Raw genomic sequence first — 41,394 nt, 5'->3', positions numbered from 1 at the left:
GTGGTGGTGTTTGCCAGCCCAAGCTTACCGAGCGTGGCAGCCATTGGCAGTAGAATCACCTGAAACGGAATGAAGCACCCAAATAGCAACAGGCTGAAAAACAGGTTAGAACCTCGGAATTGCCACTTACTGACTACGTAACCATTGAACGCACCTAATAAGGTCGAAATGGCTACGGCAGGGATCACCATCTGGAAAGAGTTCCAGAAATAACCTTTTACCCCTTCACATGCCACGCCAGTACAGGCGGAAGACCAGGCTTTACCCCATGCGTCAAACACCCATTCTTTTGGCAGCGACATGATGTTGCCCGCTTTGATGTCTGGCAGTGTTTTGAATGAGGTAATCACCATCACAAACAGCGGCATCAGATAGACAAGGCAGAAGAAAATCAGTGCGGAATAAATCAACGCGCGACCTAAGTTAAAAGAGCGAGAGTTAAACGGCTTACTCATGACTTTTTCTCCCTTAATTCAGAGTACAGATAAGGCACAAGAATGGCCAGAATACCGCCCAGCATCATCATGGCACTCGCAGCACCTAAACCGATCTGACCCCGGGTGAAGGAGTGTGCGTACATGAACAGCGCCGGCAAGTCAGATGAATAACCCGGTCCACCAGCAGTTAACGCGGTGACCAAATCGAAACTCTTGATGGCGATGTGCGATGTGATGATCACTGCGCTGAAAAAGACGGGTCTTAGGCAAGGCAGAATGATTTTCAGATAAATGCTTGGCAAGCTTGCCCCATCAATTTGCGCGGCTTTAATAATGGAAGAATCGATACCACGAAGCCCCGCAAGGAACATCGCCATTACAAACCCAGATGACTGCCACACCGCGGCAATAACCAGCGTGTAGACAGAAAAATCTGAATTAACCAGCCAGTCGAATTTGAAGTCGGTGAATCCCCAGTCGTGCACCAGTTTTTCGATGCCCAGACCTGGGTTTAGAATCCACTTCCACGCGGTACCCGTTACGATGAACGAGAGCGCCATTGGGTAAAGGTAAATAGTGCGGATTGCTCCTTCCTGGCGAATATTCTGGTCAAGCAAGACAGCCAAACCGACACCAAGCACAATAGCAATCAACATAAAGAGTAAACCGAAGAGACCCAGATTGGTGATCGAAGTGATCCAACGATCGTTGTCCATCAGTTTTTCGTATTGAGCAAAACCCACAAATTTGAAGCTGGGTAGAAAGCGGGAGTTGGTCAGCGATAAGGCTGCTGTCCAAAAAATGTAACCGTATATGCACACCACAGTGACGAGCATAGTCGGAGCCATAACAATTTTTGGCAGCCAGTTTTGTAGTTTGTCGGCAAAGCTTCGCTTAGGTGCCGACTTAGTCTTAGGCACTGTCAAAACATGCTCCATAACTTATCCTTGTTAGGGGACCCTCACGACCGCCGCAAGCGGCGGTACTAGAGGAAGAGTGGGCATTATTGCCCTTCCTTCAGGGGGTGTTCTTTAGGAATGTCGATATCAAAGCCAGCAGACCGCTATACAAGCAAACTTGGAAAAACTGCTGGCTTCGAATCGAGTCTTAGATGGCAGCTTTCACTGCTTTGGCTAACTTCTTCACCGTTTCTTCTGCATTGGCAGACGGGTCATTGAAGTAGTTGGTCACCACATCGTAAATCGCACCTTGAACGTAGCTGGTTGTCGACAAGCCATGCGCCATACTTGGCACAAGATCGCCGCTCTCAGCACTGGTCTTGAAGGTCGCCATAGAGTCCAGAGCACAAGAATCAAACTTCGTCATGTCCATGTCTAAGCGAACTGGGATCGAGCCTTTGTTCAGGTTAAATACTTCCTGGAAGTCTTTGGTCAGGATGGTTTTCGCCAGCGCTTTTTGTGCTTTTTCGTTTTCTGCATTTTTCAGCTTGAAGAAAGCAAAGCTATCGATGTTGAAAGTAAACTGACCATCCGTACCCGGTGCTGGTGCACAGATGTAGTCTTTGCCCGGCATTTTACCGGCAGCAGCAAATTCACCTTTCGCCCAATCGCCCATGATTTGCATGGCGGCATCACCGTTGATGACCATAGAGGTAGCGACGTTCCAGTCACGACCTGGAGAGTTGCTGTCGATGTAATCGCGGATCTTGTGGAATTTCTCAAACACTTCGACCATTTTAGATCCTTGAAGTACGTCCATATCCAAATCAACAAACGCTTTGTTGTAGTCGGCACTGCCTAATACATCTAGCGCTACCGCTTCGAATACTGTTGCGTCTTGCCATGGCTGACCGCCGTGCGCTAGTGGAATGTAGCCCGCCGCTTTGATTTTCTCAGCCGCTGCAAAGAATTCATCCAGCGTTTTCGGTACTGAAACGCCCGCGGCTTTCAATACTTCTGGGTTTGCCCAAAGCCAGTTAACGCGGTGTACGTTAACAGGAACCGCCACGAAGCTGCCTTCGTGCTTCATCACTTTGGTCACAACGCTAGGAAGATTAGTTTCCCATTTTTCCGCTTTTGCTACGTCATCAAGGCTGGTTAGGAAACCGAGGTCACCCCATTCCTGAATGTCGTGTCCTTTGATCTGGGCTGCCGAAGGTGGGTTACCTGAAACAGCGCGGGTTTTCAGTACGGTCATCGCACTTTCACCGCCACCACCAGCTACCGCAAAGTCTTTCCAAGAGTGACCTTGTTGCTCCACTTTGCTTTTCAGTACGGCTGCGGATTTCGCTTCACCACCAGATGTCCACCAATGAAGTACTTCAACTTCGCCAGCTTGTGCATAAGAAGTAGCAGCCAGCAATGATAGGGTTATCAGAGTTTTATTCATTTTCATTGTTATCGTCCATGTTATTTGACCTTGCGGCCTTGGATTAGGCAAAAACGGGGAAACGGATACAACCAAGCATTTCCTCATTTGCCTTCAGTCTAAACATGGAAAAAACGGAAGATTGAAACAAAGGGTAAGCCTAATGTAACGAGCATGTTACATTACAGCTCAGGGTCATGTGGAATAAGGACTTTTGCTTCTAAGCCGCCCTTGAGAGAATTGTAAATAATGAGATCTCCACCATGTGCATGAAGGATATTTCGGCTGATCCCAAGCCCCAGACCATGCCCGTCTTTGTCGTTGGCGAGTCGGTAATAAGGCTCAAACACCATGTCTAATTTGCTCTCAGGAATGCCTTTCCCTTCGTCCAAAATGATCAGCTCCAGCCTTTCTTCATTGTCGTAAACGTAGACATGAACCCGGTGACCGTATTTCACACCGTTGTCGATCAAATTAGTCAGCACTCTTTTCATGGCAAGGGGCTTCGCCCAAATTGGAGGAATCGAGTCTTCTGGCAAAAAGACTTTGGTGGTTTCCTGGTTATGGCTTTCCGCAATGGATTCCAGCATTTCCCCTAAATCAACATGCGCGTTGTTTTCGTGCAGGTCGGTTTCGCGCACACATTGCAATGCCCCTTTCACCATCATTTCAAGTTCGTCTAAATCTCTGTTGAACTTGAAACGCTTTTGGTCGCTTTCGAGTAACTCAGCTCGAATGCGCAAACGAGTAATCGGGGTTTTAAGATCGTGCGAAATGGCAGAAAAAAGGTGCTCTCTGTCGGTAATGTACCGGTTAATGCGCGACTGCATCCGGTTGAACGCCCGAGTTGCGGTGATCAGTTCTTCCGCTCCTTCTTCTGCCAGAGGCGACTGTTCAACGTCGATACTCATGTCGTTGGCTGCTTTCGCCAGTCTTCTTAAAGGGCGAACCTGACGCTTAACCATCAAATAGGTGAGAAGCAGCAACAAGGTTGTCGAGAATACTAAAAACAAAACCTGGTCACTGCCAAGAATGGTGTCGTCCAAGCTGATGTAAGGTGCCGGAAGTAGTGCCGCTATGTACAGCCATTGATTGGTGTCCAGCTCAATCTGCACCACCAGAATCGGCGGGTTCAAAGGTTCTAACGTTAGGGTGTGATGTGCCCACGAGCGAGGTAAATCACTCAAATAGATGTCGTTTTTCAGTATTCGTAAGGTATCGGGGCGTGAAAACTCGACATTGGTTTGCTTGACCTTTCTAAGCTTGGTGCTCAGCACCTGTTCAACCGCATCCATGGATATGCGTTTTAGCTTGGAATCAGGGACAGGGTCTATATCTAACCGTTCTTCGTTAAAAGAGACGAAAAAGCGCGTTCCGCCCATATTCCGTATCTGGTCGAGCACAATATGGCGGTATTCTCTGGGAAGCGACTGAAAGAAGGTGACAGTTGAAGCAAACATGTTTGCCATACTTTCTGACGCCGAACGAATGCCTTCATACTCCCTTTGCTTGGACTGCGAATACCAGATGGATGTCGCAATCCCTTGCGCCACCACCACTGCAAGTAATGTCAAAAGCAGCGTGCGCGCGACAAGTGAGTTGGGCCAGCGGAATCGCATCTATCAGCGCTCATAGGTAACAGACGCAGTAAACATATAACCATTACCGCGCATAGTTTTGATGTACTTGTTGCCTTTATCACCCAAGCGCTGGCGAAGCCGACTTAACTGCACGTCGATACCTCTTTCAAAAGGCAGCGCTTCCCTACCCCTTGTGGCAATCGAAATGGTGTCGCGATCCAGAATTTCATTAGGGTGGGAAAGGAACAGCATCAACAGAGCAAAATCACTGCCGGAAAATTCAATTACCTCTTCGGATTCCAGATGCGTAGCCCGATGAGAGAGCGTATCCAGCCGCCAGTCACCAAACACTATGCTTCTTGAGAGCGACGGCGTGGCATTGGCTTCATCCTCCAGGGTGTGCATTCTTCTCAACAGGGCTTTGATACGAGCCATCAATTGGCGTGGGCTGAAGGGCTTGGCGATATAGTCATCGGCTCCGATTTCCAGACCGATGATCTGATCCGTTTCGTCAGAAACCGCAGTAAGCATAATGATAGGAACGTTGGAGTGCTTACGCACTTTCTGACACAAAGTAAATCCATCGTCACCGGGTAACATTACATCCAGCAGGATTAAATCCGGGTAACCTTGCTCAGAAATAAATTCATGTAGGGCGATTCCGTCTTCCACACTGGAGACGTCAAACCCAGCTTTAGACAAGTACTCTTCCAGCAATTCTCGGATTTCGCTGTCGTCATCCACTACCAGAATGTGAGTTTTTGCCTGCATACCTGTTGCCTTTTGCTTGTTTTGAGCATAGCTCATTCATTTCAGTAATTTTATTCTAGCCTGTCTGATTTTTTGTTTGGCAACTTTATCAATAAAATTTGAGCCTGTTATCAGCACATATAATTTTTATATGAACTCATGCTCGCAATAATTCTTCCGAATAACCGATTGATATTGAATAGTTTTCAACCAGAAATACCAAAGTACATTCATCTAAATTATAAGGTAAAAACCAATATTAAATATAAAGAAGGGAAATGCGCTTATTTTATTTCTGGCTCAAATTCATTATTCACTTAAACAAACGCGCTCATTTGTTTAACCAGACCTTTTCAAATTGAAAGATTGTATTAAATATCTGTGTTAACTAATTTCCGAATATTCAAAGAGTTTATTAGCAATTTATAATTCTAATCGAATGAAAATAATTTGTATGACACAGATCTCATTTATATGGCTTATGTTTAATAGATTCTGCGATAAAACACTCAATACATTGAGGTGTTTATAAATTATTTGTTAGAATCTGAGCACATTTTGATTTCAACGCTTATCATTTCAACGACAAATTTCAGTAGAGAAACACTCGTAAATTGTTCTCATATTATGCGTCTAGATTAATTCAGGAAAACAGTCCATTTGAACAAAGCACTTGAAAAATTAAAGCAAGTAATGCGTTGGATATCTGGCGACAGCGAAGATGTATTCAATAGAGTACATCACGTTTTCCTGCTGCTTGTTTCTATTTTCATGGTCATTGTAGGCGTTTTTAATACCGTCGCTGAAATTACACCCATTCACTTTTCTATTATTCTCTATGTCGTTGCCGCTTTAATGGGGGTGATGTGGTATTACTCTCGCTTTAAAGATCGCTATCGACCTGTTGCCGTTTTATTTGCCACTTGCCTGATGGTGTTTGTGATCCCCATGACCTGGTTTTCGAATTCAGGATCATACGGTCCGACTGCCTTGTATTGTCTGGTAACAGCGCTGTACACCCAAAGTGTGTTGCGAGAAATGGCGATGTTGAAGTGGCCTTTCATTACCTTCGCGATCTGCCTGCCATCTATTCTGTTTAGTGTGGAAACCTATTACCCTGATTTGGTGACGCATTACACCTCAGATTACGCTCGTTTCCTTGATCATCAGTTTTCTTATTTTGCCGTCATGATAATGCTAATGGTTATGATGTCTGGACACGTTTATCGCTATCGAATGGAAGCGATGAGAGCCCAAAGCTACGCAGAAAAACTGAAACATTTGGCTGAGCGAGACAGCTTAACCAACCTTTACAACCACCGCGTTATTCTGGACAAAGCGCGCCAAATCAAAGACAACGCCAAACAGGCAAGTTTGATTCTCTGCGACGTAGACCACTTCAAAAAACTCAATGACTCCTACGGGCACCTAATGGGTGATGCGGTGTTGTCCGAACTTGCCCGAACGCTGGAAGCGGACTTTTTACCAGAAGGTTCTTCAGTCGGTCGATATGGTGGCGAAGAGTTTCTGCTTTCTCTCCCTGTCGGGTTGCATGAAGCGGGAGACATTGCCGAACGCATTCGGGTTGCCGTGCTCTACTGCAGCAGTCAGTCATTAGAAATAACCATCAGCTTAGGGGTTTCTCAGTTCCGTGATTCCGAAACGGTTGCCGACGCGCTGAAACGTGCAGATCAGGCACTTTACAAAGCCAAACAGCTCGGCAGAAATCAGGTCGTCATTGCACCAGCCGACAACGAAGAAGACAACCAGACCTTTAGCCCTCAATACACGCCGTAATAGCTATCCTCACCATAATAGCTATTCACACCACAATAACTATCCACGCCAAAGCAGCTATGCGTCTGAGCGTCTGTGCACCAGAGTGACTGAGCCGGGCTCACAATTTTTTCCTCTATGTAACGCTTTCCAAAATCTTGGACTACACTTTTTCTAGTCGTGACAGTCCAAGGAAATAACTATGAAAACCAGAGCAATAATGGCTTATGTCTTCGGTGCTATGTCTATCATTGCGGGCATCACCATAGTGTTAGGGTTCACAATTCTAAGCTCTGCAGACAAACTAAAGCAGACTTCGGAAACACGCTACGCCTCGTATCAGGTTGCTGATGAGCTAAGACAGAGCTCCGATGACCTGACCCGTTTAGCAAGAACCTACGCACTGACAGGTAATGACGATTACGAAAGTATGTATATGGACATACTGGCGATTCGTAATGGTGAAAAACCACTGCCGCAAAAGTATCACCAAATTTACTGGGATCTGGTGATTAACTACGGCGAAAAACCAAAGCCTGACGGTCAGACAATTTCAATTCAGCAACGAATGAAGGACTTAGGCTTCTCAGACAAAGAATTCGCGTTACTAAAAGAAGCACAAGGTAACTCAGATGCTCTGGTGAATCTGGAAGTGAAAGCTATGAACGCGGTTAAAGGTATTTTCCAGGATCCGAATTCTGGTCAATATACCTTACGTAAAGAACCGGATACTGCGATGGCGGCGGAACTGCTTCACAGTAAAACCTACCACGTTGAGAAAGCCAAAATCATGAAACCGATCGATGGTTTCTTCTCTGAGCTTGAGAACCGAACTTTCAACTATCTGGAGCGAGATTTTTCTTCTCTTGAGAAAGCGGTAATCATCACCTTAGCTCTGATGGTCTTATTGCTCATCGCAGCTGTCATCGGTTTTGTCATGGTAAACAGAGTCGTGACCAAGCCAGTGACCAACTTGAGTGTCCAGCTTAAAAACATTGAGAGCAGTGGCAACCTCGGGCTTAGAATTGACAATGTGGGCAGTGGCGAAATCGGGGAAATCGCCGTTCAGATTAATAGCTTGCTGGAATCTCTGCACAAGACAAAAGAAACCTCGAACCGTGTTTCGGCACACGTTCAGGATCTGGCATCTCAAACGCATGGAGTGGTATCTGAAAGTCGTATGACCTCAGACACACTGACTCAGGAAACCAACTCGGTACTGGTTGCGGTAGAAGAGATGGCTACAGCCCTGACACGAGTGACAGACGTCACTGTAAATGCCGAGAATGAAGCCTCACAAAATGACCGCAACGTAAGTGAAGGACAATCGTCCATGCAACTGGCAGTGGATTCCATGACCACGCTGCAAAGCGAGTTCGGCAACACCCAGCAAGCGATGGAAGGGCTGATTTCTGAAAGTGCTCAGGTATCTGGCGTGCTGGACGTAATCAAGTCGATTGCAGAACAAACTAACTTGCTGGCACTGAATGCCGCTATCGAGGCAGCACGTGCTGGTGAGCAGGGTCGAGGCTTTGCGGTGGTAGCAGATGAAGTTCGCTCTCTGGCTCAACGTACACAGGATTCAACCAACGAAATCGAAGAGATTATTGCCAGCCTGCAAGAAAAAACCAATTCCATGGGTGGTACCATCAATCAGGCTGCTGGGCTAATGTCCACGGCTCATGAGAGCATCGATAAGATTGGTGAAGTCTTCGTTAAAATCAAAGACACCACGGGCACTATTTTCAGCCTCAACTCTGAAATCGCTCAGTCTACCGACGAGCAATCCAAGGTGTCTAATATGATCAACGAAAGTCTGTCTCAGATAAACGAGCTGACTAATCAGGTCGCGCGCTCAATTGAACAGGTAGAAGTGTCAGCTTCCAATCTGGATCAGAGTGCTAAAGAACTCGCTAATATGTAAGCGTCATAGTTCTCACATAAACGTATCATTAGGGTGTCATTTGTTATGGCACCCTTTTTTTGTCACATAAAGGTCACAGTTCAACCATTTAGTGCTTTGCTTTGCTTTAAAAACACTCTATCTCTTTCTACGTTTAGATGATGACTGTTCACATTCGGTATGCCAATGATCGTTAAAGCATTTTCAAAAACCATCAAAGGTCAGATTGCCCTATCTATTGTAACCATATTCGCCCTCTTCCTATTGTGGGTGTTTGCTAATGGATACTTTAGTGCGCAACAAAGCAATCTGAATACGATCCGCCATAATCTGGCTAAAGCGCATACCTCGCTGCTGCAATTACGGCGTCACGAAAAGGACTTCCTTGCCAGAAAGGACGAAAAATACGTCAAACGTTTTGACGACGAAATTGTGGTGCTGTCGCAAACCCTGAATACCATCTATCTGCTCAGTAATCAGGGGAAAATTAATGTCCGCGACGATCTAAAAAACACACTCAGTTCGGTCACTCAGTATCAGGATCGTTTTGATGCTCTCGCTGTTACCTTCTTACACATTTATTCCCCTTCTGACGGCATACTCGATAAGTTGTTGCTCAACCTCGCTAAGCTGCGTCAGGAACTGCCCAACGACTCTCAAACCGTTGAGCGAGTGATTGCTGAAACCGAACATCTGGTTCTGGAGATGGGCGCAAATCAGACCTTTTTGCTGGAGGTAGAAAACAAACTTCTGAAAAGTTTGTATCGTAAAGATGTTTCCGAGAAGAAAAGCATCATAGATAATTTGGTCGCACTAAAATCGGGCTTAAACCCTGACAAAGACACATACGCCATGGTGCTACTGGATCAATCTTCGGAGCAAGTACATGACTTACTTTTCAGCCTTCGAGTGCTTGGTTTAAGTGAGAACCTAGGGCAGCATGGAGCATTGCGCGAAACCGCCCATCAGATCGAAGCCAACTTTTTAAAACTGAGCAAGCATATCGATACCGTGCTTTTGAAGTCTGAAGATACCATCAGTACTTATCAGTTAATCTTGTTCATTATCATGTTGGTCGCGACAGCATTTTCACTTTTGATATTGGTACTGAATGCCACGAAAATTGAGAAGAAACTGAAAGTCTCAGTACGTGAGGCCGAAAAGGCCAACCGGGCTAAGAGTTCCTTCCTCGCCAATATGTCTCATGAAATCCGCACGCCTCTGAATGGCATTATTGGCATGGCGGAAATCTTAAAAGGCACACGTTTATCAGCCATGCAGAAGGATTATCTGAAAACCATAGATTCCTCTTCTCAAACCCTGTTAATGCTGATTAACGATGTGCTGGATTTATCGAAAATCGAGTCCGGCAAGCTGCAAATCTCCCCTCATACCTCTAATGTAAGAGAAGTGATTTATGACACCGCTGCACTTATTGCACCTAAAGCGCATCAGTCTGGCATTCAGTTAAACGTAGACGTCTCAACCGCAATTCCAGAACACGTAAAAGTCGATGAACACAAGCTGCGTCAGGTCATGATGAATCTGGCGTCCAACGCCATTAAATTCACCAAAGAAGGGTCAGTTTCCTTAATTCTATCAAGCCGAACTTTTGAGCCAGATTCAATCAGTTTGCTTTTCCGAGTGATCGATACCGGAATCGGCATCGATGTTGCCAAGCAGCAGAAGATTTTCCAGGCATTTGAGCAAGAGCATAGTGACACTTCCAAAGAATTCGGAGGCACCGGGCTCGGTCTTGCCATTAGTGACAAAATAGTCGAACTGATGGGAGGAAAGCTGGAGCTGATTTCTGCCAAAGGAAAAGGCAGTGAATTTAAATTTGAGATCACCTGCCCCATTGAACAAGGGCATCAGGTTCCTATTGGGAATCTTCCATCGGTGTTGCTCGTCAATATTGCTTCTGACTCACCTATCTGCGATGAACTGGATCACTTCTCCGTCAATTATCTGCCTTACGATATGGAAAACAGCGATCAGGAAGTGCCTCATAATTGCGTTGCCGTATGTGCTCAGACGACATCAGAAGAGACCAGCGCGACCTTGTCACAACTGAGGCTTTCCCACTCAGATTTGCCGCTTGTTGTGGTCCGCGACAATCATCAGGAACATTTGAACTTTGAACATTTGGTGGATGGTTACCTGACCGCTCCTTTATTTGGTTTGCGATTGCTTACGGTATTAAAAGAAAGCCAGACTCAGCACGTACCCGATGCCACCAGTGAACCTGATTTCAACGAATCACGCAGCTCTGCCACCAGCCAGATTCTGTTGGTTGAAGACAATGCCGTTAACCAGAAGGTCGCTGAGATTAATTTGGAAAGAATGGGACTTAGAGTGTTCATTGCCAACAATGGACAGGAAGCGGTAGACGCGTATCAGGCAGACCCTAAAGGCTATGCCGCTGTGCTAATGGACTGCATGATGCCTGTCAAAGATGGTTTTGAAGCAACAGCTGAAATTCGGGCTTACGAAAGCGATAATCAGCTATCCCCAATTCCAATCATTGCGCTTACTGCAAGTGTGCTGGAAGACGACATTCAAAAATGTTTTGATGTGGGTATGGATGACTACTTACCTAAGCCTTTCACCAAAGCCGTGTTCATCGCCAAGATGGAGAAATACGTCGAGGGTGTACAGGAAAGCACGGAGTCGTAGCCGACTCCGCTGAATTTCGAAACTATAAGTTTTTCAAAGACGCCGGAACAATCACCTTATGCGCCGGTGTGACAAAGAACATGTAAGCGCGTCCCAACATGTTGTACACGTGTACTGTGGTTGTAGCATATACCTTGGTGTACTCACCTTTGTCTTCTAAAAACAGTGACACTTTCACATTCAGGTGTTTATCGTCATCTTCCATGATCACTTCACGATCCGAAATGCTATGAAGAGAGAATATTCCGACCATGTCGCCTGCCTGATATTCATTCGCGGCCTTGTTCGGCAATACATCGGTCAGTCTTCCTAAGTTCTTTAACCCAAACAGTCCCACAATTCGATTTCGGGCGTCCATCAATTGGTTGACCCACGACGGAGTGGTACTCACTAATCTTAAATACACCTCCATGGCAGACTCTCCATGGTTTTCAATCAATGTAGTGAACGTATCGCGAAAGTAGGATTCAGAAGTAAACTGATGTATACGGGCATCTGATTGGAATGTCATAAACTTCTCCAAGACTCAATGTTTCGAATTAGCCTACTTCAACAAGCCTTAATGTGTTGTTAGAAAAGTCATGCAGAGGAAAGAGGAATAAACAAGGCAGTATAAAACGACAAAACCCCGGCAACTCATTGAGTTATCGGGGCTTTGTTTGAATAAATGGCACGCCCTGCAGGATTCGAACCTGCGACCACATGCTTAGAAGGCACGTGCTCTATCCAACTGAGCTAAGGGCGCGCTACAGGGACAGGATTATACGAGATGCTTGGTTAAGGTCAACGAATTTATCTAACATTATGATTCGAATGACCAAAAAAAAGTCGGAATGGGGAAAAAGACACCGAAACCTCCTTTAGCAATCGTTTGCTTAATGGATATTGTCATATTTTTTTGCGACAATACGCCAAAAATTCAGCCCCCAAACTCAAGGAATAACATGTCTGCTCAAAATATTGATGGCAAACTCATTTCTCAAACTGTTCGTTCAGAAGTTGCAGCGCGTGTAAAAGCACGTACTGATGCAGGGCTACGCGCGCCAGGTCTTGCTGTAGTTCTGGTTGGTGAAGATCCAGCTTCTCAAGTCTATGTAGGCAGTAAGCGCAAAGCGTGTGAAGAAGTAGGTTTCGTTTCTAAGTCTTTCGATCTACCAGCAAATACAACAGAAGAAGAATTGCTGGCTTTGGTCGACGAACTCAACAAAGACGGTGAAATTGACGGTATTCTGGTTCAACTACCGCTTCCAGCAGGTATCGACAGCACTAAAGTTTTAGAACGCATCACGCCTGAAAAAGACGTTGATGGTTTCCACCCTTACAACGTTGGTCGTCTGAGTCAGCGTATTCCTAAACTGCGCTCATGTACGCCAAAAGGCATCATCACTCTGCTTGAACGTTACAACATTGAGCTTCGTGGTAAACATGCTGTTGTTGTTGGTGCTTCCAACATTGTTGGGCGCCCGATGACACTTGAATTGCTGCTGGCAGGTTGCACAACAACAACTTGTCACCGCTTTACGAAAGATTTAGAAAGCCACGTACGCCAGGCTGATGTGGTTGTCGTAGCGGTTGGTAAGCCTAACTTCGTTCCAGGCGCATGGATTAAGAAAGGTGCAATTGTGGTTGATGTCGGTATTAACCGTCTTGATTCCGGAAAACTGGTCGGTGACGTGGAATACGACGTAGCAAAAGAAAACGCAAGCTTTATCACTCCGGTACCAGGTGGTGTAGGTCCTATGACCGTTGCAAGTCTGATTGAAAATACGATGCTTGCCTGCGAACAATACAACAGCTAATCACTCATCTGAATATTGCAATAATGCTCTACCCCTAAAGGGGTAGAGCATTATTTTTTAAGCAGAAATCCTCTCTCCTATCCACATACCTTGTTACTAATAACCTCATTTTCTCTGGTATTTTTTTCATACTTTCTAAAGCTTGCTTTTGCACAACTTTTCCTCAAAATATCGAAAGAATTAGAAAATAAAATATGCAGGATGCATTTTGAAATCTTTTGTTATTTTACCGCAGAAACCCGAATTGCGTGATGCTACATACATCAGGCGATGTACTATAGAAAGGTACACAGACCATAAGCTTGAAAGTTCTGATGAGCTGTGGTTTGAAATCGAAAATAAAGTGAACCAACTCGATGACTCCGATTGTGACTCCTATGTTCTAGCTGTCATTATGGATGCGATGCAGGAGCAGCGGGAAGTTCACGTAAAGGGTGAGGTTTCGCGCACCTTACTTGGAAACATTGAGGAATTTCAGTCAGCCTGGAACAAGTGGCTGCCAGAGCTTTACCATATCGTTGATATTAAAGTTGATGTGGTCAATAGCGATCCGGTACTGCCACGTAACCAGGCTATCTGTGCGTTTTCTGGTGGTGTCGACGCGACCTTTTCCGTTTGGCGTCATCATAAAAAACTTGCGGGTTACCGCTCTCAAAACATCAGGCTATCTGCCTTGGTGCATGGTTTCGATATCCCTCTGAATGATAACGAAGCATTTGAAAACGCATTCAAGCGCTCTGAGTCTACGTTGAGCGATGTCGATATTCCTCTGGTCGCCATCAAGACCAACTATCGACTCTGGTCAAAAGTGAACTGGGAACATGCATTTTCTACGGCTCTTGTCGCTACACTCAGTAACATGAAGAGAGAAGCTGATATATGCATTGTTGGCAGCAGCGAACCCTACGACAGCTTAGTCATTCCTTGGGGATCGTCTCCAATTACTGACCACTTGCTAAGTTCCAGTAGTTTCACAGTTATTCATGATGGAGCCAGCCACAGTAGAACAGAAAAAGTGGATGAAATAGCAAATTGGCAGAAAGGAATCGACAACTTACGAGTATGTTGGCAAGGCGATCTTAAAGACCGAAATTGTGGTGTTTGTGAAAAGTGCCTGAGAACCAAGCTCAACTTTTTAGCAACAGGCAATGGTATTCCTAAAAGCCTGCCGGGCTCCGATATTCACAAAGCGCTGCGTGGGATCGTTCTGAAAAACGATGCTGTAAAAGAAGAATGGAAACAAGTTTTAGAGCACGCAAAGAAAAATGACATCAACCAGTCTTGGGTTTCCGAAATCCCCGCCATTCTAAAACGCACAGATAAAACCCTCGCTCAAAGAGTTTTCCCAGAAGGAAGTAAAAGAAAAGCGGTTGCGAAATCTTTCATAAGAAGGCTGAAAGGTCAGCCTCAGTAGCCACGCCTAAACTAAAGAACTAGAAAGCTAAAAAATAAAAAAGGCTGAACTCTATGGTGGGGTTCAGCCTTTATTATTAATGCAGTTCTGCAAATCAATAAACAATCTTATCTGCTAAGTGACTCACCGCAACACCGAAGTAGTATGAGCGATTCCACTTCATCAACACTTGATAGTTGTTGTAGATAAGGTAGGCGCGTCCATCTTCGTCGTCTGGCATGATTAGCCACGCATCAATGTCCTCTTTTGGCTGAGGCAATGGCTTCCCGTTGATGCGTGTCAGCCCCAGTTTGCGCCATTCAGCCAGAGTTTTGGCTTTGTCTTTCTGACGCCCCTCTAGGTTCATATCAAATCCGGCTGGCACAGTAACCTGGCGACCCCAGGTGTACTTATCGTCCCACCCAGACTGACTTAAATAGTTCGCCGTAGAGGCAAAAACATCAGACTTGGTGTTCCAAATGTCTTTCTTGCCATCATTGTTGCCGTCGGCGGCATAAGCAATGAACGAGCTAGGCATAAACTGACACTGCCCCATCGCACCGGCCCAGGAGCCTTTCATCTTATGCGCCTGAATGTGACCTTCATCAAGAATGGTTAAGGCTGCCATGGTCTCTTTGCGAAAAAATGCTTCGCGGCGACCGTCATAAGCTAACGTGCTCAGTGCATCGATAACCCCATAACCGCCTGTCAACTTGCCAAAGTTACTTTCCACTCCCCACAGGGCAACAATGAACCTTGGCTGCACACCGTATTCATCACCGATGCGTTTCAGCTCCGTGTAGTGCTTGTTATAAAGTGCCTTGGCTTGCTTTACCTTCCAGTTTGGGACTGCACGTGGAATGTACTCATCCAGAGTCAGTCTTTTTTCTGGCTGATTCCTGTCTGCTTTCACCGCGCGCGGCTTATAGCTGACGTTTTTAAATGCACTATCAATGGTTGCCTGGGAAATCCCTTTTTCCAAGGCTTCGCTTTTCAGCCCTTCGATGTAATCTTCAAAACTGGCGGTTTGGGCGAATGCCGCCTGGCTAAGCCCTAAACCCAAAAGCGCTACGAGTATTTTTTTCAAGCCTTTCTCCCTGAGCGGCCAATGTCTTACTTTTGCTTGGCCTTTTGCTCTTTGTATTTTTCTAATAGATTTTCTGGCGGTGGTGGCAGTTGAAGGAAAAAGCCTTCGCTTTCCAAAGATTCTTTCACTTTCTCAATATCCACCTGAGCCAGTTGGCGACCATCTAGCTTAATCACCATCACAAAGATGGGTTTACCAAACATATCCTTCAGCGGCTGAGGCACTTCAGAAAAGTCGTCCTTTTTTGGAACGTACAGGTATGCCCCTTCTTTTTTAGGGCTTTTGTAGATAGAACACAACATATGGGACCTATTTTTGCGTATTTTTCTTCGCTAAAAAGTGAAGTTTTCGTAAAGTTTGAGAGATTTTGAACGTAAAGCGTCTATTTGACAATAAGTTGCTTGATGAGGAATGTGTAGAAATATAACATGCTAGCATTTTAGGGTCCGACCACAACCCAAATTGTTTGAAATTTAACCATGACAACAAACACAGATCTCAAAGGCAGCAGTTTTACCTTATCTGTTCTTCACCTTTCTGGTACAGATGTAAGTGAAAGTGTGCGCTTCCTGCACGACAAAGTCGAACAAGCCCCTGCTTTTTTTCAACATGCGCCTGTAGTGCTTAACGTTGAACAAATGTCTGGTGATATTGATTTCCAACAGTTGAAATCGGGCGTTATGTCGACGGGAATGATCCCGGTTGGTGTAACGGGCTGCAAAGACAAACGTTCGCAATCTTTGGCAAAGGAAGCAGGCTTCGCCGTAATGTCTTCAAGCAAGACAACCACAGCTCCCGCTCAGATGGCACCCACAAAAGTCATTCGAACCCCTATTCGTTCAGGACAACAGGTTTACGCCAAAGACGGCGACTTGGTGATTCTGAACCATGTAAGTGCAGGGGCAGAAGTGATTGCAGACGGCAGTATTCACATTCATGGCACATTGCGTGGGCGTGCGATTGCTGGCGCAAGTGGACAAAAAGAAGCGAAGATCATTTGTCACGATTTACAGGCTGAGCTGATTTCCATCGCTGGAAACTATTGGCTTAGCGACCAAATTGACAGTGCGTATTGGCAGAAAAAGATCATGTTAACCATGCATGAAGACCAACTGACAATCGATACCCTCACGATTTAAAAAGGATAGTTTGATGGCACGCATCATTGTTGTTACATCAGGTAAAGGTGGCGTAGGTAAAACCACCTCAAGTGCAGCGATTGCTTCCGGGCTCGCTCTAAAAGGCAAGAAAACCGCGGTAATCGATTTTGATATTGGTTTGCGTAACCTCGATTTGATCATGGGTTGTGAGCGCCGCGTCGTCTACGATTTTGTTAACGTGATTAATGGCGAAGCCACGCTGAACCAAGCGCTGATAAAAGACAAACGTACAGAAAACCTATTCATTCTTCCGGCTTCGCAAACCCGTGATAAAGATGCACTGACTCGTGATGGCGTACAGCGTGTATTGAATGAGATGGATGAGATGGGTTTCGACTTCATCATCTGTGACTCGCCAGCAGGCATCGAGCAAGGTGCACTGATGGCACTATACTTTGCAGATGAAGCCATTGTGACGACTAACCCTGAAGTTTCATCGGTTCGTGACTCCGACAGAATCCTGGGCATTCTGGATTCAAAGAGCCGCCGTGCAGAAGAAGGCTTGGAGCCAGTAAAACAGCACCTTCTACTGACTCGCTACAACCCGGCACGTGTTACACAGGGTGAAATGCTGAGTGTGGAAGATGTAGAAGAAATTCTGCACATTTCATTGTTAGGTGTGATTCCAGAAAGCCAGGCAGTACTAAACGCATCGAATAAAGGTGTGCCAGTGATTTTTGATGAAGAGTCGGACGCAGGGCTTGCTTACGATGATGCTGTAGAACGCTTACTGGGTAACGAAAAAGAGTTTCGTTTCCTGACTGAGCAGAAAAAAGGCATCTTTAAACGACTATTCGGGGGCTAATTATGTCTTTACTGGAGTTTTTCCGACCACAAAAGAAAACATCCGCTAACGTCGCGAAAGAACGCTTGCAAATCATTGTGGCGGAACGTCGTAAAGAAGGTTCCGCTGCACCGACCTATCTTCCTCAATTGAAAGAAGATATTTTGAAGGTCATCAGTAAATACGTCGATATCGATCCAGAAATGGTCAATGTTTCTCTGGAACAAAATGACGATGACCTGTCGGTACTGGAGCTTAACGTTAAGCTGCCAGACGAAGATAAGTAGTCTACTAGGGTCTGTTGACAATAATGTTTTACAAAAAAACAGCGGCATTTGCCGCTGTTTTCTTATCAACTTCAACTCATTCAAACGCTAGCTTGGCTTAACAAATAGATGTTCAAAGCTTTCGTTGTCTTCTAGCCAGGTTTCGAATTCTTCACCTTTCAGAGGTGGTGAAACATAGTAGCCCTGAACCAGATCACAGCCATTGCTCATTACGAACTCCAGCTCCTGAAAGGTCTCTACCCCTTCAGCAACGGTCGAGATTTCTAATTTCTTCGCCAGAGAGAGACTGGTTTCAATAATGGCCTTACTTACCTTGCTGCTTTCAGCGCCATGAACAAAGGAGCGATCTAATTTTAGCTCTGTGAATGGCACGCGTTGCAGCTGTTCCATAGTGGAAAAGCCCGTCCCAAAATCATCTATCGAAAGACCAAACCCCTTGAGGCGAAAACGCGTCAGAATATCCAGACTGGTCGTAGCATCTTTGCTTAACAAAGATTCCGTAATCTCGATGACGACATGATGTGCCGGAACATTGTGTTCAGTGACCAGTTCTTTTACCTGTCTAGGGATCTCCAGATTGGATAAACAGTAGTGAGAGAAATTCACAGACAGCATCAAATCCCAGCCCCTCTTTTTCCATCGGGCAAGATCTGAAATTCCCTGTTTGAAAATCATTTCAGTCAGATGATTAATCAGCCCAAGCTTTTCTGCGATGGGGATAAACACGTTTGGCGGGATAGTGCCTCTTTCTGGGTGGTGCCAGCGAGCCAATGCTTCTACACCCACAACCTTTCGCGTCTGAATGCAAAGCTGAGGCTGGTAATAAGGCACTATGTGACCTTTTACAATGGCTTGTCTTAGCTCTGCTCCAATCGCGGTCAGGTTGACTCGATACCCTTCTCCATTGCCAATCAAGCCAGATGAACTGAACATTTTTCTCAGCTCTTCGGTATTGATCGGCTTAGAAAGCGCACCTAAGACCGGAATTCCGCGTTCCTGAGCAATCTTGACCGCCGTTTGCAAAATACGGTCGTCTTCACCACTAATAAGAATCAAAGAAGCACTATGATTCAGTGCTTCCATATGACGAATCAGCTCTACCCCATCTAACGAAGGCATATTGAGATCAGAAATCACCACGTTCACTGGGTTTAACTGGCACGCAATCGCCTCTGCACCTTCTACAGAATTGGTGGTCAGCGTAACTTGTACAATGCCCATCGCAGCGAGGGCTCTTTCGAGCATATTCAAAATGAATGGATCGTCGTCAATCACCAGAACGTGAAGATGCTCAAAGGGTTGCTCAGTCATTACTACTTACCCGCCTCCGGAAATGTCCTTTAACTCTATATTGATATTTAACTTACTTTATCATACAAATTATGTTACAAAAACTTACATTTTGTAATTTTGGTGAACGATTATGAGTTACTTCCTCGCCAAGTGGCAGATGATATCTGGTAAGATCACTATTGCTATGTTGGCAATTGCCGCTATTGTTGTCACTAAAGCGATAGTAAGTTTTCAGCTTTATTCTCAAGTTCAGGAAAATAATGCAACAATTAGCAGCGAAAACATTCCTGGAGAGCTTGCAGCGGTAAAAATGCAAGATGCACTGGGTGATATGAATGCCGATATGCTGCACTATATTCTTGGTGACGCGTCACGAGAAGAAACCTTCGAACAACACCGTACTCAGTTCTTCCATCACCTTGATAGAATTGAAAAATCCAATGCCATTGATATCAATACCTCCCAGGAATTAGGCAGCCTTTTCTTCCAGTTTGAAAACCGCGTTAAGCTGGATATTTTCGCTTTTTACAATCCTAATGATGAAACCTGGGCAAAATCGCAGGCTCATTCTCTGGTTAATACCACAGGTCAATCTCTTCTTTCCCTTGCCGAGAAAGTACAAACTCTTGAGTCTACAGCTCACACTGCAAACCTATCTTTGCAAAGTGACGAGCTGTTTGAGTTGATCAACGACCTGAATCAGATGCTGACCGTATACGTGATTGGTTCACAGGGAGTGAAAGAAGATTTCTCTGCCACCGTACAGAGGGCAGAGTTTTTGCTGACGTGGCTAAAGTATCTACTTAATGAGCCATCGTCCCACGAACTGATCGAACAGCTTCGTGCCGAGCTGCGTGTAATGAGAAACGGTGGCTTTGAAATATTCAGCCGCTACGACAACAACGACAAACAAGGCGTTTTGCAAGCAGTCGAAGAAATCAGTGGTCGGGAATACAAACAGCTGGCTGACACCATAAGCCTGCTTTCGACTCGACTGGACAGCCAAATGACCGAACGACTGGCCATTCTGGATAACCTGACCAACAACTACAACTACTTCCTGTTCGGGTCTATTTTCGCCGTTCTGGTCTTTTGTTCGGTGGTCATTCTGTACATCTATCGTTCACTCAGCCTACCGCTTTTAAAAATTAACATGCAAATGAAAAGCCTGATCAAAGGCGATACCAGCATTAAAGTGCCCTATCGTTACCGCAGCGACGAAATTGGTGAAATGGCGCGAATGCTGGAAGCATTCAGACAGAATCAGATAGAACGCAACCAGTATCAGCAAGAAGTGATCATCGCCCGAGACAATGCAGAATCGGCCACCAAAGCTAAAGCCAATTTCCTTGCGACAATGAGCCATGAGATCCGCACCCCGATGAACGGGATCATTGGCATGATTGATTTGCTGAATACCACACGCGTCAATCGCGAGCAGCAACGCATGTTAAAAACCGTGCGCGAGTCCTCTTTCTCCCTGCTCAATATCATCAATGACATTCTGGACTTCTCTAAGATTGAAGCAGGGAAACTGGACGTAGAACAAACGGCTCTCCCACTTCGTGAAACACTAGAGAATGTCGTATCCACTCTGTCGCCCAGTGCAGAAAATGCAGGGATTATCTTCCAGCTTTACATTGCCCCTGAACTGCCAGAAGAGGTACAGGGAGACCCTGTTCGATTACGCCAAATTCTGTTTAACATCATCGGAAATGCCATTAAGTTCTCGTCCAAACTTTCCCGAAGAGGTGAGGTGTACATCGAGGTGCATCCTTATTTCATAAGCAAAGACGAAATCACGGTACAGTTCGATATACGCGATAACGGAATCGGTATCCATCAGGATCATATTGATAATCTCTTCACGCCATTTACTCAGGCGGAATCGGATACCACTCGACGGTTCGGTGGAACTGGCTTGGGCTTATCCATTTCCAAACATCTGACTGAACTAATGGGCGGTGAAATTTCTGTGCGCAGTGAAGTGGGCGAAGGAACAACCTTTAGCCTTCATCTGACATTCCCATATTCATCTCAGCCAGGAAACAGTGTTAAACCTGTTCAAATCGCAGATACTCAGGTCTTTATCGACCTTTCTTCTGACTGGTTGAACAGCCATATTCCGAGTTATCTAAAATCGCTGGCGATCCCTTGGAAGAAACTCGATCGCTACCACTTCCCTAGCTTAGAACTGAATTCGCCAGTCTGTATTATCATTACCGATAACATGACCGAGCTGATGGCAATTGAGCCATCAAACCTTAGAGATTCAATTAAATATCTGGATTTACTTCCACAGGCTAACATCTCGTCGCAAATCACCGACCGGACTTTCTCAATATCCGCTCAGCCGTTGAAACTTTCTAATTTGAGGTACGGAATACGCGTAGTGCTGGGCATGGAAAGTCCATTTGATATCGCGCCTGATAAACAACAGATACAGGAAGTGGAAGCGGAGCATTCTGGCGAAAGCAAAGGTTACATTCTGGTTGCGGAAGATAACCCTGTAAATCAGGAAGTGATTAAGAAGCAACTTAAGGCGCTAGGGTACGATTGCGCACTGGCTGACGACGGATTGCAGGCACAAGCCATCTACGAACAGCATGAGTTCGATTTGGTGCTTACTGACTGCCATATGCCAGAGTGTGATGGCTACGAGCTCACTACTGCGTTAAGGCAGAAACAGATAGAAAAAGGTCGCCGTATTCCAATCATTGCAGTGACAGCCAACGCCATGATCGGTGAAGCGAAGAAATGCTTAACCGCAGGTATGGATGATTACCTGCCAAAACCTATTGAGCTAGAAAAGCTGAAGAAGATGCTCAGTGACTGGATCAAGGAAGAGCCTGAAGCCAATCAGAATGACGCCGCTATGATTAACCCTAGCCTTAATTTGGAGGTGGTCGATACGGTCTTTGGGGGCGACTTAAACTCATACAAACAGAGTATTCGCGATTTTGTTCAGCTTAGCTTGCCTCAGTATCAGGCGATGGCGGAAATAGAAAGTGAAGAGTTTGAAATGAGCGTGGTGGCAAACATTGCCCATAAACTGAAATCGTCAGCATCGACCATAGGGTTAGATTCCCTTTATCACCTCACCCAGACCATTGAGCAACATGCTAAAACAAGCGACAAAAACTCATTGCTTGAATCCATGAGTGAACTGAAAGCACTGTTGCCTAAAATTGAAGCTGTGCTGGACGAAGCTGGGGACGATTAGCGTTAAACCACTCGATTAAGAATAAAAAGGAGCAGCCAGTTGGCTGCTCCTTTTTTAACTAAAACTTGATTAGTGGAGTAATGGCTTACCCCAACCACTCGTAAACAAGGTCCGCTTTTTCTTGCGGTTCCAGTTCAACTTCAACAGTTTCTTCAACTGGCTCAACAAAAGATTCTGAAGTATCAGATCCTGCGACGGGTTCATCCTGCTCGGGCAACACATCTGTTGCACTCGAATCAATGTTTTCTTCAGGAATATTTTCTTCGGCAACTGTTTCTAGTGGTACTTCTGGTTCTGCTGTCTGAGGATCGTCAGAAGTTACCGGAGTGCTCTCCACCAAAACAGGTTCCGATTCAACTGGAACCTCCAGAGAAAACTCTCTGACCTGTTTAAAGTTATTCAACTCACGCTGAAAATCCACCACCGGTGCAAGCAGATGAACCTTAAAGGTCACTTCACTGCCCTGAATTTTCAGTACTTCAGTAGAAGCCACGGAGTTTAATGATTTGAACAAAGATTCAAGCTGGAAGAAGTCGCGTGAGCTTTTTACTTCCAAAAACTGAACCGTGACGTTTTCTGTAGAAACATCAGATACCTGTACGGCACTCTTTCCTGCAAAGTAATCACTGACCTGATCGACAACCTGCTGCAGAGATGCAGAAAATTCGCCACGCTCCTGCCCGGACATTGGAGATTGCTGAGAGCCAATCATTTGCGAAGGAGTCTGGTCAAACAAAGTCCAGCGAACCGTTGCTCGCCCAGAACTTAAGTGTTGAATACGCAGCACCAGTACCGCATCCGCTGGATAACGCTGGCTGGCTTTGCTTATGGGGTCGACAAATGCGCCCCATATTTCTGGAGCGGAGATTCCCGTAACATCATCAAAGTCGCCGACTGGAACCGTAACTGGCAAGCCTCGCGAATCAGAAAACTGATTCAGCAATTGGGTTACATTGGAGCCACTTTGCTCCCAGATGATCTGACGCTCATAACGATCTTCTTCCACAATCCAGACCAAAACGGAAGAACGGGATTCAGACCAATAAGGTAACCCAGCCTGAGTCAGTAGCCCCTGAATTTGCTTAGGGTTAAATGCGACTTTAAGGGTTTCCTGACCATCCAGATTCCCAAAGCTGATTTGAGAAAGATATGGGCTGGTCGACTTCATTGCCTTTTCAATAACCGGATTACTGGCTACATCTTTCTGACCTGATGCCTTTATAAGTACTTGCTCTAAACCTTGGGCTTTTGCCAGATCTTCGGCTTTTTCTTCCGCAGACAACACAACTTCTGATTGAAAAATGTCTACTTTGGTCAGCGCAAAACCAGGAAAAGCGAGCAAACTCAACAACAAACAAGCTATCCGATACATAAATACTCTGTCACAACGTGAATGAACTCCAAATGATAAGCAACTCTCGATTTAGGGGCAAGGAAACATCGCGAATACAGTGATATACCCCAGCACCCACCTTAAATTCTCTGTATATGAATAATCAGTCTATGTGACATTCTTTGATCTATTTATCGATGCAATCGATTTCGAGATGATAAAATCCCGCAAATTTTAACTTCGGAAGAGAATCATGACTCAGATCCTTCAAGGCACTCAAATGTTGTTTGTGGCATTCGGTGCACTGGTACTTGTTCCACTGCTTACGGGGTTAGACCCGAGTGTGGCACTATTTGGCGCGGGCGTCGGCACCCTTTTATTCCAGTTTATTACCCGTCGTAGCGTGCCTATTTTCCTTGCTTCGTCTTTCGCGTTTATCGCTCCTATCATGTATGGCGTGCAAACCTGGGGCGTAGCTTCCACAATGGGTGGTTTGATGTGCGCTGGTCTGGTTTACGTCTGCTTAGGTGCGCTGATTAAAGTGCGTGGCGTGGCGATTATTCACAAACTATTGCCACCTGTGGTTGTTGGTCCTGTCATTATGGTGATCGGTCTGGGGCTTGCTCCGGTTGCGGTCAATATGGCGCTGGGTAAAACAGGGGATGGCGCAGTACAGCTTGTGGATGGTAATGCGGCACTGATTATTGCCTCTGCTTCACTGGCAACGACTATTGCCATTAGCGTGTTCGCCAAAGGTTTTCTCAAACTGCTTCCAATCTTTGGCGGTATTGCTGTCGGGTACGCGCTGAGCCTTGCTTACGGCATCGTCGATTTCACTCCGGTTGCTCAGGCGTCTTGGCTATCATTGCCAAACTTCACAACGCCTGAATTCAATATCAATGCCATTCTGTTTATGATTCCTGTCGCCATTGCTCCGGCCGTTGAGCACGTTGGAGACATGCTGGCGATTTCAAACGTTACTGGTAAAGATTATCTGAAAAAGCCCGGATTACATCGCACCATTGCTGGTGACGGTGTAGCCACAATGGCAGCTTCTATGGTTGGTGCGCCACCAAATACCACCTACAGTGAAGTCACAGGTGCAGTTATGCTGACCAAAGCATACAACCCTGTCATCATGACCTGGGCGGCGATCACGGCTATCGTATTGGCACTGGTGGGGAAATTGGGCGCATTGCTTCAAACCATTCCTGTACCGGTTATGGGCGGCATTATGATCTTGCTGTTTGGCTCTATTGCGACAGTGGGTCTGAACACTCTAATTAAAAATCACGTAGACCTGCACAAGTCTCGCAACTTGGTGATTGTGGCGGTGACTCTGGTGTTTGGTATTGGAGGTATGGCGTTTGGCGTGGGCGAATTCAGTCTTCAAGGCGTTAGCCTGTGCGGTATTGTCGCTATTTTGCTGAATCTGATTCTGCCAAAAGACATGGGGCAGACTCCGGCGATTGATAGCGAACAGACCAGTCAAAGCTAAAGAAAAGATGTAATTGAAGAAGCAGCAAACGCTGCTTCTTCAGGTTAACCACCCCTTGTCCATACAGTATTTGACTAACCCAGCCGTCGTTTTAATTTCTAATTTCTTCTTAATCCGTAAACGGTGAGTTTCTACGGTGCGAACACTAATATCGAGCTGATTCGCGATGGATTTGTTACACCGCCCCTCCCCGATCTTAATTAACACGTCCTTTTCTCTTGGCGTAAGGCTGACTCTGCCTGTTTGTTTCTGACTGAATGCCTGAAAAATATGACCGGAAATACTTTGGCTAAAGAAAGTACCGCCGCTGGCAATCACCTCAAGCGCCTTAACCAGTTCGCTCGATGAAATGTCCTTTGAAATGTAGCCACAAGCGCCAGAGCGAATTGCTGACGTGACGTATTCCTCATCTTTGTGCATGCTGAGGATCACCACTTTTGAGCGCGAGTTTTGTTCTTTTAAAGCCTCTAGCACCTCAATCCCAGACATCTTTTCCATTGATATGTCTGTCAGAAGAATATCGGGTCTCATCTTTTGTGTAAGGTGAACCGCTTCCAACCCGTTTTCTGCCTGTCCAATAATTGAAAACTGGCTTTCTTTACCAAGGCACTCGGCAAGTGTGTCCTGAAATAACGTATGATCATCTGCCAGTAAAATCGAGGTCATGCTCTTCCCTTAAATCGCTGTTGCTCAGTGGGAGCATAATTCTGATTTCGGTGCCTTCTTCTGAATCGCTGTTCAATTCAAAATGCCCATCTAACAACGCGATTCTCTCGCGGATATTCTTGAGGCCAATTCCATATTCCGACGCTGAACCTTGGGTATGGGAGGGTTCAAACCCTGCGCCATCATCGGCAATCGTATAGAGTAGGTGCGATTTTTCTTCCTGAAGAACAATGTCTATTGCCTGAGCCTGTGAATACTTTTCTGCATTGCACAGCGCTTCTTGAGTGACCCGATAAAGCGAATGTTCCATGTCGCGAGTAAACAGGGATTCATCGACTTGATATTCAAATACCACCTTGATGCCAGTGCGGCTCTGGAACTCCTTGCACAGGTTATTGATCGCCACGAGTAAACCGAAGTCGTCGAGTAACGAAGGGCGAAGTGCTTTCGATATTCTTCTGACCTCATCCATTGCAAGCTCTAGATTTTCCCGACCCAATTTCACCTGTTCAGCAATCGAGGCTTTTTCGCTGGCATTTTCAATATTGTCGAAGCGAAGTTTTGTCGACACCAGAATCTGATTGATGCCATCGTGCAGCTCTCTGGACACTCGGGCGCGCTCTTCCTCCTGCATATTGATCAGCCGTTTATTTAACTCCTGAAGCTGCCTGTTTGCCCGTTCACTGCGATTGATGTGTATGGCGCTAATCCACCCTGCAACCAGTACACAGATGATGAAAATAAAAATGGACAATTCCACCAGAAATGAACTGATACCGTCTGGTTTTACAATAATCTGAGGCTCACTAGTCGGACTCTCAAATACCACACCGTGGTAGTCCAGTTCCGCTCTTGTCAGTTCAGATACCCGCTGAGAATACTCCTGAGTAAACAACGGGTCTTTCTCCGCATATACGTGAATCAATATATAAAGGATGATCAGGAGAACTGGAATCTGAGAAAGTACAATCGTCCTTCTCTTAAATCGAACTTCATCACTCGTCATACGCCGCCTCCCTACGTAGTACTGCTTACTTTCCATCCATGAAAGTACGCCATCTAAGTACGCTGTCTTACGAATTTTAAAATATTTACATATTTGTAACATGAAAACTCAGACAGAGCTTACAACATGGCACATTGTTATATTCAAGGAGTGAATAATGAAAAAGTACATCGGAAAATCAACGGTAGCGATCGCAGTGACTACAGCACTTTTGGCGCTTCCTGCCCATGCAGATAAGGTATTACTTAAAACACCAGTGGCTATTGGTACCCACCTTCCTGCTTTGGGTACACCGATGAAATGGGTTTCAAAACAGTTGCCTATCGCTTCTGGTGGTTCAGTAAAAATGAAGGTATATGAGCCCGGAAAGCTGGTGGCAGCAAATGAGATTCTCGATGCTGTATCGACAGGAAAAGTGAATGCCGGATACACCACAGCGGGCTACTGGAAAGGGAAGATCCCGGCGGCTCCGTTATTTTCTGCAGTACCTTTCGGACCAGAAGCCCCTGAATACATGGCCTGGCTTTACTTTGGTAACGGAAACAAGCTGTATCAGGAAATGTATGATCAGGCAGGTTACAACGTAAAAGTCCTGCCATGTGCGATTAACTCTCCTGAAACTTCCGGCTGGTTCGCCAAGCCAATCAATAAACCGGAAGATCTAAAAGGTCTCAACATGCGTTTCTTTGGTTTCGGTGCTCAAATCATGGAAAAACTTGGGGTAAGTACGGTTCAGCTTCCGGGTGGAGAGATATTTGGTGCGCTCGAAAAAGGGGCTATTGATGCCACAGAGTTCTCTCAGCCAGCTGTAGACCAGCGTTTAGGCTTCCACAAGATTGTGAAATACAACTACTTCCCTGGCTGGCACCAGCAGTCGACCGTTTGGGAACTGCTTATCAACAAAGATACCTGGAACAAAATGGACGCCAATCAACAAGGCGCGGTTGAAACAGTTTGTATGGCTTCCATGACTTATTCGATGGCAGAAGGTGAATCCCTTCAATACGACGCAATGCTTAAGGCGAAGGAAAGTGGCGTTAAGCAGCTCTACTGGAGTCAGGACATGTTGGATCTGTTTGAAAATACCTGGCTAGACGTAGTTGAAGAGCAGAAGAAAGACCCATTCTTCAACAAGGTCTGGGCAGATCTAACGCAATTCCGCGCCAACTACAAAGTGTGGTCTGACAAAGCATTTTTACCAAGAACTGGTGAGTAATCCCCTTTTTGAAGTACACCCAAATCGCATGAAGAGCGATTTGGGTGAGTTGTATTGGTTTTTGATAAAAAGGCAATTGCAGTGAACCACACTAGAACGTCTCTGCCTGCTCGTACTTCGAACAGGATAGACAAGTTTGTAAAACATTTAAGTTATGGCATCGCCTGGGTATACGTCCTTCTGGTCGTCGTCATTCTGGTTCAGGTCGTGATGAGAAAAGGGTTCTCACATGGTCTGATTGCATTGGAAGAGCTACAGTGGCATCTATATGCTCTGGGCGTCCTATTTGGTCTGGCTTACGCTGAAACCACCAATTCACACGTTCGCGTAGACATCTTATATCAGCACTTTAGCCCAAGAGCGAAAGCCTGGATTGAGATCATTGGCATTTCGTTGTTTCTTTTCCCTTTTGTATTCGTGGTGTTTATTCATTCTCTGGATTTTGTATACGAATCGTGGCGAGTAAGCGAGCGCTCTAACGCGCCATCTGGTCTGCCCTTCCGCTGGCTGATTAAATCAGCTATCCCGCTTGCTGTTACTCTTCTGGCATTAGCTGGTCTCTCTAAAATTCTGCGCTCCTTTGCACAGCTTCAATCTGGAGGGGCTCATGGAAATTAATGAAATACTTATCCTAGCGATGTTCGGGAGTTTTATTTTACTGCTCTTTTTGGGGATTCCCGTCGCATGGGTACTGGGCGGGATTGGGATCATCTTTGCTGGGATTGCTTACTATTCTGACATCTATCTGGACACAGTCACCGGGCTCGATTTTCAAACTCTGGGACTACTGGTCAATCGCCTCTATAAGATCATGGATAACTGGATTCTGGTCGCGCTTCCGATGTTCATATTCATGGGTAACATGCTCGACAAGTCTGGGGTTGCGGACCGTTTAATGCTTTCCATGCAGGCGATGTTTGGCAAGGTTCACGGAGGTCTTGCGATTACCGTTGTGTCCATCGGCATCATCTTGGCTGCTTCTACAGGCATTATTGGCGCTTCGGTTGTTCTACTTGCCATGATGGCGCTGCCGTCTATGTTGAAGCAAGGCTACAACAAACCACTGGCGCTCGGAACCATTGCCTCTGCTGGGTGTTTAGGTATTCTGATTCCACCCTCGATCATGTTGGTGATCATGGCAGATCAGCTGGGGTTGTCAGTGGGTGACTTGTTTATGGCAGCAGTCTTTCCGGGTCTGGCACTTGGTTCCATGTACATCCTATACCTTCTGGCTTATGGCATGTTCAGACCCAAGTCATTGCCACTGCCTGATACCGCAGAAAGAGTCTCCTTTGCGATTGTTTGGCAGGTCATCAAAGCGGTGATCCCTACCCTGCTTCTGATTGTTGCAGTACTGGGCTCTATTTTCGCGGGTATTGCAACCCCTACTGAAGCCTCCGGGGTTGGAGCAGCGGGTGCAACCCTGCTGGCGATTTATTATCGCAAGTTCTCTTTTGCCATTCTTAAGGAAGTCACACTAGAGAGCTACAAGACAACGGCTTACATCTTCGCCATTTTCATTGGTGCGACGTGTTTTTCTTTGGTGTTAAGGGAATTAGAAGGGGATGAATTCATAGAGAGTCTTTTTCAGCAACTGCCATTTGGTCCCTACGGCATAGTGGCATTCATACTCTTGATGGTGTTTCTGTTGGGCTTCTTTCTTGATTGGATCGAAATTACGTTAATCATTCTGCCCCTTCTTGCCCCGGTAGTGGCGGGCTTGGATCTCAATATTGGTGAGTTCGCTGGCATTGATGACTCCACGACGGTCTGGTTCGTGATGCTGGTGGCAATGACTCTCCAGACCAGCTTCTTAACGCCGCCAGTCGGATTTGCTCTGTTTTACTTAAAAGGAGTGTGCCCACCTGAAATCAAGCTATCTGAAATATACAAAGGCGTGGTGCCATTTATCATTCTTCAGCTGATTGCGCTTCTACTGATTCTGTTCTGGCCGAGTGTGGCTCTTTGGCTGCCTTCGGTCGCATACAACTAGGAAGAGAACAGCTTCCAGAGCTTTTAACTCCGCTTGCACCCGAGTTGGTGCTCTTTGTAGGCCCCCAACTGAACAATTCAATTGGGGGTATTTTTATGCGGTTTTGGTAGAGCCTAGTGGCTCTAAATTGGAAAAGGAGACGAGGTTATTTAGTACCAAAAATCTTGTCACCCGCATCACCCAAGCCTGGGACAATGTAACCTTTGTCGTTCAGCTTCTCGTCGATGGCAGCCGTGTAAAGCTCAACGTCTGGGTGTGCTTTTTTCAGTGCTTCGATGCCTTCTGGCGCTGCAACCAGAACCAGAACTTTAATTGCCTTACAGCCTTTTTCTTTCAGAAGGTCGATAGTGGCGATCATCGAACCACCGGTTGCCAGCATTGGGTCAACAACCAGGGCAATACGCTCATCGATGTTGGATGCAAGCTTGTTGAAGTATGGTACAGGCTCCAGTGTTTCCTCATCTCGGTAAATACCGACGACACTGATACGCGCACTAGGCATGTGCTCTAGTACACCGTCCATCATACCCAGACCTGCACGAAGGATTGGTACCACGGTGACCTTCTTACCTTTAATTTGATCAACTTCTACCGGACCATTCCAACCTTCAATGGTGACGCGCTCCATTTCGAAATCCGCGGTTGCTTCGTAAGTAAGCAGGCTGCCTACCTCAGTAGCGAGCTCACGAAAACGTTTAGTGCTGATGTCACCTTCTCGCATTAAACCCAGTTTGTGTTTAACTAACGGGTGTTTTACTTCAACAACTTTCATTTCCAACTCCGACAATTTTTAAATAAACCTTGGGATTATACCGAACTGGTCGGAATAGTTACAGAGCTGCATCTCTTTTCCCTCCAACCCTAATTGACCGAAAAATCAATCACTATCCAGCCTTTACTGGGCTTGATTTAAGCGACAAAAACGTGAAGAAAAAAAACTGCGCAAACGTTTTCCTTTTCCTTTCAACCCCTGTTAGAATAGCGCCGTTTTTCACATCCAACCTATGACGAGGACATCCCCGTGAGTGGTAACAACTCTTCTCTTAGTTATAAAGACGCTGGTGTAGATATTGATGCTGGTAATGCTCTGGTAGACCGAATTAAAGGTGTGGTTAAGCGCACTCGTCGCCCTGAAGTAATGGGCGGAATCGGTGGCTTTGGCGCACTTTGCGAATTGCCAACAAAATACAACGAACCAGTGCTTGTATCTGGCACAGATGGCGTGGGCACAAAGCTTCGCCTTGCATTGGATATGAAAAAACACGACACCATTGGTATCGACTTGGTTGCTATGTGTGTGAACGACCTTATCGTTCAAGGCGCTGAGCCTCTGTTCTTCCTGGACTACTACGCAACAGGTAAGCTGGACGTAGACACAGCAGCAGACGTTGTTGCTGGTATCGGTGAAGGCTGTGTACAAGCAGGCTGTGCGCTGATTGGCGGTGAAACTGCTGAAATGCCGGGCATGTACGAAGGCGAAGATTACGATGTTGCTGGCTTCTGTGTTGGTGTCGTAGAAAAATCTGAAGTAATCGACGGTACGAAAGTTGCGGCTGGCGATGCACTGATTGCTGTCGGTTCTAGCGGTCCTCACTCAAACGGTTACTCTCTGATCCGTAAGATTCTTGAAGTTTCAAATGCCGATTTGAACGAAGAGCTGAACGGTCGCACGATTGGCGAGCAATTGCTTGAGCCAACCAAAATTTACATCAAATCAGCACTTAAGATGATTGCAGAGCATGACATCCATGCTATCTCTCACATCACAGGTGGTGGTTTCTGGGAAAACATCCCACGCGTTCTACCTGAAGGCACTAAAGCCGTTGTCGATGGCAACAGCTGGGAATGGCCGGCAATTTTCTCTTGGCTACAAGAAAAAGGTAACGTTGAAACACACGAAATGTACCGCACATTCAACTGTGGTGTTGGTCTGATTGTTGCGCTACCAAAAGACCAGGCTGATGCAGCGGTTGAGCTGTTGAAAGCCGAAGGCGAAAACGCTTGGGTTATCGGTGAAATCGCATCGGCTGAAGCTGGTGAAGAGCAAGTAGAGATTCGCTAAGCAATGAAAAACATCGTTGTCTTAATTTCCGGTAATGGCAGTAATCTTCAGGCAGTGATTGATGCCTGTGAAAATCAGAGCATTGACGGAAAAATTAGCGCGGTTTTTTCCAACAAGGCTGACGCTTACGGGCTGGAAAGAGCGACACAGAGTGGGATTGATGCTCACTCTGTGAACCCCAAGGAATTTGAATCTCGCGAGCTGTTTGATTTGGCTTTAATGGCTGAAATCGATAAGTATCAGCCGGATTTGATCATTCTCGCTGGCTACATGCGTATTTTGAGCGAAGAGTTTGTTCGCCACTACATGGGCAAGATGATTAACATCCACCCATCTCTGTTGCCGAAGTACCCTGGGTTGCATACCCACCAGCGCGCTATAGATGCGGGGGATTCTGAACACGGCACCAGCGTGCACTTTGTGACAGAAGAACTCGACGGCGGTCCTGTTATTCTTCAGGCAAAAGTACCGGTGTTTGAGCAAGATGACGCATCAGAACTGGCGTCTCGAGTGCAAACTCAGGAACATCGAATCTACCCTCTGGTAGCGCAATGGTTTGTTTCCGGTCGACTGAAAATGGAATCTGGAAAAGCCGTGCTGGATGGAAACGTCCTAGGTGAATTCGGATACGCTGAAGAATAGTTTCAGACGAATGAAAAAAGGTGGCCATCTGGTCACCTTTTTTGTATCTTAATCTCAGCTTTAATGGCGTTGAGGCACTATTCCAGTGGCTCAGTTGGTGCCTGACATCTTGGTTTTGCTTCCGCATACGGAACATGCTCTAACGCATCGTGATTGCCATCTATCAGCTCACCAAAGTGGAAGATGTTGTACTCTCCCGGTTTCATTCGAAACCATTCTTCGTTGTCTGTTAAAGGCTGTGTCGCAATCACAGTCACAATGTCATTCGGTGTGGTTTCTTGCTGGAAATCGATGGTGACGTCTTCGTCAATCAGACTGGCTTCTCCAAATGGTGCACGTCTGGTTATCCAATACAGATGATTGGTGCAGTACGTCATCACATATTCACCATCACTCAATAGCATGTTGAATACCCCGAGTTCTCTCAGTTCGTCACAACATTCCGCTATGTATCGGAAAACGCCGACCATGTCCTGCGGCGGTTCTGGGTATCGTTCCTGTAATCGGTTAAGTAACCAGCAAAAAGACAGTTCACTGTCTGTTTCGCCCACTGGACGAGTTGACCCCGAATGTAAACCATCATAACCAGTCAGCTGACCGTTGTGCGCAAAAGTCCAGTAACGCCCCCAAAGCTCTCTGGTAAAAGGATGCGTATTTTCTAGATTCACCCCTCCCCGATTCGCTTGTCGAATGTGGCTGATTACGGCCTTACTTTTGATCGGATAATTCTGCACCAGTTCTGCAATTTTCGATCTGCAGCTGGGTTTCGGATCTTTAAACGTCCGAAACCCTTTTCCTTCGTAAAAGGTGATCCCCCAACCATCGCGGTGAGGACCTGTATTCCCGCCTCTTTGCATCAGCCCCGTGAAGCTGAAACAAATATCCGTTGGCACATTGGCGCTCATTCCGAGCAATTCGCACATAAGTCGTGGTACTCCTATTCCATCTCTTTTTCGATGAGCTGGATAACAATATGAATAATTTTGATGTGTATTTCTTGAATACGGTCAGCGTAACCAAAATGCGGAACGCGAATTTCAATATCCGCAAGACCAGCCATTTTTCCACCATCTTTACCCGTCAGACCAATGGTTTTCATGCCTTTGGCTTTTGCCGCGTCAATCGCTTTAAGAATATTGCCTGAATTTCCAGAAGTGGAAAGACCAAACAGAACATCGCCCTTCGAACCTACCGCTTCGACATAACGAGAAAACACAGACTCGTAGCCAAAATCATTACTAACACAAGAAAGGTGGCTTGGATCTGAAATCGCAATACCTGGGTAACCCGGACGGTTTTCGCGGTAGCGACCCGTTAGCTCTTCTGCAAAATGCATCGCATCACAATGGGAGCCGCCATTACCGCATGACAAAACTTTACCGCCTTGCTTAAAAGAATCGGCAATCATCTTTGCCGCTTTTTCTATCTGCTCAATATTTTCCTGGTCACTTAAAAATGCGTTCAGGACTTCGGCAGCTTCTTGCAGTTCATTTTTTATAAGGTCTTGGTACATGGTTATCTCTGAATAGTTGTTTTGCTTTCAGCCTTCCATTGTGGAGAGCCAACCTTTTTCTTATACCTGAGGAATCTGTTTTCATACCGCGTCGCAATCAACGTTCGTATGAGTATCTATGAGTTTACTTATTATTGAATTCCTGTCGATAGCCGAGCGCAGAATCCCTTCAATTGATGGCAGAAATTTTAGCTCAAAAACGGATTGGGCAATCCCTCACCAAATCGCGATCAAATCTTGAGCAAGAATCCAATTTACATACTGGTAACAAGTGAGTTACAATCAAAATTAACTGGTATGACCTCTTACCTGAATAAGGCAGAAAACTGTCATTAAAAAGGATAATAATTATGGATATCTTGCTCTCTACTATCGCTCTGGCACTGGCCGTCGGGCTAGTGCTCTATCACCGGGCATCGTTGATACAATCTCTCTTACTCGTTGGTGCCACTCTCTTGGCAACCACATTGCTTGGTGCTACCGGAGGAACAGCCTGGCTGATCTACATCGTGATTTGTGCAGTCATTGGCGTTCCTGCCATCCGACAGTCACTGTTCAGTGCTAAAGCCTTAACGTTTTTCAGGAAAGTGCTTCCTGCTATGTCTCAAACGGAAAAGGAAGCTTTAGATGCAGGTACAGTATGGTGGGAAGCAGAACTATTCAAAGGCAAACCAGACTGGCGAAAATTGCAATCCATCCCAACTCCGAAATTAACTGCCGAAGAACAGGCATTTCTTGATGGTCCAGTTAACGAAGTCTGTAAGATGACCAGTGACTTTCAGGTTACACACGAACTAGCGGACCTCCCTCCTGAAGTCTGGCAGTACCTGAAAGACAACAAATTCTTCGCCATGATCATCAAGAAAAAATACGGCGGTCTGGAATTTTCTGCCTACGCTCAATCCTTAGTACTTCAAAAACTGACCGGCGTATCCGGTGTACTTTCCTCTACAGTAGGCGTTCCAAACTCATTGGGTCCGGGTGAACTGTTACAACACTATGGGACTGAAGAACAAAAGAACCATTATCTGCCTCGTCTTGCTGTAGGTAAGGAGATCCCATGTTTTGCCCTGACGAGCCCAGAAGCGGGTTCAGATGCGGGGTCGATTCCTGATTACGGCATTGTTTGTAAAGGGGAATGGGAAGGCAAAGAAGTATTAGGTATGCGCCTGACCTGGAACAAGCGCTACATTACCCTAGCTCCTGTAGCGACCGTGCTGGGGCTGGCATTTAAACTGCGTGACCCAGAAGGTCTGCTGGGTGATACCGAAGAACTGGGTATTACCTGTGCCCTGATTCCAACCGATATCGACGGAGTGGAAATTGGTCGTCGCCATTTCCCTCTTAATGTGCCGTTCCAGAATGGTCCTACCAAAGGACAAGATGTGTTTGTTCCAATGGACTTCATCATTGGCGGCCCCAAAATGGCAGGACAAGGCTGGCGTATGCTGGTTGAATGTCTGAGCGTTGGTCGCGGAATTACTCTTCCTTCTAACTCAACGGGCGGTATTAAAACGGCTGCCTTGGCGACTGGCGCATACGCTCGTATTCGTCGTCAGTTTAAACAGCCTATTGGTCACATGGAAGGCATCGAAGAGCCATTGGCACGTCTAGGCGGAAATGCGTACGTGATGGATGCTGCAAGTGCCCTGACCGTAGCAGGTATCGATATGGGTGAAAAACCCTCAGTGATTTCTGCCATCGTGAAATACCACTGTACTCATCGTGGGCAGAAAAGCATCATTGACGCTATGGACATCGTAGGCGGTAAAGGCATTTGCATGGGCCCTTCCAACTTCCTTGCCCGTGGCTATCAGGGAGCACCTATTGCGGTAACCGTAGAAGGGGCGAACATACTGACACGTTCAATGATCATTTACGGTCAGGGCGCGATCCGTTGTCATCCATTTGTGCTTCAGGAAATGAACGCGGCGCACTCTGACAAATCAGATGCTCTGGACCAGTTTGATAAAGCGCTGATGGGGCATATCGGCTTTACGATGAGCAACTTTGCCCGCAGCTTATGGCTTGGCTTAACGGATGGTTGGGGATCTGAAAGCCCAACGAGCGACAAGACACGTCGCTACTACCAGCAGCTCAATCGCTACAGTGCCAACATGGCACTTCTATCTGATGTTTCCATGGCAATTTTAGGCGGATCGCTCAAGCGTAAAGAGCGTTTGAGTGCGAGGCTTGGAGACATTCTGAGCCAGCTTTATCTTGCCAGTGCAACACTAAAGCGTTTTGAAACAGAAGGAAGAAAGGCGGAAGATCTTCCGCTACTCGACTGGGGTATGCAAGATGCCTTGATTCAGACGGAAACCGCTATTGACGAGTTCTTGGCGAACTTCCCTAGCCCTTGGGTTGGACGAGTGTTGCGCCTGGTAATTTTGCCATTTGGACGTGTACGAAAATCACCTTCGGACAATCTGGACCACAAGGTTGCTGCATTATTACAGGAGCCAAGTGAAACTCGCTCACGCATCGGACGCAATCAATACCTGTTGCCCACAGAAAACAATCCAGCTGGAAAATTGGAACTCGCATTAGAAACCATTCTTCAAGCTGAGCCTGTTTTTAATAAAATCTGTAAAATCCATCGGCCAGAAAAAGCCGTTCATGCAATTAAATAAAGTGGCTGAAATTGGCATTGAGAATAATATTATTTCTCGCGAAGAAGCCGATTTATTAGTACTTGCTGAAAAACTTAGATTAGAAACTATCAATGTGGACGATTTCGACTTTAACGCTTTAGCAGCTCAATACGAAATTCACTCAAAAATGGATGAAGTTGCGTAGCCTTAAACAGGCAAGCTAAGTATTAGGAGCACTACCTGTGTTCCTAATACTTATTTAAACATGCACTTAGGTGACTCCAAAAATTTTCTCAAACTTGAGACATAAACTATCAGTCTCAAAATTAATACAAAAGAGCAATAGAGATCTTCCTCCAAACAATCCACAATCCCCTCGACAAAAATTTACATCACCTACGGCGTATTTGAGTTTAAAGTCAGCCTCAAAATAATGGTGATGAATAACAATTTAATTATTCTGAGCTTATATTCACTTCCTTTTAATATTTAGGATGCGGGACGTTCTTACTCTCAAACAAATAAAAAAGTGAATTCTAAATAAGCGAAGACTTATTTTAAATCAGTAGTTAAAGCGAAAGTTGTTTATTTAATTCATTAGCTCTCAGAGGGAAGAGAATAATGCTAAGAACTCCATTAGTGCTATCTGCCGTTGTACTTGGTTTGGGCGTTCAAGCGCCAGTCCAAGCAACAACATCATCGGCACAAGAGCCTGCAAAAGCATGTATCGTAAGCCGCGATACGGGTGCTAAATACTGCCTGCAAGCCGGGCAACGCTCTGGTTATTCATTGCCATCTTATATTCGTGGTCACGACGTTGACGTTATTGCACCAGAAGGACTGGGTGTAATGCTGAGTGACTGGGATAACCTTTCATACAACCGTTTAGCCGTTTTTGAACGCCATACTCACAATGAAGCGATGGAACACGTTTTAGCCCGTAACGGGCAGTACCTCGACTTCTCAAACCCACGTTCTATGCGAGTAGTGAGCACAGCTAAACCAGACGAAGCATGTATCGTTAGCCGTCAGACTGGTGCAGAGTACTGCCTTAAAGCCGGTCAACGCTCTGGATACTCGCTGCCTTACTACATTCGTGGTCATCAGGTTGATGTGATTGCCCCTGAAGGCTTAGCCGTTATGCTGAGCGACTGGGACAACCTGTCTTACAACCGTCTGGCCGTGTTTACAAAAGACACCAATAATGAAGATATGAAGAACGTTCGAGCTTACAACGGACGTTATCTTGATTTCTCACACCCACGCTCTATGCGCGTTTTGTCTCGCGCGACCATTCCTACTAATAAACAGCTGATTCAAGACTTCAACGACTTTACTGATCAGTATGACCGCGGTTCATGGGGTCTTGTCGAATTCGATAACAATGGTCAGCCTGTTACTGAAGACGACAAGAACACGTTTGTAGAAGGTCGTGAGATCCTGTTCCAGGTGAAATGGACAGAGCGTACTCTGCGCAAACTGTTGAGTGATGAAAGTTTTGAAACGTTGAAAACCAGCATCGGCGTCGACAAAATTCGTGAGCTCGTTGAAGACTACTGCCCGGCAAGACTCGAAGTAGGTACACACCGTACCTATGGCAGACACTTTGCTGCTGGACATACGTCTGAGCTGGATTCAGGTAACTACCACTGTCAGCGTGGCACATCGATTTACGTTGATGGAACCAGCTACCCACTGAACTTCTCTGGTCGCCAGGCTTCAACTGTGATCATCGAAAGCTTCTTGCCAACCGTTCCTGGTGCGACCTACGAACTGGACGTGGATTACCAAAAACGTAACTACAGCACCAACATCAACCCAGATCAGGCTTATCGTGAGCTGGTTGCCACAACGGCGGGTGATATTGAGAGCGTGACTGTTTCTGGTATTCCTGAAATCGAGCACGATAGCCACACTTCATATCTGCCAATTCTTCCGACTGTTAACGGACTAGACGATGTTTACACTCTGACTCAGGTGTTCAACATGTCTGATACGGGTATTGGTCAGAACGGTAGCCCAGTGGGTTACACCTTCACACTGCCTTCGGATTCATTCTCGGTTTCAGTAGAAGACGATGACAATCTGCTTGAAGACAACAATGGTTCGAACAACGTTGTAGGTTCACAGTCTCTTGACCCAACTAAACAGCGTTTGGCTGTGGCATTTGGTGCTTTCAACAAAGGCGCTTACATTCACTCCCGCGCTTTCCAAAACGTGTACAACCTGACAACAGGTCAGGCGGGTCGCGTTTATCAAATCCGTGTTTCTAACACTTACGACCCAGCCACTGGTGCAATCGCCAACGGCATAACTCACTGGGCATTCACCAACGATTTTATCGCTCGTAAAGGTGACAGAATCAAACTGACCAGTAACTTTAGTGCTGGCGGTAACGTAAGCTTTGATAAGCTTTATGCCTCAAGTGAAGCTCAGAATGAAGGGTTTAAAGCGGCTAAGATCACCTTCACGGCGGATCGTTTCTTTACCCCTATTTCGCTAAAAGATACTGGTCACCCAGACTCTTACGGTATTTTGGTCACTAAAGTTGTGTCAGACGAAACCAAAGCGAACCCGTTTGAAGTGGCGTGTCAGATGTTCCACCCGGATGATCTGGATCTTCAGAAAGAGTGTTTAACATCCACAGGCGCACCTACCCCAGTACCTGAGTCTTGTGACCTGAGCATTGATTCTGCTCTGGGTAACTTTGTGGTAAACAAAGCAGGTTTCCGTTTAGAAAACGAACCTTTCCGTTACGACCCACAAAACATCTTCCACCACAAAAACTACTACTCTGTAGGTAAAAGTGGTTACTCAACTCTGAATCTGGCTTACAACGGTGTCTATGCTGGTTGTGACATTCAGGATAAGACGTTGTCTCTTGAAGAATTCACAGGAAATAACTGGGATTACCAGCGCTATGCAGAGCAAGGGTTGATCAAGGTACTACTGGCTTGTGAACAAGATGATGAAACTGTGCTGAACTGGGAAACTCTGGAAACCACATTCCCAGACAACCTGTTGATCACTGCACATAAGATCAACAAGACGTTTAATGATGACAAGTACGCCAGCTGTAAGCTACGCGCTATCCGCTTCGTCGATCGCACTCACAAGATCCCGTCTTATCAGTCTGGGTACGATCAAAACAGTGACGGTTTCGAAATTCGCAACCTGAAACTGACCGACTAAGCCGACCCGGCTTTATCGGTAACATTGGATTTTCGGAAACATTGAAAGTTAAAAGGGTCTGACCATACGGTCAGACCCTTTTTTAATTTGTTGGTTAACTTTTTATTTATCCCGGGAACAAGTTGTTTAGATTAACTCTTCGGCGGCATGGAGAGCTGCATCTCAGGAATTTGAGCTCTTTGCATTCGAACCTTGCGAAGCACAAACCAGATAACAATACCCAGAATAATGGCGATCAGGTTACCAATCAGAATGATCATCATCCCTTTAAAACGCTCGTCTTCACGCTCTTTTTCACGCATCGCCTGTTCTTCAAGCATCCGCTTTTCTTCTTGCTCTTTCTTGTAAGCTTCCATAGAAGCCTCAACATCAACTTTTTCCACGACACTGAAAGACTGTTCTGCCAGCGGGAAAATTAACTCTCGCCCAGTGGCAGTTTCCGTTGCGTAAGCAATGCCTGCCCAAGTATGTTTTCCGGGCATGGCATTATTTGGCAGTCCGAAGTTTGCCTTAACGCCATCTTGTTCAGACTGACCCTGAGTGACCATCTCCTTCCCTTCAGGAGATGTCTGATGAATCGTAACAGCAACCGATCCAGGCTCAATTGCCCCTTCTTCACCCGTCACATTGATGGAGTGCTCCAGTTTTTCACTTCGCGCCTGAATAAACTGAGTCGAAATCGGTGTCGGATAGACCAATATCGTCTGTTCAATGGTTCTTAGGAAAACCCCATTTCCAGATGTAATTCGTGCTCGATATTTTCCGGGTTCAATCTGGATGGGAAGTTCGACTGTGAAAACACCGTCTGCAGGGTATTCATCCAGCCCCTGCCCGTTGTCTTCAAAATCTCCCATTACCTGAGGCTTGGGTTTGGCATCGGCACTGAGCGTTTCTTCGTTTTCGACATATTTAGTGAAAGTAACTTTTAGATTCACCCGATCCAAAAAATCTCTGAGAACCAAAGGTTTCTCATCATGTTGCAATCGGGCGGTAAACTTAAGACTTTCGCCAAGGTAAAGACGCTGAGGAAAACGATCCACACTTAACTGAAGATTAGAAAGAATTTTGATGTTGTTCTGCGGATGCACTTTACCCACCGCCTGCCATGGACCCGGCATCGGGTTGTCGATGGAAATGATGTCCATACCAGACTCTTCGTACCAGCGAACATTTTCCGGATGATTCCAGGCGTAATACTTGCTG

The 41,394-nt window shown here is 45.9% G+C and carries 32 protein-coding genes, 1 tRNA gene and 1 pseudogene; 17 read left to right on the top strand and 17 right to left on the bottom strand.

Translation table 11 applies throughout. The features are described from left to right. From RH89_RS14785 to RH89_RS14765, 5 genes are all read right to left on the bottom strand, one after another. On the bottom strand, positions 1–455 hold a 455-nt coding region (locus RH89_RS14785), incomplete at its 3' end, for a carbohydrate ABC transporter permease (protein WP_004403480.1). Further along, positions 452–1,375: a carbohydrate ABC transporter permease gene (locus tag RH89_RS14780; protein ID WP_004403479.1), complete on the bottom strand. Its 924-nt coding sequence runs from the start codon at positions 1,373–1,375 to the stop codon at positions 452–454. The genes RH89_RS14780 and RH89_RS14785, both read right to left, overlap by 4 nt. 169 nt (positions 1,376–1,544) lie before the next feature. Then, positions 1,545–2,792, bottom strand: coding sequence for an ABC transporter substrate-binding protein (locus RH89_RS14775; RefSeq protein WP_004403477.1), 1,248 nt, complete (start codon positions 2,790–2,792; stop codon positions 1,545–1,547). 155 nt (positions 2,793–2,947) lie between these two features. Next, positions 2,948–4,384 (bottom strand): ATP-binding protein, encoded by a 1,437-nt coding sequence (locus RH89_RS14770; protein WP_004403474.1) that lies wholly within the window; start codon positions 4,382–4,384, stop codon positions 2,948–2,950. A 3-nt stretch (positions 4,385–4,387) separates the two neighbouring features. Continuing rightward, on the bottom strand, positions 4,388–5,116 hold the full coding sequence (locus tag RH89_RS14765) for a response regulator (protein ID WP_004403472.1): 729 nt from the start codon (positions 5,114–5,116) through the stop codon (positions 4,388–4,390). Positions 5,117–5,755: 639 nt separating this feature from the next. Between RH89_RS14765 and RH89_RS28745 the strand changes: the two genes are divergently transcribed. From RH89_RS28745 to RH89_RS28740, 3 genes are all read left to right on the top strand, one after another. Then, the gene (locus RH89_RS28745; RefSeq protein WP_004403461.1) at positions 5,756–6,892 is read left to right on the top strand and encodes a GGDEF domain-containing protein; all 1,137 of its coding nucleotides are present in this window, start codon (positions 5,756–5,758) and stop codon (positions 6,890–6,892) included. Positions 6,893–7,073: 181 nt separating this feature from the next. Continuing rightward, a complete protein-coding gene (locus RH89_RS14755) occupies positions 7,074–8,795 on the top strand; it encodes a methyl-accepting chemotaxis protein (RefSeq protein ID WP_004403459.1) in 1,722 nt (573 codons plus the stop codon). 165 nt (positions 8,796–8,960) lie between these two features. Next, positions 8,961–11,450, top strand: a complete 2,490-nt coding sequence (locus RH89_RS28740) for a hybrid sensor histidine kinase/response regulator (protein ID WP_050811537.1) — start codon at positions 8,961–8,963, stop codon at positions 11,448–11,450. Between the two features lie 22 nt (positions 11,451–11,472). Here the strand turns inward: RH89_RS28740 and RH89_RS14745 are convergent, their stop codons facing one another. Next, positions 11,473–11,961 carry a DUF2867 domain-containing protein gene (locus RH89_RS14745; protein WP_004403454.1) on the bottom strand — a complete coding sequence of 163 codons (489 nt, stop codon included), beginning with the start codon at positions 11,959–11,961 and terminating at the stop codon, positions 11,473–11,475. Between the two features lie 157 nt (positions 11,962–12,118). Continuing rightward, positions 12,119–12,195: transfer RNA gene (locus tag RH89_RS14740), tRNA-Arg, on the bottom strand. 199 nt (positions 12,196–12,394) lie between these two features. Between RH89_RS14740 and folD the strand changes: the two genes are divergently transcribed. Together folD and RH89_RS14730 are read left to right on the top strand one after the other, a co-directional pair. Further along, a complete protein-coding gene (gene folD / locus RH89_RS14735) occupies positions 12,395–13,249 on the top strand; it encodes a bifunctional methylenetetrahydrofolate dehydrogenase/methenyltetrahydrofolate cyclohydrolase FolD (RefSeq protein ID WP_004403453.1) in 855 nt (284 codons plus the stop codon). Between the two features lie 208 nt (positions 13,250–13,457). Further along, complete coding sequence (locus RH89_RS14730) at positions 13,458–14,663, top strand: hypothetical protein (protein ID WP_004403450.1); 1,206 nt, start codon at positions 13,458–13,460, stop codon at positions 14,661–14,663. A gap of 94 nt (positions 14,664–14,757) precedes the next feature. Here RH89_RS14730 and RH89_RS14725 read toward each other — a convergent pair whose 3' ends face one another. Beyond that, positions 14,758–15,729 carry a lytic murein transglycosylase gene (locus tag RH89_RS14725; RefSeq protein ID WP_004403449.1) on the bottom strand — a complete coding sequence of 324 codons (972 nt, stop codon included), beginning with the start codon at positions 15,727–15,729 and terminating at the stop codon, positions 14,758–14,760. Between the two features lie 26 nt (positions 15,730–15,755). Then, positions 15,756–16,031, bottom strand: a complete 276-nt coding sequence (locus tag RH89_RS14720; protein WP_004403448.1) for a YcgL domain-containing protein — start codon at positions 16,029–16,031, stop codon at positions 15,756–15,758. A 177-nt stretch (positions 16,032–16,208) separates the two neighbouring features. Between RH89_RS14720 and minC the strand changes: the two genes are divergently transcribed. Genes minC through minE form a run of 3 tightly spaced genes read left to right on the top strand, consistent with a single transcriptional unit; the run spans position 16,209 to position 17,960 of the window. Further along, positions 16,209–16,868 carry a septum site-determining protein MinC gene (gene minC / locus RH89_RS14715; protein WP_004403446.1) on the top strand — a complete coding sequence of 220 codons (660 nt, stop codon included), beginning with the start codon at positions 16,209–16,211 and terminating at the stop codon, positions 16,866–16,868. Positions 16,869–16,881: 13 nt separating this feature from the next. Further along, entirely contained in the window at positions 16,882–17,694 is an 813-nt protein-coding gene (gene minD, locus RH89_RS14710; RefSeq protein ID WP_004403445.1) for a septum site-determining protein MinD, read from the top strand. Between the two features lie 2 nt (positions 17,695–17,696). Continuing rightward, complete coding sequence (gene minE / locus RH89_RS14705) at positions 17,697–17,960, top strand: cell division topological specificity factor MinE (RefSeq protein WP_004403443.1); 264 nt, start codon at positions 17,697–17,699, stop codon at positions 17,958–17,960. Positions 17,961–18,047: 87 nt separating this feature from the next. Here the strand turns inward: minE and RH89_RS14700 are convergent, their stop codons facing one another. After that, positions 18,048–19,271, bottom strand: coding sequence for an EAL domain-containing response regulator (locus RH89_RS14700; RefSeq protein ID WP_004403440.1), 1,224 nt, complete (start codon positions 19,269–19,271; stop codon positions 18,048–18,050). A gap of 112 nt (positions 19,272–19,383) precedes the next feature. Between RH89_RS14700 and RH89_RS14695 the strand changes: the two genes are divergently transcribed. Beyond that, positions 19,384–22,476, top strand: coding sequence for a hybrid sensor histidine kinase/response regulator (locus RH89_RS14695; protein ID WP_004403439.1), 3,093 nt, complete (start codon positions 19,384–19,386; stop codon positions 22,474–22,476). Positions 22,477–22,561: 85 nt separating this feature from the next. Here the strand turns inward: RH89_RS14695 and RH89_RS14690 are convergent, their stop codons facing one another. Then, entirely contained in the window at positions 22,562–23,848 is a 1,287-nt protein-coding gene (locus RH89_RS14690; protein ID WP_022551256.1) for a DUF2066 domain-containing protein, read from the bottom strand. A gap of 214 nt (positions 23,849–24,062) precedes the next feature. Here RH89_RS14690 and RH89_RS14685 point away from each other — a divergent pair, with 214 nt between their 5' ends. Continuing rightward, positions 24,063–25,307 carry a uracil-xanthine permease family protein gene (locus RH89_RS14685; protein WP_004403433.1) on the top strand — a complete coding sequence of 415 codons (1,245 nt, stop codon included), beginning with the start codon at positions 24,063–24,065 and terminating at the stop codon, positions 25,305–25,307. Between the two features lie 39 nt (positions 25,308–25,346). Here RH89_RS14685 and RH89_RS14680 read toward each other — a convergent pair whose 3' ends face one another. After that, positions 25,347–25,973: a response regulator gene (locus RH89_RS14680; RefSeq protein WP_004403432.1), complete on the bottom strand. Its 627-nt coding sequence runs from the start codon at positions 25,971–25,973 to the stop codon at positions 25,347–25,349. Further along, positions 25,948–26,979, bottom strand: a complete 1,032-nt coding sequence (locus tag RH89_RS14675) for a sensor histidine kinase (protein ID WP_004403430.1) — start codon at positions 26,977–26,979, stop codon at positions 25,948–25,950. The genes RH89_RS14680 and RH89_RS14675 overlap by 26 nt, the downstream gene beginning before the upstream one ends. 157 nt (positions 26,980–27,136) lie before the next feature. Here RH89_RS14675 and RH89_RS14670 point away from each other — a divergent pair, with 157 nt between their 5' ends. From RH89_RS14670 to RH89_RS14660, 3 genes are all read left to right on the top strand, one after another. After that, positions 27,137–28,195 carry a TRAP transporter substrate-binding protein gene (locus tag RH89_RS14670; protein WP_004403429.1) on the top strand — a complete coding sequence of 353 codons (1,059 nt, stop codon included), beginning with the start codon at positions 27,137–27,139 and terminating at the stop codon, positions 28,193–28,195. An 81-nt stretch (positions 28,196–28,276) separates the two neighbouring features. Continuing rightward, the gene (locus tag RH89_RS14665) at positions 28,277–28,813 is read left to right on the top strand and encodes a TRAP transporter small permease subunit (RefSeq protein ID WP_038146171.1); all 537 of its coding nucleotides are present in this window, start codon (positions 28,277–28,279) and stop codon (positions 28,811–28,813) included. Next, entirely contained in the window at positions 28,803–30,188 is a 1,386-nt protein-coding gene (locus tag RH89_RS14660; RefSeq protein WP_004403427.1) for a TRAP transporter large permease, read from the top strand. The genes RH89_RS14665 and RH89_RS14660 overlap by 11 nt, the downstream gene beginning before the upstream one ends. Positions 30,189–30,333: 145 nt before the next feature. Here RH89_RS14660 and upp read toward each other — a convergent pair whose 3' ends face one another. Then, entirely contained in the window at positions 30,334–30,960 is a 627-nt protein-coding gene (gene upp / locus RH89_RS14655; protein ID WP_004403426.1) for a uracil phosphoribosyltransferase, read from the bottom strand. Between the two features lie 249 nt (positions 30,961–31,209). Here upp and purM point away from each other — a divergent pair, with 249 nt between their 5' ends. Together purM and purN are read left to right on the top strand one after the other, a co-directional pair. Then, positions 31,210–32,250 (top strand): phosphoribosylformylglycinamidine cyclo-ligase, encoded by a 1,041-nt coding sequence (gene purM / locus RH89_RS14650; protein WP_004403425.1) that lies wholly within the window; start codon positions 31,210–31,212, stop codon positions 32,248–32,250. Between the two features lie 3 nt (positions 32,251–32,253). Continuing rightward, positions 32,254–32,892 carry a phosphoribosylglycinamide formyltransferase gene (purN, locus tag RH89_RS14645; RefSeq protein WP_004403424.1) on the top strand — a complete coding sequence of 213 codons (639 nt, stop codon included), beginning with the start codon at positions 32,254–32,256 and terminating at the stop codon, positions 32,890–32,892. A gap of 77 nt (positions 32,893–32,969) precedes the next feature. Here purN and RH89_RS14640 read toward each other — a convergent pair whose 3' ends face one another. Next, complete coding sequence (locus tag RH89_RS14640; protein ID WP_004403423.1) at positions 32,970–33,815, bottom strand: class II glutamine amidotransferase; 846 nt, start codon at positions 33,813–33,815, stop codon at positions 32,970–32,972. Between the two features lie 14 nt (positions 33,816–33,829). After that, positions 33,830–34,405: a D-sedoheptulose 7-phosphate isomerase gene (lpcA, locus tag RH89_RS14635; RefSeq protein ID WP_004403421.1), complete on the bottom strand. Its 576-nt coding sequence runs from the start codon at positions 34,403–34,405 to the stop codon at positions 33,830–33,832. A 350-nt stretch (positions 34,406–34,755) separates the two neighbouring features. On the opposite strand from lpcA, the pseudogene fadE reads away from it, so the two are divergent. Beyond that, positions 34,756–37,204, top strand: a pseudogene (gene fadE, locus RH89_RS14630) (acyl-CoA dehydrogenase FadE). A 416-nt stretch (positions 37,205–37,620) separates the two neighbouring features. After that, positions 37,621–40,191 (top strand): hypothetical protein, encoded by a 2,571-nt coding sequence (locus RH89_RS30375; protein WP_004403414.1) that lies wholly within the window; start codon positions 37,621–37,623, stop codon positions 40,189–40,191. Between the two features lie 131 nt (positions 40,192–40,322). On the opposite strand, the gene RH89_RS14620 is transcribed toward RH89_RS30375, so the two are convergent. Beyond that, positions 40,323–41,394, bottom strand: a 1,072-nt coding sequence (locus RH89_RS14620; RefSeq protein WP_004403413.1) for a TIGR03503 family protein, incomplete at its 5' end; no start/stop codon positions are given.

The organism is Vibrio nigripulchritudo ATCC 27043, assembly GCF_000222685.1.
In the GTDB taxonomy this organism is placed as follows: domain Bacteria; phylum Pseudomonadota; class Gammaproteobacteria; order Enterobacterales; family Vibrionaceae; genus Vibrio; species Vibrio nigripulchritudo.
The sequence above is the reverse complement of the archived record's forward strand: the minus strand, read 5'-3'. Positions and strand labels throughout refer to the sequence as shown.

Excerpts from the sequence above, each read along its gene's own strand:
- folD (WP_004403453.1), top strand. The coding sequence starts at position 12,395 with ATGTCTGCTCAAAATATTGATGGCAAACTCATTTCTCAAACTGTTCGT.
- RH89_RS14690 (WP_022551256.1), bottom strand. The coding sequence starts at position 23,848 with ATGTATCGGATAGCTTGTTTGTTGTTGAGTTTGCTCGCTTTTCCTGGT.
- RH89_RS14700 (WP_004403440.1), bottom strand. The coding sequence starts at position 19,271 with ATGACTGAGCAACCCTTTGAGCATCTTCACGTTCTGGTGATTGACGAC.
- RH89_RS14685 (WP_004403433.1), top strand. The coding sequence starts at position 24,063 with ATGACTCAGATCCTTCAAGGCACTCAAATGTTGTTTGTGGCATTCGGT.
- RH89_RS14670 (WP_004403429.1), top strand. The coding sequence starts at position 27,137 with ATGAAAAAGTACATCGGAAAATCAACGGTAGCGATCGCAGTGACTACA.
- upp (WP_004403426.1), bottom strand. The coding sequence starts at position 30,960 with ATGAAAGTTGTTGAAGTAAAACACCCGTTAGTTAAACACAAACTGGGT.
- RH89_RS14765 (WP_004403472.1), bottom strand. The coding sequence starts at position 5,116 with ATGCAGGCAAAAACTCACATTCTGGTAGTGGATGACGACAGCGAAATC.
- lpcA (WP_004403421.1), bottom strand. The coding sequence starts at position 34,405 with ATGTACCAAGACCTTATAAAAAATGAACTGCAAGAAGCTGCCGAAGTC.
- RH89_RS14720 (WP_004403448.1), bottom strand. The coding sequence starts at position 16,031 with ATGTTGTGTTCTATCTACAAAAGCCCTAAAAAAGAAGGGGCATACCTG.
- purN (WP_004403424.1), top strand. The coding sequence starts at position 32,254 with ATGAAAAACATCGTTGTCTTAATTTCCGGTAATGGCAGTAATCTTCAG.
- RH89_RS30375 (WP_004403414.1), top strand. The coding sequence starts at position 37,621 with ATGCTAAGAACTCCATTAGTGCTATCTGCCGTTGTACTTGGTTTGGGC.
- RH89_RS14640 (WP_004403423.1), bottom strand. The coding sequence starts at position 33,815 with ATGTGCGAATTGCTCGGAATGAGCGCCAATGTGCCAACGGATATTTGT.
- RH89_RS14680 (WP_004403432.1), bottom strand. The coding sequence starts at position 25,973 with ATGACCTCGATTTTACTGGCAGATGATCATACGTTATTTCAGGACACA.
- minE (WP_004403443.1), top strand. The coding sequence starts at position 17,697 with ATGTCTTTACTGGAGTTTTTCCGACCACAAAAGAAAACATCCGCTAAC.
- RH89_RS14770 (WP_004403474.1), bottom strand. The coding sequence starts at position 4,384 with ATGCGATTCCGCTGGCCCAACTCACTTGTCGCGCGCACGCTGCTTTTG.
- minD (WP_004403445.1), top strand. The coding sequence starts at position 16,882 with ATGGCACGCATCATTGTTGTTACATCAGGTAAAGGTGGCGTAGGTAAA.
- RH89_RS14675 (WP_004403430.1), bottom strand. The coding sequence starts at position 26,979 with ATGACGAGTGATGAAGTTCGATTTAAGAGAAGGACGATTGTACTTTCT.
- RH89_RS14775 (WP_004403477.1), bottom strand. The coding sequence starts at position 2,792 with ATGAAAATGAATAAAACTCTGATAACCCTATCATTGCTGGCTGCTACT.
- RH89_RS14780 (WP_004403479.1), bottom strand. The coding sequence starts at position 1,375 with ATGGAGCATGTTTTGACAGTGCCTAAGACTAAGTCGGCACCTAAGCGA.
- RH89_RS28740 (WP_050811537.1), top strand. The coding sequence starts at position 8,961 with ATGATCGTTAAAGCATTTTCAAAAACCATCAAAGGTCAGATTGCCCTA.
- minC (WP_004403446.1), top strand. The coding sequence starts at position 16,209 with ATGACAACAAACACAGATCTCAAAGGCAGCAGTTTTACCTTATCTGTT.
- RH89_RS14695 (WP_004403439.1), top strand. The coding sequence starts at position 19,384 with ATGAGTTACTTCCTCGCCAAGTGGCAGATGATATCTGGTAAGATCACT.
- RH89_RS14660 (WP_004403427.1), top strand. The coding sequence starts at position 28,803 with ATGGAAATTAATGAAATACTTATCCTAGCGATGTTCGGGAGTTTTATT.
- RH89_RS14745 (WP_004403454.1), bottom strand. The coding sequence starts at position 11,961 with ATGACATTCCAATCAGATGCCCGTATACATCAGTTTACTTCTGAATCC.
- RH89_RS14755 (WP_004403459.1), top strand. The coding sequence starts at position 7,074 with ATGAAAACCAGAGCAATAATGGCTTATGTCTTCGGTGCTATGTCTATC.